The organism is Collinsella sp. LCP19S3_D5, from assembly GCF_052121415.1.
Classification (GTDB): domain Bacteria; phylum Actinomycetota; class Coriobacteriia; order Coriobacteriales; family Coriobacteriaceae; genus Collinsella.
In genome coordinates this window covers 1-57,671 of the sequence record NZ_JBQKEH010000001.1, presented here as the reverse complement: position 1 = coordinate 57,671, position 57,671 = coordinate 1, and the positions used below count along the sequence as shown (strand labels likewise).

The window sequence follows — 57,671 nt, the reverse complement described above, 5'->3', positions numbered from 1 at the left end:
GCCCTCGTTGGCGCGCGCGACGGCATCGTCGCTCGAGAACACGACCTCGCCTACGGCGGCGCCGGGGCTGGCGTTAAGGCCGCAGGCCAGGGCCTCGTACTTCTTGGAGGAGTCGAACTGCGGATGCAGAAGCTGGTCGAGCTGCGCGGGATCGATGCGACTCACGGCCTCCTCGCGGGTGATGAGACCCTCCTCGACCATCTCGATGGCGATGCGCAGCGCGGCGGTTGCGGTACGCTTGCCCACGCGGGTCTGAAGCATCCACAGTTTACCCTGCTCGATGGTGAATTCGATATCGCACATATCGCGGTAATGATCCTCGAGCGTCAGGAAAACGCGCTCGAGCTCCTCACCAGCGGACTCGAGGCCCGGGGTGGTCTTGAGGTCGGCGATGGGCTCAGTGTTGCGGATGCCGGCGACGACGTCCTCACCCTGGGCGTTAACCAAAAAGTCACCGTAGAACTCCTTGGTGCCATCGGCCGGATTGCGCGTAAAGGCGACGCCGGTCGCAGAGGTCTCGCCTTTGTTGCCAAAAGCCATGGCCTGGACGTTGACGGCGGTACCGAGCTCGTCGGAAATGCCATGCTGTTTGCGGTAGATGCAGGCGCGCTCGTTCATCCAGCTGCCAAAGACGGCCTGGATGGCAAGGCGCAGCTGGAGCTCCGGATCGTGCGGGAAGACGGGCTTGCCGTCGACAACCTCGAGCTCGGGATACAGGGCAGCCTCGACGTTCTCGGAGAAGATGCCCTTGAAGGTCTCGACGAGCTCCTGCAGGTCCTCGGCCGAAAGCTCGGAATCGACGCGAACGCCGGCGACCAAGCGAGCCTGGGTCAGGGCGTTCTCAAACAAGTCGGCATCGACACCCATAACGACGTTGGAGAACATCTGGATAAAGCGGCGGTAGCTATCCCAGGCAAAACGCGGGTTTTGCGTCTGGGCAATGAGGCCCAGAACGGACTCGTCGTTAAGGCCCAAGTTGAGGACCGTGTCCATCATGCCGGGCATGGAGAACGGAGCACCCGAGCGAACCGACACGAGCAGCGGGTCGGATGCGTCACCAAGCTTCTTGCCGCAGCGGGCCTCGAGATCGGCCTCGGCGGCAACGATCTCATCGAGTGCGCCTTCGGGCCACACGTTGCCGGCACCGGAGTACTCGACACAGGTTTGGCAGGTAATGGTAAAGCCACCGGGAACCGGCAGGCCGATGCGGCTCATCTCGGCAAGATTTGCACCCTTGCCGCCAAGCACGAAGTTCATGGACTTGTCGCCCTCAGTGACACAGGTGCCCTGGGCGTCGGTTCCAAAACGGTAAACCCTCTTGCAATCGCTCACGATACTCCCCTTCCATGCGCTGTCGCGCACGACCGTGGTAACGAATCGACCCGCCGGATGCGAGCCGTGAGGGTACTATACGGCGGGTATTGGAAGTGCTTGCGTAGAGGGTGCGAGGTTTGGTAAACGTGGTAAAACTGACGGTAAACGGTAGATAAAGGTGGTTACCTTATGAAGATACCAGTGTACGAGACTTGCAGGTTAACTGAAAGAACTTTGCTAAATCGCTTTACCATTATCATGCATTATTTTTGGGAGTCTTTTTAGGACGGGGCTTTTTTAGCTACCCCGTCGGCAATCGGCCAAGAAGCTCGCGGCCTCAGCCGGGGTAGCTAAAAAAGCCCCGTCCCAAATTAGCTACTTTTGTTGGGCTCGGCGAGCGGCACGACGGGCTCGAGCTTCTTGGATTTCCTCCAAATGACCGATGATCTCGGATGCACTCTCCTCAATCGCCTTACCGTCGGTACGCACCACAAAGCAGCCTAGGCGCTTCATGAGGGCACGGGCTTCCTCAAGCTCGCTGCGCACACTCTCGGGCTCGGCATAGGAGCCGGCGACGGCGCGGGCGTAGTCATCGCCCAAGCGGCTGTCGCGAATCTCAGAAATTACGTCAACGGTCGAAATCAGGCCGAACAGGCGCATCGGGTCGACCTCGTAAATCGACTTCGGCGGCTCCATGCCGTGCGCCAGCGGAACGTTTGCGACCTTGTAACCCTGATAGGCCAAATACATCGACAGCGGCGTTTTGGACGTACGCGACACGCCCAGCAGCACGATATCGGCCCCCGAAAGGTCGTCGCAACCGCGTCCATCATCGTGCTCAACGAAATACTCCATAGCCTCAATGCGGTGGAAATAGCGGTCATCCGTTTTATGAATAACGCCCGCAACGCCCTTGGGCGGCACACCGATGAGCGACGAGAGCACGGCAAGGGTCGGACCGATCAGGTCGACAGAGCGAATATGCAGCATACCCAGGTAATCGAGCACGCGGGCGCGAAGCGCCGGATCGACGATAGTGTGGAACACGGCGATATCACGATGGTCCGCATCGACGCGCGGGCCCACAAACGACTTGACCTGCTCCACCGAGTTCACTTTGGGCAAGCGCAAGAGACGAAAAGCCCCTTCATCAAATTGCCCGGACGCCGCAAGCACCACCTCACAAGCGGTATCACCGAGCGAGTCGGAGATAACGATAACGGTGGGACGAGCGGTGACCGGGCAATCCATGCGGGGCTCCTTTTGCGCTTATGCGCAGGCTGGCTTACTTTTTGCGGGCAAGCTCACCGATGTTGGCGATGCCAGAGAAAACGGCCTCGAAGCGGTTGAGCAGCTTAAGGCGATTATCGCGGAGCTGCTCGTCCTTGTCCATGACCATAACCTCGTCGAAGAAGCGGTCGATGGGGGCACGCAGGGCGGCAAGGGCGGCAAATGCGGCCGGGTAATCCTCGGCAGCAAGGGCGCCATCGACAGCGATCTGAGCAGCCTCGGAGGCATCGGCGAGCGCGAGCTCGGCCTCACCCATCAGACTGCGATCGTACTCCATACCCAGCTCGGGCTTGGAGATGTGCGCGGCGCGGGCATAGGCAGTAGCCAGGTTGTCGAAGGTCTCGGCATCGTTCTTACGAGCCTCGTCGAGCGCGGCGCAGCGGGCGAAGAAGACGGACGGAGCGATGATGTGCACCGCGGAGACGGCGGCGACGGTATCCGCCGGAATCTTCTCGTCGCGGGCCATGCTCACCAGACGGCCGTGGAAGAATTCACGGACCTGCTGGGCGACCTCGGCGGCGTCGAACTCGATGCCCTGCTCGCTATAGAGCTCAAGGGCAAAGTCGATGAGCGTCGTGGGGTCGATCGGCAGACGATCGCGCAGGATGTTGATAATGCCGATAGCGGCGCGACGCAGCGCGTACGGGTCGGAAGAGCCGGTCGGGGGCTCACCGATGGCAAAGATACCGGCAATGGTATCGAGCTTGTCGGCACAGGCCACGATGCAGCCAGCGGTGCCCTCGGGCAGCTCATCGCCGGCAAAGCGGGGACGATAGTGATCGCGAATGGCGTGGGCGACCTCGTCGTTCTCCCCCATCGCAGTTGCGTAATAGCCACCCATCACGCCCTGCTGGCTCGTGAACTCGACGACGGCGTTGGAAACCAGGTCGGCCTTGCACAGGTGCGCGGCGCGAGCGGCATCGGCAGCGAGGTGGGCGCCCAGATGGGCCTCGCGGGCAATAGCGAGCGCGAGCTGCTCAATGCGCTCGGACTTGGCGAGCACGCTGCCGAGCTTCTCCTGGAAGGCAACCTTGGCCAGACGCTCACGGAACTCGTCGAGGGAGATCTTCAGGTCCTCCTCGTAGAAGAACTTGGCGTCGTCCAGACGGGCGCGCACGACGCGCTCGTTGCCGTCGATCACACGCTCGGCATTCTCGGGCTTGCTGTTGGAGACGACCACGAACTCACGCGTGAGCTTGCCCTCGCCGTCATAGATCGGGAAGTAGCGCTGGTTGGTGAGCATGGACTCGCAGATGATCTCGTGCGGGACCTTGAGGAACTCCTCGTCGAAGATACCGACGAGCACCGTCGGCCACTCGCAGAGGTTAATGACCTCCTCGAAGACCTTCTTGGGCGTATCGACATGGCAGCCAGGGCGAGCGGCCTCGACCTCGGCAATACCGGCAAGGATGGCCTCACGACGACGCTCGGCAGAGAGCACGCCGGCGTCCTCGAGCACCTGCTCGTAGACGGCGGGGCTGGCGACAACATGGTCACCGGCGCCCAGCACGCGATGTCCGCGCGTGGTATTGCCGCTCGTCACATCGGCAAACGTCACGGGCACAACGTCCTCGCCCAGAAGGCAGCAGATCCAACGGACCGGACGCACAAACGTAGCGTGCTCGTGGCCCCAGCGCTGGCTGCGGTAGTTGGGCCACTGCAGGCCTGCGATCGTCTTCTCGCACAGGGCCGTCAGAATAGGGGTAGCCGGCACGGAGGGAATGTTCTTCTCGGCGAATACGTACTCGCGACCGTCGGTATCCTCACGACGGATCAGGTCCTCGGCAGCCACACCGCACTTGCGGGCGAAGCCCTGGGCGGCCTTGGTGGCGTTGCCGTCGGCATCGAAGGCAATGTTTGCCGCAGGGCCGCGCTTGACCTCGTGGACCTCATCGGTCGCGGTGGCGACGTTGGTCACGAGCGCAGCCAGACGACGCGGGCTCGAGATCACGCGGACCTCGCCATGGGCCAGGCCGGCCTCGTCGAGGCCCTTGGCGATCATATCGCCAAGCTGCTTGACGGCATTGTTCAGCGGTGCGGAGGGCATTTCCTCCGTACCGATCTCAAACAGGAAATCCTTAGCGTCTGCCATGGCTTACGCCACCTCGCCTTCCTGGTCGGCATTCTCGTTAACTCCGGCGACCTCGGCCATATAGGCCTCGCAGCACGCCTTGGCGACGGCGCGGACGCGCAGGATGTAGTTGGCACGCTCGACTGCGGACAGGGCGCCGCGGGCATCGAGCAGGTTGAAGGCATGGCTGCACTTCATGACGCAGTCATATGCGGGCAGCGGCAGCTTGCGCTCCAGACAGGAGTGGCACTCGGACTCGTAGTCGTCAAACTTCTGACGCATCATCTCGACGTTAGCGACCTCAAAATTGTAGGCGCTAAACTCGCGCTCGTTCTCCAGGAACACGTCACCGTAGGTCATGGGCGTGCCGTCGGGCAAATAGCTCCACACCAGGTCGTAGACGGAGTTGACGCCCTGGGCGTACATGGCGATGCGCTCCAGGCCATAGGTGATCTCGACGGGCACGGGGTCGACCTCGATGCCGCCCACCTGCTGGAAGTACGTAAACTGCGTGACCTCCATGCCATTGAGCCAGACCTCCCAGCCAAGGCCCCAGGCGCCGAGCGTCGGGCTCTCCCAGTCGTCCTCGACAAAACGAACGTCATGGTCGTTGGGGTCCAGGCCAATGGCGGCAAGAGACCCCAGGTAAAGCTCCTGGGCGTTGACCGGCGAGGGCTTGATGAGCACCTGGAACTGATAGTAGTGCTGCATGCGGTTGGGGTTCTCGCCGTAGCGACCGTCGGCGGGACGGCGGCAGGGCTGCGCATAGCAGGTGCGCCACTCGGCGGGACCGAGCGAGCGCAGCGTGGTCGCGGTATGGAAGGTACCGGCACCGACCTCGGAGTCGTAGGGCTGCATAATGACGCAGCCCTGCTCGCCCCAGTACTGCTGGAGGCGCAGGATGATGTCTTGGAAGGAAAGCGATGAAGCGTTCATGCCTCTAATATCCCCTCGTCGAAACGATTACACGGTTAGGTACTGTACTATAGCGGTTTTTAGTCGATAGCGCCCAGACGGTTGAGCGGCCAGTAACGCACGAGCGCCACGGCGATCAGGTCCGAACGGTCGACCGGGCCAAAGTAGCGTGAGTCGGCTGAGTTCTCGCGGTTGTCGCCCATCACCCACACGCACCCGTCAGGGACGATGTAGGGATAGCTCACCTGAGCACCAGGCGCCTGGACCGACAGTGGCCAGCTCATGCCCGTCGTATAGTCCTCGTCGAGCGCTTGGCCGTCAACGACCACCTTGCCGTCCTGCAGGTTGACCGTCTGGCCGGCCGTAGCGATGACCCGCTTGACGAGCACATCGTGCTCAGAGGTGCCATCGGGGTTGTGGAACACCACAATATCGCCCTGTTTGACAGGCTGGCCGAGCTCAAGCGTCACCTTTTGCGCCAGGATCTGGTCGCCAATCTCAATCGTGGACTCCATGGAACCGGTGGGCACCACAAAGGGCTCGACCACAAACGAGCGAATCAAGAAGGTGGCGACGAGCGCAATCGCGACGACCACGACCCACTCAAACGCACCCTTTAGTATGGAATGCTGCGACGGAACCATTCTCACTCCTCGCTCTGCGAATACGAAGCGTCCAAAATCTCCTGCGCGTACGCACGCTCCTGGGGCGTAAGCCGCGCCGTCTCGATCAGATCGGGACGCCAGCGACAGGTGCGCTCGATGGCGTTCTTGCGGCGCCAGGCGTCAACCTTGGCGTGGTCACCACTTACAAGCACGGGAGGCACGCCCTCGCCGTTAAACTCGGCAGGACGGGTGTACTGCGCGTACTCGAGCAGCCCACCGTCCTCGGCGGTCGAGAATGATTCGTCAACGTTGCTCATCTCATCTCCCAGAGCACCGGGGATCAGACGCACGACGGCGTCAGCAACGACCATAGCAGGCAGCTCGCCGCCCGTGAGCACATAGTCGCCGATCGACAGGCGCTCGTCGGCATAGGCATACGCGCGCTCATCGACACCCTCGTAACGGCTGCACACAAACAACAGGCGCTCGCTTTGGAGCAGGCGCTCGGCTACATGCTGCGTAAAAGGCTCACCGCAGGGCGTAAAGAACACCACGGTGGGCTTGGGGCCCTCAGAGCTAATGGCCTCGATGGCCTCGGCAATAGGCTCGACCTTCATGAGCATGCCCTGACCGCCGCCGTACGGCTCGTCATCGACGGTACGATGGCGATCGTGCGTCCAGTCGCGCAGGTTATACGCCTTAAAATCAAAAAGGCCGGCCTTGCGGGCACGGCCCAAAATCGATGTGGACATGACAGGCTCAAACATCTCGGGAAAGACCGAAAGGGTCTCGATCAGCATGTTGTCCTCCCTACTTGTCCATATCGATCAAGCCGTCCATAACGTGGACGGATATTGCTCCCCTATCGGGAAGATCGAGCACAACTTGCTCGATCACGGGAATCAGCACCTCGCCATACCGATCACCCTCGACAACCCAAACGTCGTTGGCGGGCGTCGACATAATCTCAACGATCGTTCCGAGCGACCCAAAGCGCTCGTCAACCACCTCACGACCCATAAGGTCGGTATAGGCGGCATCGAGTGAATCGAGCTCAAAGTCATCACGGTTCGCCAGAACGAAACAACCCGTGATGCCCTCGGCGGCCGTCAAGTCGTCAATGCCCTCAAACGAAACCAGATCGCCATCGCCCGTATCGGTAACGGATGTAACCGTGCAAAAGCGGTCACGCTTGAGCGCCGGTGGCGTCAGGGCGACACGCATACCCGGCTCCAATACAGAAGGAAGCCCCCGCAGCGGCTGCGCGAGGACCTCCCCCTTCCTTCCATGCGGCTTAACCACACGGGCGATGTTTTTGTACTGGGACCTCAAGGTCCTAGCCCAGAACCTCTACCTCGACGGAAGTGTCGAGGCGAGCGGCCAGTGCACGGGCGAGCGTGCGAATGGCCTTGATGGTACGGCCGCGACGGCCAATGACCTTAGCTACGTCATCCTCGGCAACCGAAACCTCAATAGTTGAGGCATCGTCACCATCGATAACTTCCAGGCTCACGGAATCCGGGTCGTCGACGATCTGAACAACGAGATATTCGACGAGATCGGCGATGCGATCTGAGAGCATTGCCTCACCCTCGAGCTGTGCAGCGTCAACCTCAGGCACGATTTACTCCTCGGCGCCCTCAGCGGCCTCAGCGGCCTCAGCGGCAGCCTTAGCGGCCTCGGCCTCTTTGGCGAGCTGCTTCTTGGACTTCTTGACGACGGTCTCGGTCTTCTCGCCCTCGTTGGCGGCCTTGACCAGGGCAGCGACAGCGTCGGTGAGCTGAGCGCCCTTGGACTGCCAGTCAGCAATCTTCTCGAGATCGAGGTTGATGGTCTTGGGGGCGGTCATCGGATTGTAGCGGCCAACCTCCTCGATGATACGACCGTCACGCGGGGCGCGGGAATCGGCGACGACGACACGGTAGTACGGACGCTTCTTAGCGCCGTGACGAGCAAGGCGAATCTTGACTGCCAAAGGAAACTCCTCCAACCAAGCAGCTTTAGGCTGCAACTACAAACAAACAGTTGAACATAATACGCCATCGACGCGGGCAGGTGAAGTCCGTGAGACCAACTTCTTCGGTGTAGTCGAAGGCAAATCCATATCTTAGACAAGAATTCGGGATTTGCAAGCACATCCACGCACCCCACATGAGCTGCGCGGTATACTCATGCCATGAAAAGATGCGAACATACATACGGTTATGAGGATACTGCGGGCGTCACGCCGCCGCCCTGGACGGGTCCGGCGGTGGGTCTGATGGATCTCGATGCGTTTTTTGCGAGTGTGGAGATGCTCGATCATCCCGAGTGGCGCGGCAAGCCGCTTATCGTGGGCGGAGACGCCGAATCGCGCGGCGTCGTCTCCACCTGCTCATACGAGGCACGCCGCTTTGGCGTGCACTCCGCCATGCCCTCGGCCGAGGCGCGCCGCCTATGTCCGCAGGCCATTTGGACACACGGGCATTTCGATCGCTACCACGAGGTCAGCGCACAGGTCATGAATATTCTTGCCGACGAGACACCACGCGTTGAGCGCGTGTCCATCGACGAGGCCTTTATCGACATCACGCCGGGCCGCTTTGCGCCCGAGGACCCACTGCTCGTCGTACGACGCATCAGCGATCGCGTGGCGGCACTGGGGGTGACCTGCTCCATCGGCGTCGGTTGCAACAAAACGGTAGCCAAGATTGCAAGCGAGCGAGACAAGCCGTTTGGGCTTACGGTCGTACGCCCGGGAACTGAGCAGCGTTTTCTGGCACCGTTACCTGTTTCTGCCATGAGCGGTATCGGGCGCTCGGCCGAGGAGCGGCTGCGCCGCATGCGGATTTACACGCTGGGCGAGCTGTCGCGCGCACCGGAATCCACACTGTCTGCGATTTTTGGCGTTAACGGCGAGCGCATGCGCCAGCGTGCGTTGGGGCTCGAGGTTTCCGAAGTCACGAGCCTCGATGAAGAGCGTGAGGTCAAGTCGGTAAGCAATGAGCGCACCTTTGCGAAAGATTTGACCGAGCGCGGGGACATCGAAGCGGCAATTGCACTATTGGGCGAATCCGTCGGACGTCGCCTGCGCCGCCAGGGACTTACCGGCGCCACGGTGACGCTCAAACTTAAGTACTCGTACGGCAGCGGTCGCTCGGCACAGCGACGACTCCCCCATCCCACCGACGACGAGAACATCTTTGTGGCGGTAGCGATCGAATTGCTCGACAACATCTGGCAGGAAGGAATGCATGTACGCCTTGCCGGCATAGGCATGAGTGACTTCAATCATCAAGGCGGCATACAGACCGACCTGTTTTGCGAAGTCGACGACCGCGGAGCCCAATCCAGCGACCGCCGTGACCTCTCCGTCGCCATCGACGCAGTCCGAGACAAGTTCGGCGACACCGCCCTATCCTTCGGCCGCCAATCACGCTTCTCCTCCCACTAAGTAGCTAATTTGGGACGGGGCTTTTTTAGCTACTTTAGATTGTCAGGGTAGTACGGGGTAGCTAATTTGGGACGGGGCTTTTTTAGCTAATTTGGGACGGGGCTTTTTAGCTACCCTTCAGCTGGCAGCGAATCACCCGGGGCCGGAATAAAACTCAACCGATTTGTAGGGTTAGCTAAAATAGCCCCGTCCCAAATTAGCTACCCAACCCATACCTGACGCGGTCGCAACACAGACCTCGTCCAAAATGAGCTATTTTTTGACTTTGACCTTTTGTATGGTGCAGTGTCCAATGCCCGTAAGACGGACGATCTGTTTAATCGAAAAGCCCTCGCTCTTCAAAGTACGAATGCAGGCATCGCGCGCCCCCTTTGGCAAAGCCTTAAGGTGATGAGGCTCGTACGGCTTAAGAAGCGCCTGCGCAAACTCCAGCGCATCTGTGTCGCTCACATGAGCGCCGTCACGGAAGCAATAGCGATTGGGCTCACCCGAGGTGCTGAAGGCAAAAAATCTCTGAGAGTCACCGAGCAACCCAAGAACGCAATCCGTTTTGCAGATACCCGGATATCCCATATACTCGCGAAAGCTGCTCCATCGATACAGCGAAGCGGTCCCAATCCTCGCCTTCGCGGGATTGTCGTGAATGTATCTCACGCAGTTGAGCAGCTGATCATCATCGAGGATCGGCACACTCTTAAATCGATCCTGGAAAACAGGCCCCTTCCTGCCTGTCTTTGAGTTGAAATACATGGCATACGCCGTCGTAATCGAATGCATGCAATCGCTCAGATGAACATGCTCGTCGTCAAGCAGAAGATGAATATGGTTATCCATAAGGCACCACGCGATGACATCCACTTTAAACTTCTGGCATTTCGAAGCAATCAGCCGAATCAGATAGAGCCGATCTTCGTCATCCTCAAATATGAGTTGGTCGGCACATCCCTTTTGGACGACATGGTAAAAACCATATACAGAGATTTCTCGCGCAGTCCGAGTCATACGCATCCCCTCCTCTACAGATAACAATTACGTTACCCGAGCCAGAGTAGAAAAAAACGTACTGGGAGCTATAAATCGCGATGTTCGGCGAACGGTAGGTAGTAGCTAAAAAAGCCCCGTCCCAAATTAGCTACTTTTGGGCAAAAAGAAAGCCGGGCGGCCGCGGAAAAACGCGACTGCCCGGCGAAATACTTGAGGGTAGCTAAAAAAGCCCCGTCCCAAATGAGCTACTAGAGGAGGTCCAGGGAGAGCTGGGGAGCGTCGCCCCAGAGCTTTTCGAGGCGGTAGAACTCACGCGCCTCGGGAGTGAAGACGTGGACGACAACCGAACCGTAGTCCATGAGCATCCAGGTCTTCTGCTCGCGGCCCTCAATGGAAAACGGGTGCTCGCCGCAAGCCTCGGCGACTTTCTCCTCAATCTCGTCGACGATGGAATCAACCTGGCGGTTGTTGGTGCCGGTAGCAAGGACAAAGTAGTCGCACACATCGGAAAGCTCAGTCAGGTCGAGCACCTGAACGTCCTCGCCTTTCTTGTCGTAGGCGGCCTGCGCGGCAGCGCGGGCGACATCCTCGGCGGCGACACCGCTGGCGGAGAGCGTCGCGGCGGTGCGGTCGGACGTGGCAACGAAGCTCTTGTGCTCCACACCTTCAAGAATCTGCTCGTCAGTCATGGTCTCATCGGCCATGGAATACCTCTTTCTAGACGCACCCGAACTAGCGCAGCTGGGCGTAATGGTTGTAAATCGTAATAGCCGTGGGATAAAGATAGCGCCCGGACTGGATCACATAGACCAGACCCTGCGCAAAACAGGAGAAGAACAACTCGTCGAGCGAGGACTTCCCCACCATCTTGCGCAGCGCATGGGCATAATCGCCGTGGCGGTTGGGTTCGATGGCATCGGCCACAAAGACCACCATATCGAACGGCGTCATGTCGCAAGCGCCCACGGTGTGACGGTCGACAGCCTGAAAGACCGCCGGCGACAGCTCGGGAAAAAGCTGCGGAAGCTCATAGGCGGCAACCGGGCCATGCAAAAGCGGCGTCGCGGCAGACGGAGAGCCGGCAATCTTAATGCCATAATGCAGAGCGCGCGTGACCAGCTCGTCGTCGGAGAGCACTTTGTCCCAGTCATGGATCAGGCCGGCGGCAGCAGCATCAAAGCGGTCGACGCCGTATACCTCGGCTAGGTGCAGCGCCGTCTCGGCAACCCCGAGCGAATGCACGTAACGCTTACGCTTATCCTTCATGCGCACATCGAGCAACTCGTGGATACGCGTCAAGAGCGCGCGCTCGTCGCCCTCAAACTGATCTTCTACCGACAACGTTTCCCCCCGTCAATCAAAATCGTCTTGCCCAAGATCGGCATACAGGCCGCGTTTACGGATATAGCCGAGCACGGACTCGCTCGTAAGATAGCGCACGCTCATGCCGCGGGCAACCCGCTTGCGAATGTTGGTCGAGCTAATCGCCAGCGCCGGAATCTGAATATAGCGCACATCGAAGGGTAGCCCCGATTCCTTAATCCTCGACCGGGCCGTATCGATGTCAAAGCCGGGGCGTGTCGCAGCGATAAAGGTTGCCAGTTCGGCAATCTCGTGAGCATTGTGCCAGGTCACAATATCGATAATCGCATCGGCACCCGTGATAAAGTAAAGCTTCACCTGTGACGGGTAAAACTCGCGAAGGGCACGCAGCGTATCGGCTGTATAGGTGACACCGGCACGATCGATCTCGAAGCGGCTTGCCAAAAAGGCCGGGTTCGCGGCAGTCGCGAGGACCGTCATGGCATAACGGTCCTCAGCAGGCGTCACCGGTTTGTCGAGCTTAAAGGCAGGAGAGCCGGCCGGCATAAAAAGCACGGCGTCCAAGTCGAGCGACTCGCGAGCCTGCTCGGCGGTAACCAAGTGCCCGTAATGAATCGGGTCAAAGGTGCCGCCCATAATGCCAAGCCGAAACTCGTGCCCATCCTTGATGGGCAGCTCAGGCAATCCGATTCCACCGCGCAGCGACATGGCTTACTCGCCCTCCGGGGTCTCAATAACGTCGACATCGGTAGCGCCTTCGGAGCCCTCGGTGACATGAGCCACGTCCGCATCCTCGGCCGCTACGTCAATAACCTCAACGCCAGCATCCTCGAGCTCGTCCTCGAACTCCAAGAAGTCCTCGGCGCCCTCAAAGTCAAAGGCGCGCTGGCAAATGCGAACCTCGTCGCCCGCACGGCAGCCGGCCTTCTCGAGCGCGTCGTCGACACCCATGCGCGCAAACTTATGCTGCAGGTAGATGACAGCTTCCTCGTTTTCCCAGTCGGTTTGGATGACCATGCGTTCGATCGCGCGACCAACCACGCGGAAAGCACCGGGCTCTTCCTCAACAATGCGGAAGCGCTTCTCGCGCTGCAGACGGCGACGCTCCCACTCCTCATCGCGCAAATCGACCGGCTCATCGGAAACCGCAAGCTCCGCGCGGAGCTTAGCCACCTGCTCGCCCACGGCAAGCATCAGGGTGTTGAGGCCGGCACCCGTAACGGCGGAAACGGCAAAAAACATGTGGCCGTCGTCGAGCGCCGCGCGCTTAAGGTCGGCAATCTTGTCAGCCGTGCCCGGCGCATCGCACTTGTTGGCGACGACGATCTGCGGGCGCTCCGAGAGCTCGGCACCATACTGCTCGAGCTCACGGTTAATGATGTGATAGTCCTCAACCGGATCGCGATCCTCAAAACCGCCCGTCATATCGACAACGTGCATGATCAAAGCAGTGCGCTCAATATGGCGCAGGAACTGGTGACCCAGGCCCTTGCCTTCACTCGCACCCTCGATGAGTCCGGGGACGTCGGCAACGACGTAAGAATATTCGCCGGCACGCACCATGCCCAGATTGGGCACGAGCGTGGTAAACGGGTAGTCGGCGATCTTAGGACGGGCGGCACTCATACGCGCGATGAGCGAGGACTTGCCCACCGAGGGAAAGCCCACGAGCGCGGCATCGGCCATAAGCTTCATCTCGAGCTCGATCCAGTGCTCCTCGGCAGGCTCACCCAGCTGGGCAAACGCGGGCGCGCGGCGCACCGACGTCACAAAGTGGGTGTTGCCCAGACCGCCGGCCCCACCGGGCGCCACGACAACGCGCTCGCCGTCGTGCACCAGGTCGGCAATCTCGAACATCGGGGTCTGCGTCTCGGGATCGAGCTCGCGGACTACGGTGCCCATGGGAACTTTCAAAATCAGGTCCTCGCCGCTCTTGCCATTGCGACGGGCGCCCTGGCCGTGCGTGCCGCGCTCGGCACGGAAGTGATGCTTAAAGCGGTAATCGATCAGCGAGGACAGCTGAGCATCGGCCTGGATGACGACATTGCCGCCACGACCGCCGTCGCCGCCATCGGGGCCGCCCTTGGGAACAAATGCCTCGCGCCTAAACGACATGCATCCGGCTCCGCCGTCGCCGCCGCAAACGTTAATGCGGCTGATATCGGTGAACTGTGACAACAGAATCGCCTCCTACAAAAAAGAGGGAGACCCTTGAATCCTAAAACTCAAGTGCCTCCCACATATGTGCTCTATGAAGGGTGAATTACGCGTTCGCGAGCGGGCGCACGCTGACCCTGTGCTTGATACCCTTGTGGAACTCAACGGTACCGTCGACCAGCGCGAACAGCGTGTCGTCCTTGCCACGGCCAACGTTCGCACCCGGGTGGATGTGCGTGCCATGCTGACGGACGAGAATCGTGCCCGTGGTTACCGTCTGGCCGGCGAAGCGCTTCGTGCCAAGGCGCTGACCGCGGGAGTCACGGCCATTACGGGAGGAACCGAGTCCTTTTTTGTGTGCCATTGTGTATACCTACTCTTTCGTTACGAGTGTAATCTACTCGGCGACGGGAGCCTCGGCAACAGCCTCAGCCTCTGCCTTGACAGCCTTCTTGGCGCGGGAGGTAGCCTGAACCTTCACGATCTTCAGCTTGGTGAGCTGCTGACGGTGACCCTTCAGACGACGATAGCGCTTACGCTTGTGGAACTTGAAGACCAGCTGTTTCTCGCCCTTGAACTGCTCAACGATCTGAGCGGTAACCTTGGCCTTGGCCAGCTTGTCGGGATCGGTGACGATCTTCTTACCATCGTTGAGGAAGATGACCGGCAGGGTGACCTTGTCGCCCTCATTGCCCTCGATCTTCTCGACGGTGATGACATCGTCGGTGGCGACCTTGTACTGCTTGCCGCCCGTGTTAACGATTGCGTACATGTTTACTTGCCCTTCATGCATCAGTTAGTGCAACAGCCGAATATAGTAGCAGGCGATAATACCCCCGTCAACGAGTATGTGGAGCAAATCCACAAGTTCGCACAGGTATGGGGCTGACGAGTCGGCCCTCGTCGTCTTCGCATGCTTGATTCTGACGCTCGACATCGTAGGAGCAGATGGTCACGAGGTCTTGCATACCGGTGGAAACAATAGGTGCATCGACGCCCGGGGTCAAGCCCTGCAACAAAACATCAGCAGCAGAAAGCAAAATCTCCGGACGCATGGAGCCCTCGTTGTCGGCATGGGTATCGAGTATGAGCACCAGATGGTCCGGGCGCTCCCCCGCCTTAAGCTCGTAGCCCACGAGCGTATGGTCCAAGTCCAGGCGCTTGCTCTTTTTGCCGCGCGCATAATCGATGCCGTGGGCCGCACGCAACGTGTCAATCGCGGCGCGCACCTCATCGGCGCTCACGGGTGACTCAGGGTCCAGGTGCAGGTCGATGCGGTACGACAGGCGCTTGAGTTGCGCCGTCAGCGCCGGCGTGCGCACGTCGATGTAGGCGGCCTCGATGGGCGCCAAATCGGCCGGAGATGCCGCAGCCAGGCGCCCAAAGGCCTCGTCGAGCGCGACGAACTCGGTCATAAACAGGTCATACCACTCGCAGGTCGACGACGTGCCCACGGGCAGCGCCGAGGAAAAACCCACGCGCATGTGCGGCGAGAAACCCTGCGTGACGGCATAAGGCAGGCCCGCGCGACGCACGATGCGTTCAATGGTATGAATCAGTTCCAGGTGGCCCAGGTACTTGAGACGATCGCGCTTGCCGTAGCGAACGCGCAGCCTAAAGAGCGTGGGGTTGTCGGTCAAGCGCTCACTCATGCGCGATCACCCACCAATACGTTCTTGGCGTGGAGCGTGGGGCAGATTCCGCAGCCGGTGCACGACGCGCGGGTGCAGTCGGGCGTCGTGACACCCTCCAGCGAGCGACGGTACTCGCGCTCGAGGAAGCCGCGCGAGCAACCGGGGCTCACGTGCTCCCAGGGCAGGTGCCAGTCCAGCTCGTAGGGCAGGTGCACGAGCTCGTTGAGGTCGATGCCGTTTTTGGCCGCGGCCTCCTTCCAGTTATCGAGCGAAAAATGCTCCACCCAGGCGTCAAAACGCGAACCGGCACGCCAGGCATCGATGATGACCGGCGTCATGTCGCGGCCTGCACGAGACAGCGCCGCCTCGATAAGCGAGGTCTCGGCATCGTGGTAGTGCACGCGGACCGCACGGTTGCGAACGCTCGTAATGAGGAGCTTCTGGCGGCGTTTGACGTCGTCGTAATCGAGCTGCGGGCACCATTGGAAAGGCGTGGAGGCCTTGGGGATAAACACCGACACCGAGATGGACACCGAGATGGAGCCGCGGCGCGCCTTGGGTACCACGGAGCGGCCGAGCTCCAGCACGTGATCGGCCAGGTTGGCGATGGCCACGATATCCTCATCGCGCTCACCGGGAAGACCCATCATAAAGTAGAGCTTCATGCGGTTCCAGCCGGCCTCGAAGGCCGCCTTGGCCGCGCGGTCCACGTCCTCCTCGGTCACGTTCTTGTTGATGATGTCGCGCATGCGCTGGCTACCGGCCTCGGGGGCAAACGTCAGGCCGCCCTTCTTTTCGCCGGCGACCGACTCGGCCATATCCACGCCAAACGAATCCAGGCGCTGCGAGGGAATGGACACGCGAATGCCCGTATCTTCCAGGCGGCGGTTGAGCCTGCCAAGCACGTCGCGGATGCAGGAGTGGTCGGTGGTCGAAAGCGAGGTGAGCGACACCTCGTCATAGCCGGTCTTTTCCAGGCCCTGGATCACCGAGGACACGATCTGGTCTGCCGAGCGCTCGCGCACCGGGCGATACGTCATGCCGGCCTGGCAAAAACGGCAACCGCGAGCGCAGCCGCGCAGGATCTCGATAGACAGGCGATCGTGAACGAGCTGCGCATAGGGCACGCACGACTGCGACAATGGATTGGTAGCGCCAAAGTCCTCGACGACGCGCTTGTAGACCACCGGCGGGACGTCCTTACCCTCGCGCGGCACGGTGTAGCCGTGCGGTGAGCAGGGTTCGTCATAGCGCACCTCGTACAGCGAGGGCACATAGGTACCGGAGACGGTCGCGAGCCGCTCGACAATCTGGGCGCGCGGGACACCCTCGTCACGCAGGCGGCGATGCAGGTGGCAGATCTCGAGCAGCGACTCCTCACCCTCGCCAATCAGGATGGCATCGAAGAAGGCCGCATACGGCTCGGGGTTATAAACCGAAGGTCCGCCGGCGACGATGATGGGATCGTCCTCGGTGCGGTCGGCCGCCAGCAGCGGAATGCCGGCGAGGTCGAGCGCCTCGAGAAAGTTCGTCACAGCCATCTCGTGCGGCACATGCATACCGACGATATCAAACGAAGCCACGGGCGCTGCGCCCTCGAGCGACAGCAGCGGGATACCGGCCTCGCGCATGGCATCGCCCATATCGGGCCACGGCACATAACCGCGCTCACAGGAGATGCCCTCGGCCTGGTTAAGGATGTTGTACAGGATGGCGATACCCTGGTTGGGCAGGCCGACCTCGTACACGTCCGGGTAAATCATGCAGCAACGATAGTCGGCATCGGCCTTGGAGAGCGTACCCCACTCGTGGTCGATATAGCGACTCGGCTTTTCGACCTTCGCGAGCAGCGGCTCGATCAAATGAAAACAGTCTTGGTATGGAACGCGCAAAAGAAACCCCTAAGCAGCGAGATCGGATGCATCCTCAAAAGGATTCATGGGACGGGTAGCGCCGGCAACCGTGGTCACCAGGTCGCGGACGCGTGAGAACGTGGCGGCAACCACCTCGTTGGCACGGCTGTAGTCAATATCGCGCTCGTAGAGAGACACGAGCGCACGACCCATGCCATAGGTGCCGACGGCGGCGGAGAGTGCCTTGACGGCAAACCCAATATGCGGCGTCTGCTTTACCAGGGCGCGAGTGACGGCGCGCATTACCAAGCCGCCGGCAAGCACGCCCGCGACCTCATAGCCGCGCTCGGGCTTAATGCCGCGCCCAAAGATAGCCGCAAGCTCAAAGAGCATGCCAACCTGCGCCAGCGCCATAACGGGATAATCGGCCCCCGGCAAAAACACCAGCGCGCCCGTCGCCATATTGGTAAGCGCGCACGAGGTGATGATGCGGTTGGCGGCGGCAATGCGCATAAAGGCAAAGTTCGCCGCAAAGGCCGTCTCCTTTTCCGTACGGTCCAGGATCCAGCGGGCGAGTGTCTCGAGCAGATACGTCTTATCGGTGGCCGCTACCACGCCGAGCATGGGCGTGGACTCCTGGATAAAAGGCACCTCGACAGCGGACTCGGCCAGCACGCACACGGGCGCGCCGGCAATGACGAGCTCCTGCACGGCGCTCTCCAGGCGGTCGGAACCGCACGAAAGCACCAGCACCACGTCGGTATCGGTCTTGGGGACGATACGCTCCTCCCCCAGACGCTCAACGCGGACAATGCCCGAGGTCGTCTGCGGCACAAAGGCATCGCGCACCGTCTCGACCAAAAAACGCGAGGCGGTCGAATCCAGGTAGACCGAAACGCGCACCGGCGTATCGGAATCCCTCTTGGTGGTCGCGCCCATTTTAAAAGCGCGGGTCAGCTTTTCCACGGGAATCTTCATGGCAAACCCCTCCAGCGGTTACGCGGCGCCCGAACGATGCCGCCATATGGATTGTACGATACCCACCGTCAACAACTGGATCATCATCGACGACGAACCAAAGCTAATGAACGGCAGCGGAATACCGGTAATCGGCATCATGCCAATGCACATGCCGATGTTCTCGAACGTCTGAAATGCCCACATGCCGACAATACCCACGCATGACAAGCGTAGAAACAGAGACTCGCACTTAAAGGCGACGCGAATCGTCGAGAAGATGAGCAGTACGTACAGGCACAGCAACAAAAAGGAACCGCAGAAGCCGAACGTCTCTGACAAAAAGGCAAAGACGAAGTCGGTATGGAACTCGGGCAGGAAGCCGCCGGCCGACTGCGTCGCATGCCCCAGGCCCTTACCAAAGAAACCGCCCGAGCCGACCGCGATCAACGACTGCTGCAGGTTGTACGCATCGTCCGAATCGGCGTTGTCGGGGTCGATAAAGACCGTCAGACGATTCATCTGGTACTGCTTAATGAGCACATCATGACCGAGCAGCGAATCGAAGACCGAATCGAGCGCCAGGACGAGCGCCACCAAACCCACGAGCAGAGCCAAAGTCGACAGCACCCATTCGCGGCGCGCACCGCTCATGCAGATGACGATGGCGCCCGACACCAGCACGACTAGACCCGAGCCCAAATCGCCCATGGCGACGACGGCCAAAAACGGAACGGACAGCATGCCGCAGAGCTTAATGTAGTCGCGAGCGGTATCGATGCGCCCGTTGTACTGCGAGCCAAGCGTGGCCATAAAGAAGATGGTGATGAGCTTGGCAAGCTCAACGGGCTGGAATGTTAAACCGATACCGGGAATCTTGATCCAACCCGTCATTCCCAAGCCGCCCGTGTAGGACAGACCCGGAATCTTAGGCGAGAAGATCACGATGAGATCGATGACGAGCAGGGCCGTCGAAAAGTTGGAAATGCCGCGCAGGTCGGTGCGCCAGACGAGCACCGCCAGCACCGCGCCAATACCGATACCCAGCAGGTGACGCGAAAACGAGGCGTCGGCTTTAAACTGCGAGGCGGACCAGATAATAATGGCGCCATAGGTGACGAGCGCCACAGTCGCCAACAGCACGCCGACGTGCACCTTTTGGCGAAACGTTCCGCGCGATGCGGAAATCTGCTTGTTGACGCGGTCCAGGCTGCTGCGAGAGCCGGTTTTGGTTGAGCGGAACAGGTCCGCCGGCGAAAAGTCCATCGCAACCTCCTATCGAACCGAGGAATCGCCCGTGGCCGTCGACGTGTCGGGCTCGTCATAAATCGCACCGAGGACATCGCGCACAACGTGCAGCGCGGTATCGGAGCCGCCACCGCCCTGTTCCAAGACAGTGGCGATCACGTACTTGGGGTCATCGGCCGGCGCGTAGGCGCAAAACCACGCGTAATCATCCTCGCCGCTCTTCTCGCCCGTGCCGGACTTGCCGTAGACCGTAGGGGTCAGGGAGTTAAAGTGCGCGGCGGTCGAAGTCGACGCCGAGTAAATCACATCGTGCATACCGTTGCGGACCAGCGCAAGATCGGCATCGTTGTTAATTTGAGCCTCAAGGCGCTTCTTTTTGCCCTTGCCGTTGTACTTGTAGGCATCGCCGTCGCCATCACGCGAGACAGCAGACAAGAACACATGCGGCACATACTGTTTGCCGCCGTTGGCAATACCCATGTAGGCGCAGGCCATCTGCAGCGGTGTCACCAGAATGTCGCCCTGGCCGATGGCGATGTTGGTCATATCGCCGGCATTCCACTTGCGGTCCTCGGCCGAGGCGTCGGTAAAGTACGACTCTTTCCACTCGGCATCGGGAATGCGGCCCGCACCCTCACTCGGCAGGTCGATGCCGCAGGTCTTGCCCAGGCCCCAACGGCGAAAGACCTCTTGCAGGCCTTCGGGATGCTGGTCGTTGTAGAAAAAGGCCTTGCCCATATCGTAGAACACGGGGTCGCAGGAGTTGGCGATACCGGACTGCAGCGTCATCGTGCCGTGGCCGGAGTGCAGCCAGCAGTACTTTCCCCAAGATTTGCCCAAGCCGGTCCAATATCCCGTGCAGTTGGTCGTTTGACTCGAAGTGTACGTGCCAAATTCGAGGCCAGCCAGCGCCGAGAGGGGTTTGATGGTCGAGGCGGACATGTACTGGCCGCTAATGGCGCGGTTGAGCAGCGGATGCGAGCCCTCGTCATCGTTAAGCTCGGTCCACACGTCATTGGAGACGCCGCCGATAAAGACAGAAGGATCAAACTTTGGTTCGCTTGCCATGCCCAAGATCTCGCCGTTGTTGGGGTCGAGGCACACCACGGCTCCGTTGCCGGCATTGCTATGGCCCGTAGTCTTGGCAAGCTCAATGGCATTCGCCAGAGCCGTCTCGCAGGCCTGTTGAATCTTAAGATCGAGCGTAAGCTTAATGTCAGAACCGGCCTTGGCGGGAACGGCGCCGGCTTGACCGATAACGTTACCCGAGGCGTCAACTTTCACGGTCTGCTCACCGCGAATGCCCTGCAGCAGATTTTCGTAGTAAATCTCTACGCCCGCCTGACCCACAATATCGCCCGATTGATACGAGATCTGGCCAGCCGCGCTTTCGTTGCCGTCCGACGACTTCTTGTTCTGCGCCTCGAGCTGCTCGGAGGTAATGGTGCCGGTATAGCCCAAAATATGGCAGGCGGTCTCGCCATACGGGTACTGGCGCTCGGTGCGCTCGGCGATCTTCACGCCGGGAAACTCACCGGCGTGCTCCTGAATGTAGGCGACGGTAGAGCGGCGCACGTCAGTCGCGATCGTATGCAGGCTCTGCGCGCCCTCGGAATTGTCCTGGATGTTGCGCAGCACCGCGACATACGGCATGCCGAGCACGTTGGCAAGATGACGCACCAGCACCTTGTCGTCGGCAAGATCGCGATAGGCGACGACGGCGAGCGAGGGGCGGTTTTGCACCAGTGCGACGCCGTTGCGGTCCAAGATGCGGCCACGCACGGCAGGCGTGGTAACGGTACGGGTCTGATTGCTCTTGGCCTGCTTGTCGTAGTAGTCCGACGAGACCATCTGCATGCCCCACAGCTTAACGGCAAGCGCGGCAAACATGGCACCCACACCCGTGGTGAGGATGGAAAAACGGCCCTTGAAGGCCGTGGCGGCCGTATTGCCCTCGCCCTCGGTGGCGCGCGGGGCCGTTCCGTGCTGTGTGTCGTAGGTAAAGCGGGAGTCGCCGCGGCGCATGATGACCAGCGCGACCACAATGGCCACGACCAGCGCGATACCGGCGACAACAACCGTCAACTGGGAAGACATCTTGAGGCCTCCCCTATTTGAGCTTACGGGTCTTGGGCTTAAAGCGCATACCCGTCTGACGCCCACCGCGCGCGGAGAACCCATAGCCAGACTGCGGAGCGGCGCCGGACATCAAAAACGGAATGGCAATCAAGCCCGTCAGGATCGAGGACGGCAGAGCGTGCCCAAAGATGGCCACCACAAAGCTCGTCTCCAGACCCATAAACAGCAAGATGATGCTGTAGACCACGTTGATGGCAAGCGCAAAGGCGCCCACGGTAATGCCGCGCGCGCCCGGCGAGCCGCCCGTCTGACCAGCCGCGCTGTGCACCAAAGCAAAACTGCCCACGGTCAGCAGCAGCGACATAACGCCCACCGGCACGGCGGCGGAAAGGTCGTAAAACAGACCGCTGCAAAAGCCGCACACGACGGCACGCGTAGGGTCGCTCGAAAACACGGCCAGGCACACCAAAATAATCATAAAGTTGACGCGGCCGCCCGCGATGGAGATTTGCGGTGCCAGTCCCGCCTGCAGCAGCACGCAGACGATAGCGGCGATTGCAAAGGCACGGGAGCCAGTCCCCTGCTCGTGTAGATCCATGGACATGCCTCCCTATTCGCTCGATCCAGAATCGGACGCTTCGGCCGTGTCGGAATCATCATCCGATTTCTCGTCCTTAGACTGAGTCGCAGCATCGCGCGACGAGCCCTGCGGGGCACTATTGGCCGAGCTCACATCATCGTCCGAAGCCGACTGCTCGTCGGTGAGCGAGGTAATGACGAGCACTTCCTCGTTATTTTCGGCCGTGGTCTGCGCACGCACCACAATGGTGTAGTACACGTCGTTAGCCGACTTCTCGACCGAAGACACGGTGCCAAGCGGCAGTCCCTTGGGGAACACGCCACCGATGCCCGAGGTCACGATGATATCGCCAACCTTAACATCGGAGTCGACGCTCACGTACTCAAGACGCAGCGTGCCATCGGGCTGGCCCTGTAGCATGCCTTGTGCGCGCGTGTCCTGCACCATGGCGGACACACCAGAGTTCTCGTCGCCAATCAGGCGCACGGTCGATGTCTTGGCCGAAACCTCGATAATCTGGCCGATGACGCCGGCCGAGCTCGTCACGGGCATGTTGATGGTAAGCCCGTCGGCAGAACCCTTATCGATGGTGACGGTCGACGTCCAGGCGTCACCCGAGGCTCCGACAATACGAGCCGCAGTGGACTTGAGGTTATAGGTCGACTGCAGGCCCACAAGACCCTCAAGGCGCTCAGCGGTCTTTTGGGCCTCGGAAAGCTCCGCGACCTTGGAAGTGAGGACCTCGTTTTGCTTTTTAAGGTCGTCGAGCGACTCCTGCGAAGCGGTGAGGTTGGAGAAAACGTTGCCGATGGCATTGAATGGCGCCGCCACCGCCGAGCCAACAAAACGCACCGGAGAGGTGATTGTCGTGACGCCCGAACGCACGGCATGTATCGGCCCGGCCTCGCCCTCTCGAATGTAAAACGTGAGCAGCAACACAGAAATCAGGCTGAAAACAATCAACGGGCGCATACCCGTTGATTGTCGTTTGGTATTCAGATTTGAAGAGAAACCCGAAGATCGTGCCAAATGGAATCCACCTTTTGGAAATTAAGCATTGGTCTGGACGAAACCGCCATCAAACGCGTTGGCCTCGAGCACGCGGGCGCAACCGTTTACGACGTTGTCGAGCGCCGTGGGGCTCACGTTGACCGAAACGCCTGTCTCATCGCGCAAGCGGACGTCGAGGCCGCGCAGCAGCGCACCGCCGCCGGTCAACAGAATGCCGTAGTACATAAGGTCCGAGGCAAGATCGGGCGGCGTGGCGTCGAGTGCGTCCTTGACGGCCTTGGCCATCTCGTCGAGCGGCTTATTGAGCGCACGACGAATCTCCTCGCTCTCGATGCGCACGGTCTTGGGCAGGCCCGTGATCACGTCGCGGCCATTGACCTCGACGTCGAGCTCGTCCTTGAGCGGCACGGCAGAGCCGACCTTAATCTTAATGTCCTCGGCCGTGCGCTCGCCGATGGCCAAATTGTAGGCATCGCGAACATGCGTGAGGATAGCCTGATCGAACTCGTCGCCGGCAATGCGGATGGACTGCGACACGACGATACCGCCCATGGCGATAACGGCAACCTCGGTGGTGCCGCCACCGATATCGATGACCATGGAGCCAGTCGGCTCCTCGACAGGCAAGTCAGCACCGATGGCGGCAGCCATGGGCTCCTCGATCAGATAGGCCTGGCGAGCGCCAGCCTGAATCGTAGCCTCGAACACGGCGCGCTTCTCGACCGACGTGACACCGGAGGGAACGCATACGACGACGCGCGGACGAGGGGTCCACGGATAGCGCTTCTCGGAAGCCTTATCGATAAAGTAGCGAAGCATGGCCTCGGTGACATCGAAGTCGGCGATAACGCCATCCTTGAGAGGACGCACGGCCACAATGTTGCCGGGCGTACGGCCAAGCATACGCTTGGCCTCGATACCGACTGCAAGAATGCGCTCATCGTTTTTGTCGATGGCGACGACGGAAGGCTCGCGAATGACGATGCCCTTGCCGCGCACAGAGACAAGCGTATTGGCGGTGCCGAGGTCGATGGCTAGATCGCCCGCATAGCTACCGAAGAACATGTCCATCAAAGAAAACAACGCAACTCCTGATGTGTTGGATGATTGCTGGAAAACTACTAGCCCATCATACTAGCGCAAGCCCGGCACCTCACTTGCGGTGAAGCACCGGGCAGCGCCAAATCTCATAAGGTCACTACTGGTTGTCAGCGGCCGAGAAATCGATGTCGAGCGAAGATACCGCCCAGCCGATATGGTTATCGGTGCGCACGAATTTGACGGTATATTCCTGCTCGCCGCCCTTGGACAGCGAAGCCTTCACCTTCGCGGTGGTCTCGGTCATGGACTGATCCATGCCCTCGATGGAGACGGTGGCGCCCTGCGGGATCGAGGAGATAATCATCGCCTTGGCGTCCTCGGACAGGCTCGAGGCCAGGCAGGACTCGGCCTTAGCGGTATCACCGTCGCCAGCAGCCTGGAACAGATCGGTGATGACGGACTCCTGCGAGGGAATACCCATGCCGCGCGTGTAGGCAAAGCCCAAACCGCCCGCGGCAAGAACAATCAGCAGAAGCAAAACCAGGAAGACCTTGAGGCCCGTATGGCGATGGCGACGACGGACCTTGGCCTGCTTGCGGTCCTGACGATCCTGCTGGACCATCTCGGACTCGGACAGCGTAAAGAAGCCCGTGTCGGAGGGATCGGGCATAAACTGGCCAGTGGCACCCGTGGGATCGAGCGAATCGACAGCAGTCGTATCCATGGCGGGCGCCGGGGCCGTGGCCATGGCGGTCTGGGCCGAAAGCGCGGCAAGTGAATCGTGCACGCGGGCAAGCTCATCGGCCTGCTCGGGCGTGAGCTGATAGATGCCGTCGGCGGTGGCGGCATTAAAGGCATCGAGCGCCTCGGAAGGACGACCCGCGGCAGAAAGCGCCTCACCCATACCCGCGTTAAGCGCACGCGTGTCATCGCGCGGACCGGCAAAGTCGATGGCCGTGCGATAGGTCTCCACGGCGTCCGCCGGTCGGCCAAGTTTGATGAAGCAGCGGCCGAGTTCGCCAAGGGCGGCCGCGGGGGCTGGATTGGCGCCATCGATTGCGGCCTGGCGGAAGGCAGTGCCTGCATTGGCGAAATCGCCCGACTGGAACAGCGCGTTGCCAAGACCCAGATAGGCCTTAAACGGCGTGGCATAGGAAGCATCCTGCGTTGCGGCGGAGAACGCCTGGGCTGCGGTCACATAGTCACCCACGGCAGCGAGCGCCTTGCCGCGGTTGGTGAGCAGCGCGCCGCGCTTTCCATAGGTGCCGTCGTTGAGGGCAGCCGCGTACGCCTCGGCAGCCTCGGCATACATACCCAGGTGCATCAGAGCGTTGCCACGCAGATGGTCGGCCTCGCCCATGATCTCGCTGGGGGTCTTTGCCGCACCGAGCATCTGAGCGGCTGCAGAAAAGTCGCCCGCACGATAAGCGGCTCGACCCTGTTGAATCAGCTGGCTATTCAAGGAAGTCCCCTTTTACTCGTGAACGATCTCGACATGGACGATCTCGTCGCCGGCACGCAGCTGCGAAATCACGTCGAGGCCCTCGACCGTGGTGCCAAAGACGGTGTAACCGGAATCCAGATTGTGCTGGGCTCCCAGGCAGAAGTAGAACTGGGAGCCCGCGGAATCGGGATCCATGGAACGTGCCATGGCAAGCGCACCGTCCACATGGCTGTTGCGCGGGTTGGTGGCAAACTCTCCCTTGATGCAGTAGCCGGGGCCACCGGTGCCGGGCATACCGTCGGGGCCCTCAAGGCCGGCGGCGACGTCAGCGCCGGACATATCGCGGGTATTGGGGTCGCCGCCCTGGATCACAAAGCCGGGCACATAGCGGTGAAACTTAAGGCCGTCATAAAAGCCCATGGTGGAAAGCTCGCAGAAGTTCGCCACATGGATGGGAGCGCCCTCGCCGTCAAATTTGACCTTGATCGTACCCTTCGACGTCTCGATGATCGCACACTCATCACCAGCGAGCTGGTACTCGGGCGTATAAAGCTCTTTCTTAAAACCAAACATGTGGTTCCTTCCTCGTGCGTTTAAAGCATATTTGTACGAATTGTAGCAATAAGCACGGGCTTCCATCAATTGCGCACGCAGGTTATGCCGTCGGAGGGCAACAAATTACGAACGCGGCTGCGGCTTCCAGGCGCTCACATTGGCATCGTACTGGTTAAGGGCGCTGTTGCCGCCCTGTGCGATGGGCGCCAAGATTTCACTCTGGCGTGCGCTCAGCGACTCGCCATCGGGAATGGACAGCGAGATATCCCAGCTCTGGCAGATCATGTCGACGCGCTCGTACATCCACTCGGCAAGCTGTTTGAGGTGCTCGATATCCTCTGCGTAGACGGTATCATCTTGCACCTTAAGGTTGTTGAGCTCGTCTTGGGTCTTTTTGATCTGGTCGCGCAGGGCATAAGCGCTCTGCGACAGCTCCTGACGCGTGGAGAGCGGCGTGCGCAGGTACCCGCTGTTAAACGAGTCGACAACCTCGCCGATCTGATCATCGTCGCCATACGACACGATGGTCTGATACAGACCGTCGAGCTTGGTATAGAGCTGGTCGTCGGAAAGGACGGTCTCCTCCTGGACCACCTCGGCGGTATCGTCGGACTTGGTCTCTTCCTCGGTAGCCTCGCCCTTCTGGCGCGAGGGGAACGTCGTCTTGGCGGCCTGGCCAAACTGGTCGTAAAAGCCCGGCATAACGCCCATGGGGTCCGACGTCACAAACCAATAGGCACTGCCGCACACGGCAGCGAGCAACACGATGACGATGAGCGGCTTGGGAATACGGCGCTTGTGCTTGTGGTAGGCATCCTCGTCAGGATGCACCTTGCGCTTGGGTTTTTGATTTTTGGACTGAGCGTCGTCACGAAGGGACACCGGCAGCGGGATATCGACCTTGGGAATGCCAAAATCCCTGTCGAAAGCCGGCAGCACGCAGGTCTCATTGGGATCGGCGGCATCGGAAAGTACCGCGGCGGCAGAGGCCGGCGCATGGGGCACCTCGGTATCGATCTGCTCCTGCGTCAGGCGGGGAAAACCAGCCGTGCGCCCAGCAGCCAGGTCGGATGCTGCCGCATCCTCGGATAGAATGCCCGGGGCAGGGCGCCCGCACTTGGAACAGGTACGGTCATGAGGCGACAGACGGGCACCGCAGCCTTCGCAGAACACAAACTCGGTGTGCTCGGGGCCATCGCCCGGGCCAACATAGGTATTGCAATAGGGGCAGAACGAGGAGCCGTCCTCTATGGTCTTGAGACAATGCGGGCAAATCACGGCAGCCTCTTTTCGGAATCATTCGAACAATCGAGGTTAGAGCATAACATCGCTACGCCCCTAAAGGCACAGGGCACCAATTCAACATCGCAGGGTAGCTAATTTGGGACGGGGCTTTTTTAGCTGCCCTGGCCGCCAATCGGCCAAATAGATCGCGTCATCAGCCGGGTAGCTAAAAAAGCCCCGTCCCAAATTAGCTACCCTGTGAGGTGCGGTTACTTTTTCTTCTTGCTCGGCATCGAAACCTTAATGCCCTGCGCGGACTTGGTCACGCGCGAGCGCTTGGCGCCCGCGCCCTTCTTTTTCTTGGGCTGGGTCTTTTCCACGCCCTCGAGCGCGCGGGCTTCGGCCTCACGGGTCGTACGCTCCTCGCGGCGCTGCGCCATGTCGGCGGCGACGCGCTTGGCAAAACGCTCGGCCGTCGAGCCCGTCGAGCTCACCTTGCCGCCACCGCGGCCCAAGCGAACGCGCACGCCGCGGCCAAAACCAGTGGCGGCATGGCGGCGACGCGGCTTAAGCGAATCCATCATCGTGGCGAGTTTAAAAAACACGCTGCAAGTAAAGACCACAATCACCAGAAGGATAATTGCCTCGCCCATCGACAAGTTAGCGATAGACAGCAGCTCGGGGAATCCGATAACGCCCACCAAGATGCCGACGACGACAAATACAAAGAGCACCACGCGCAAGGGTGTGAGCGGCTGCGAGATACGCCAGATCAGGCTCACGCTTGCCGCACACGACGTGAGAAGGCACATCGTCGACAGCGTGAGCTGGCTAAAGCCAAACACGCGCGCCACAAAGATGTCGAGCGCCGCGGCCAAAATGACTGCAACCGACGCCGGCAGCGCGCGCTTGAGCACGTTGGTCAAGAATGACCCCTTCACGCGGGCATTGTTGGGCTCAAGGCCCAGCACAAAGCCCGGCGCGCCGATGCAGAAGAAGTTAATGAGCGTCATCTGGATAGGCTCAAAGGGATACGGCGGCAGCGCGATGCATAGTGCCGCCAGGCCCATCGAGAACAGCGTCTTGGTCAGGAACAGCGAGGCCGAACGCTGCAGGTTGTTGATAGAACGACGGCCCTCGGCCACCACGGCAGGCATCGAAGCAAAATCGTTATCGACCAGCACGATTTCGGCCACGTTGCGTGCGGCGTCGGAACCGGCGGCCATGGCCACGGAGCAGTCGGCCTCTTTGAGTGCCAGCACATCGTTGACGCCGTCGCCCGTCATGGCAACGGTATGGCCACGACGCTTGAGCGCCTGCACGAGCTCGCGCTTCTGCTGCGGGGTCACGCGGCCAAAGACGTGATAGCGGTCCACCGCCGCATCAATCTTGGACGGCGTATCGAGCGTCGTGGCGTCCACATAAGCGTCCGCCCCCGGCACGCCCACCACGCGCGCGATCGACGACACCGTACGAGGGTCGTCGCCACTGATCACGTTAAGGGTCACGCCCTGCTCGTTAAAGTAGCCGATGGTCTCGGCGGCCGAAGTGCGAATCTCATCGCGAATGGTCACAAAGCCCACGGGCTCGGCCTCGCCCACCATATCGCCATCGGGCGTAAAGCCGTCCACACGGGCCACCACAAGTACGCGGCAGGTGTCGGCAAGCTCGGCCACACGATTTTCGACCTGCGCAAAGATACGCTCCGAAAGCACAAATTGCGCCGCGCCCATCACATAGGAGCCCTGCGCAAACGAGGCACCGCTCCACTTTTTGGAGGACGAAAACGGAATGACCGACAGCGGCTCGGACACCTCGACCGGGCGGTCGGCGTAGTAGTTGAGCAGCGCCTGGCAGGTCTCATTGGCATCGGCCGAGGTCGCGCGCGCGACATTGGCAAGCGCAAAATCGAGCACGGTAGTATCGACGGGGACAGGCGCCTCGTCCGGGTCCAAGCTCACGCCCTCAACGGGCAACGGATAGGTGCCCTCGACCTCCATGCGACCCGACGTGATGGTGCCTGTCTTGTCCAGGCACAGCACGTCGACGCGCGCGAGCGTCTCGATGCAATAGAGCTGTTGCGCGAGTACCTTGCGGCGCGCCAGGCGCACCGTGGCGATGGCAAGCACCGACGAGGTCAGCAGCACCAGGCCCTGCGGAATCATGCCCAAAAGAGCGCCCACCGTGGACAGCAGCGCCGACGAAGGCACGCGACCGGCCAGCAGCTCGGAAAAGCACCACGAAAGCGCGCTATCGCCCGGCGTACCGGCGGCATCCCATAGCCCGCTCACACTCGAGGCAAACAAGGCCAGACCGAGCGGAATCATGATGACGCTCGCAAAGCGCACGATGGCGTTGAGCGCGTTCATGATCTCGGAATTGACCTTTTTGACGTACTTGGCCTCGTTGTTGATCTTGGCCACATAGTTATCCGCACCAACATGGACCACGCGGGCACGCAACAGGCCCGAGTCTATAAAGCTGCCGCTCATGAGCTCGGAACCGGGCTGTTTCTTAATAAGGTCGCTCTCGCCCGTCAGCAGACTTTCGTTAACGAGCGCCTCGCCCGATACCACCACGGCGTCGGCAGGTATCTGGTCGCCGCGCCCAAGACGAATGATGTCGTCGAGCACGATCTGGTCCAAGTCGAGCTCCACCTCGGCACCATCGCGCACCGCGATGGCCTTCTTAGAGGTCAGCAGTGTGAGCTTATCGACCATCTTTTTGGAGCGCATGGACTGGATGACGCCAATGGCGGTATTGAGGAACACCACGAACAGGAACGTCAGGTTCTTAAACGATCCGGTCATAATGACCAAAATCGCTAAAATCACGTTGATCAGATTGAACAGCGTGCAGAGATTTTCGATGATAAGCTCACGAACCGATTTGGTCTTGAGCTCCATGTTGCGGTTGATCTTGCCGGCGGCAATGCGCTCCTCGACCTCGGCGGTCGAAAGTCCGCGCTCGATATCCGTCGTTGCCATACCACGTCCCATCACGTCGCATCGGTATAAGAAAACCGCCCGGACCATACGAGGTTCGGACGGCCTTGCTCCCTATGGTGCCCCATGTTGGATTCGAACCAACGGCCTTCTGCTCCGGAGGCAGACGCTCTAATCCCCTGAGCTAATAGGGCCAACGGTTGGCATTATACCCAAGTGCGCCACGAGCTAACAACATAATAGAAAAAGCTCTGCAATTACGTGGGAGACGAAGCGCAACGGCTCACTTTAGGACGCAAAAGTGAAATAATTAGTATAAACTCTCATGCACCATATGATACGGCTCGCACTGCGGGCCGTTTTTGCAAGGGTTATCCATCGAGGTGAGAGGCACACCATGATTGCAATTTTAAAGCAGAGCGCCAGCGATGAAGCCATCGGCCACATCGTCAGCTGGATTGAGAAGAAGGGTCTCAAAACCGACGTGTCGCGCGGCGAGAACGAGACCATCATCGGCCTGGTGGGCGATACGACCAAGATCGACCCGTTCCTGCTCGAGTCCATGGACGTCGTCGAGCGTGTGCAGCGCGTCTCCGAGCCGTTCAAGCGTGCCAACCGCAAGTTTCACCCCGAAGACTCCGTCATCGACTGCGGCCACGGCATCAAGATCGGCGGCGACCAGTTCCAGGTCATCGCCGGACCCTGCTCCGTCGAGGGCGAAAACCTCATTCGCATCGCACGCCGCGTAAAGGCCGCCGGCGCCACCATGCTGCGAGGAGGTGCCTACAAGCCCCGCACCTCCCCTTACGCCTACCAGGGCATGGGCCCCGCCGGCCTGGACCTGCTATGCGAGGCATCGGCCGAGCTCGACATGCCGATCGTCACCGAGATCATGGACCCGCGCGACGTGCAGGTCTTCTTGGATAAGAAGATTGACGTCATGCAGATTGGCGCCCGCAACGCGCAGAACTTCCCCCTGCTCAAGGAGGTCGGCAAGACCCAGACCCCGATTCTGCTCAAGCGCGGCATGTCCGGCACGATCGACGAGCTGCTCATGGCTGCCGAGTACATCATGAGCGAGGGCAACGACAACGTTATCCTGTGCGAGCGCGGCATTCGCACCTTCGAGACCCGCACCCGCAACACCTTCGACCTTAACGCCGTGCCGGTGCTGCACCACCTGTCGCACCTGCCCGTCGTGGCCGACCCCAGCCACGCCACCGGCTACACCCGCTACGTTGAACCCATGGCGCTCGCCGCGACCGCCTGCGGCGCCAACGGTCTGGAGATCGAAGTCCACGACGAGCCCAGCCGCGCATGGTCCGACGGCGCCCAGGCCCTCACCCCCGACCAGTTCGACGACACCATGCGCCGTATCCGCGCCATCCGCGAGGTCGTCTGCCAAGAGACCATGGAGTAGCACATGGGTACGGTGAGAAACGCGCGAGTTAACCAGGGCGGCCCCAAATGCGCCGGCATTGTGGGCCTGGGTCTGATCGGCGGCAGCTTTGCCCGCGGCTATGCGCAGGCGGGCGTCCGCGTGCTGGCCTGGGACCCCGACGATGACGTCATGACGGCCGCCAGCATGGGCACCGTCGCCGGCGAGCTCAACGACGAGACGCTCGGCGAGTGCGACATCATCGTGCTGGCCTGTTACCCCGAGGCCTGCATCGAGTGGCTCGAGGCGCACGCCCAGGCACTCGCCGACGCCACCGATACCGAGGCCATCATGGGACCCGTGGTGATTGACACCGTGGGCGTGAAGGGCATCGTGTGCGAGCGTGCCTTTGAGCTCGCCCGCGAGTACGGGTTTTACTTTGTGGGCGCGCACCCCATGGCGGGCACCCAGTACTCGGGCTACGCTCACTCCCGTGCCGACCTGTTCCAGGGCGCGCCACTCGTGCTCGTGCCGCCCGTGGTGGACGATGCGCTCAAACTGGAGCTTTTAGGCCAGGTGCGCGAGATGGTGCGCCCCTTAGGGTTTGGCAAGTTCAGCGTGACCACCGCCGCCGCGCACGACCGCGTGATCGCCTTTACGAGCCAGCTCGCGCACGTCGTCTCAAACGCCTACGTCAAAAGCCCGACTGCCCAGGTTCACCACGGTTTTTCGGCCGGTAGCTACCGCGACCTTACCCGCGTGGCGCACCTCAACCCGCAAATGTGGTCCGAGCTCATGATTGACGACGCCGACGCACTTGCCTTTGAGATCGACCACCTGATCGACTCGCTTAGCGCCTACAGCCGTGCGCTCAAGGACCGCGACCAGCGTTATCTTGAGAATCTCCTTGCCGAGGGCGACCGCATCAAGCGCGCGCTCGACGACGAGGCCACCCACTAGACCACCTATCACGCCAGGCCGAAAGGACCAAAGCTTATGGCGATTACCATCGATATCGACACCGCACGCCCCTACCAGGTGCACGTCGGCACGTTTTTGCTGGAGCAGGCGGGCCCGCTCGTCCGCGCCACCGCCGGCGGATCGCGCGCCGTCATTGTGACAGACACCAACGTGGGCCCGCTCTACCAGATGCCCGTTAAGCAGAGCCTGGAGGCTGCGGGCTATACGGTGAGTGTCTGCACCTTCGAGGCCGGCGAGGCCCACAAGCGCGCCGAGACCTACATCAACATCTTGGAGTTTGTGGCCGAGCACGAGCTCTCGCGCTCCGACGTGATCGTGGCACTCGGCGGCGGCGTTGTAGGCGACGTGGCTGGCTTTGTGGCCGCCACCTACATGCGCGGCTGCAAGTTTGTGCAGATCCCCACGAGCCTGCTCGCCATGGTTGATTCGTCGGTGGGCGGCAAGACGGCCATCGACCTGGCCGCCGGCAAAAACCTCGCCGGAGCCTTTTGGCAGCCGAGTGTTGTTATTGCCGACGTGGGGTGTCTCGCCACCCTCACGCCCGAGCAGTTCGCCGACGGCTGCGGAGAGGTCGTCAAACACGCCGTGATCGCCGACCCCGAGCTTTTCACCGAGTTGGAGAAGACCCCGCTCACACTGGAGCTCCTCAACCGCGACGTGGCCCGCGTGGCGCTCATCATCGCCCGCAATATCGACATCAAGCGCGCCGTGGTTGTCGCCGATGAGCGCGAGACCAACCAGCGCAAGCTGCTCAACTTTGGACACAGCGCTGGACACGCTGTCGAGGCCTGCGAGCACTTTGAGCTGGGACATGGCAACTGCGTGTCGATCGGCATGGGCATCATCACGCGCGCCGCAGCCCTGCACGGCATTTGCGACGCCGAGCTGCCCGGCCGCATCGAGGAGCTCTGCGCCCGCCACGGTCTCAAAACCCGCTGCGAGCTTTCCGCCGACGCCATCTTTGCCGAGGCACTGCACGACAAAAAACGAGCCGGTGACACCATCGACTTGGTAATTCCGCACGGCATTGGCCGCTGCAGCATCGACCGCACGCCGCTTTCCGCCTTTCATGATTTAATTGCCGAGGGCCTCGGCCAGAAGGGAGACGCCTCCGCATGCTAGCCCGCATCACTCCGTCCCCACTCAAGGGCACCGTCCCCGCCATCGCATCCAAGTCGATGGCGCACCGCCTGATCATCTGCGCCGCCCTTGCCAACGGTGAGACACATGTGACCTGCAACACCACCTGCGCCGATATCGAGGCCACGGTGCGCTGCCTCACGGCGCTCGGCGCCCGCATCGAGACCGTCGAGGATGGCTTCCAGGTCCATCCCACTATGAAGAGTATTGAGTTTGGCCTGCTCAAAGCACTTGCCGGCGGCACGCTCGACTGCGGCGAGAGCGGCTCCACGCTCCGCTTTATGCTGCCCGTCGCCTGCGCGCTGGGGGCAGAGGCAACCTTTGTGGGCCAGGGCCGTCTGGGCGCACGCCCCCTCTCCCCGCTCTCCGACGAGATCATCGCCGCCGGCTGCGACCTGCAGGGCCTGGGCGGCTTTCCGCTCAAGACGAGCGGCCGCATGCGCCCGGGCACATTTATCCTGCCGGGCAATGTGAGCTCACAGTACATCTCCGGTCTACTGTTGGCAGCCCCGCTGCTGGCCCAGCCCTCCTGCGTGCAGGTGACCGGCCTTATCGAGAGCCGCCCCTATATCAACCTGACGATCCAGGCCATGAAGGCCTTCGGCGTCGAGGTCAACGTCGAGCGCATCCCCGCTAAGAATGGCAAGCCCGAGGTCACAAACTTCCGCGTAAGCAGCGGCTCGTACCGCACGCCCGGCAGCGTGGCTGTCGAGGGCGACTGGTCCAACGCCGCCTTTTGGCTGTGCGCCGGCGCCATCGGCTCCGACCCCATCACCGTGGAGGGCGTGTCGCTGAGCTCCGCCCAGGGCGACCGCAACGTGCTTGCCGCGCTCTCGCGCTTTGGCGCCCGCATCGTGCGCTCCACCAACGCCGCCACCGTGCAGTCCGATAAGCTCGCAGGCTTTGAGATGAGCGCGCACGACATCCCCGACCTGGTGCCCGTTATCTCTGCCGTGGCATCGCTGGCACAGGGCCGCACGTTCATCCGCGATTGTGCCCGCCTGCGCATCAAAGAATCCGACCGTCTTGCCACTACCACCCGCGAGCTCACCGCGCTGGGCGCGCAGGTGCGCATTGCCGGCGACGATCTCATCATCAAGGGTGTCGACGCCTTTACCGGCGGCGAGGTCGATTCGCACAACGACCACCGCATCGCCATGATGGCCGCTATCGCCGCGAGCCGTGCCACCGGCGAGGTCGTAATTCACGGCGCCGAGGCCGTCAATAAGTCCTATCCCGATTTCTTTGACCACTACCGCCTGCTGGGCGGCAAGGTCAAGCTCGAGGAGGAGTAGCATGTCCTCGACCTTTGGCAACGTATTGCACTTAAGCATCTTCGGCCAGTCGCACTCCCCCGCCATCGGCTGCTCGCTCGACGGCATTCCGGCAGGTATCGCCGTTGACCAGGAGGCGTTGCAGGCCTTTTTGGACCGTCGCGCCCCCGGGCGCGACGAGACCGCGACCAAGCGCCGCGAGGCCGACGCCGCGCACATCATTGCCGGTGTGGTCGATGGGCACACCACCGGCGCGCCCATAGCCGCGATTATCGAAAACACCAACACGCGCTCCAAGGACTATTCCGAGCTGCGCCGCAAGCCCCGCCCGGGCCATGCGGACTACCCCGCGCGCGTGAAGTACCGCAATATGCATGATGTCGCCGGCGGCGGGCATTTTTCCGGCCGCCTGACGGCCCCCTTATGCATCGCCGGCGGCATTGCGCTGCAGGCACTCGAGGCGCGCGGCATTAAGGTGATGGCACACGTGGCGCAGATCGGCGGCATCTCCGACCTGCCCATGGACGACATGGTCTATCGCGAGGCCGACCGCAAGGCGATCCTTACGAACGACCTGCCCTGCATTGACGCTGCGGCTGCCGGTCGCATGCGCGAGGAAATTCTCGCCGCACGCGATGAGCTTGATAGCATCGGCGGCATCGTGGAGTGCGGCATCTACGGCCTTCCTGCGGGCATCGGCGACCCCATGTTCGATGGCATCGAGAACCGTATCGCGCAGATCGCGTTTGGCATCCCCGCCGTAAAGGGCGTGGAGTTTGGCATGGGCTTTGCCGTGGCCGCCATGCGCGGCAGCGAGAACAACGATCCGTACCGCATAGATGCCGCCGGCGAGATTGCGGTCGAGTCCAATAACGCCGGCGGCATCTTGGGCGGCATTTCAACGGGCGCGCCCGTCATGTGGCGGATGGCCGTAAAGCCGACGCCCTCCATCGGCCGGGCACAGCAGACCGTGGACATGGACGCCATGGAAAATGCGGAGCTCTCGGTCCACGGCCGCCATGATCCCTGCATCGTCCCGCGCGCCGTCCCCGTAGCCGAAGCAGCCGCGGCACTCGCCATCTGGGACGCCCTCCTCGAGGACGCCGCCCAGCGCTAGCCCGCCCACCCCGAGGGTAGCTAATTTGGGACGGGGCTTTTTAGCTACCCCATATGCCAGTGAGTATTTGCCCCGGCACCCATCGATTCGCCGCCAGTCAAAGGGTAGCTAAAAAAGCCCCGTCCCAAATTAGCTACCCCAGGCAACGATTCACGAAAGGGGTCTCCATGGACCTTGCCGACATCCGCCAGGCCATCGATGGCATCGATACCGCCTTGCTCAACAGCTTTGTCGAGCGCATGGACATTGCCACCGAGGTCGCCAAATCAAAGATCGAGATGGGCAAGGCCGTCTTTGACCCCGCCCGCGAGCGCTCCAAACTCAACAACCTCGCCGGCCGCGCACCCGAGCGCTACGAAGCTCAAACCATCACCCTGTTCCGCCTTCTCATGAGCATGAGCAAGGCCGAGCAGCAGCGCTACATCAACGAGCTCAAGGGCATTACGGTGTCGCAAAAGGCCCATGCCACGGCAGCAGCCTTCGATACGCCCTTTCCCCAGACGGCCACCGTCGCCTGCCAGGGCGTCGAGGGCGCCTACAGCCAAATCGCCGCTTGCAAGCTCTTCGACGTGCCCGATATTGCGTTCTTTGAGACCTTTGAGGGCGTTATGCGCGCCGTACGCGACGGCTTCTGCGAGTTTGGCGTGCTGCCCATCGAAAACTCAACCGCGGGCTCGGTCAACGCCGTCTACGATCTTCTCGCACAGTTCGATTTCCACATCGTGCGTTCGCTGCGCCTCAAGATCGATCACAACCTGCTCGTCAAGCCCGGCACCAAGCTCGCCGACGTGCGCGAGGTCTACAGCCATGGCCAGGCCATCGCCCAGTGCGCCGGCTTTATCGAAGCCCACAGTCTGCACGCCACCAAGTACCCCAACACTGCTATGTCAGCCGAGATGGTCGCCAACTCCGGTCGCACCGACGTCGCCGCCATCGCCTCGCGCAGCTGCGCCGCGCTCTACGGTCTGGAGGTGCTGGAGCCCAACATCCAGGACTCGGACAATAACTACACGCGCTTTGTTGTCATCTGCCGCGAGCCGCGCGTCTATCCCGGTGCCAACCGTACCTCGCTCATGATCACTACGGCAAACGAACCGGGCGCCCTCTACCGCGTACTCGAGCGCTTCTACGCGCTCAACATCAACCTCATCAAGCTCGAAAGCCGCCCCATCCCCGGGCACGACTTTGAGTTTATGTTCTACTTTGACCTGGACTGCCCCTTTGGCAGCAAGGCCCTCGACGACTTGCTCGACTCGATTGACGACGTGTGCGAGAGTTTCACCTATTTTGGCAGCTACACGGAGGTGCTCTAGATGACCGAAACCGCTGCAACCCGCCCCTACGGCGTGCTGGGCCGCGTGCTGGGCCACAGCTACACCCCGACCATCTACAAGGAGCTCGCAGGGCTGGAGTATGTGCGCTTTGAGCGCGAGCCCGAGGACCTCGAAGCCTTTATGACGGGCGACGAGTGGGAAGGCACCAACGTGACCATCCCCTACAAGCGCGCCGTCATGGAATACCTGGACGAGCTGAGTCCGCTGGCCGAGCGCATGGGTAACGTCAACACCATTACGCGCCTACCCGACGGCCGCCTGCGCGGCGACAACACCGACTACTTTGGGTTTCAGTGCCTGGTCGAGGAGCTGGGCGTAGAGGTTGCCGGCAAGAAGGTCCTCGTGCTCGGTGCCACCGGCGGTGCCGGCACCACGGCCAGCATGGTGCTCGGTGACCTGGGCGCCGTCGTTGTGCCTGTCGGCCGCACGAGCGAGGTCAACTACGACAACATCGCACAGCAGTCCGACGCGGCGCTGCTCGTCAACTGCACGCCCGCCGGCATGTTCCCTCACTGCCCCGACGCGCCTTGCACGCTCGAAGGACTTGACGCGCTCAAAGGCGTCATCGACATTGTCTACAATCCCGCCCGCACGGGTCTGATGCTCGAGGCCGAGCGCCGCGGCATCCCCTGCATTGGCGGCCTGCTGATGCTCGTGGCCCAAGCGGCACAGGCTGTTGAGCGCTACACCGGCCAGATTACACCGCGCGAGCGCATCCTGGACGTAACGGAGCGCCTGTCCCGCCGCGAGCAGAACATCGCGCTCATCGGCATGCCGGGCTCGGGCAAGACCCGCGTAGGCGAGCAGATCGCCCAGCTCACGGGCCGCGAGCACATCGACTTGGACCGCGCGCTTGAGGAGCGTCTGGGCATGCCCTGTGCCGACTTTATCGTCGAGCGCGGCGAGGCGGCCTTCCGCGAGCAGGAGACGGCGGTGCTGGCCGACATCTCCAAGCGTAGCGGCCTGGTGCTCTCCACCGGCGGCGGCGTGGTCACGCGCGACGAGAACTACCCGCTGCTGCACCAAAACAGCCAGATCGTGATGCTCAACCGCAAGCTCGAGGAGCTCGCCCACAAGGGTCGCCCCATCACCGCCCGCGACGGCATCGAAAAGCTCGCCGAGCAGCGCATGCCGCGTTACCGCGCCTGGGCCGACCACATCATCGACTCACGCGACTGCGCCGCCAACACCGCACGCGCCGTCCTCGACACCCTCTAAAACCTGCCAAAAAGGGACAGGTTTATTTTGGCAGGTTTTATCTGGGCAAACGCCGCAGACAGCAAGCCCCTCCACCAACCAGACCACAAAGGAAGCAACCATGAAAGCACTCGTCATCAACGGTCCCAACCTCAACATGCTCGGCATTCGCGAGCCGGGCATCTACGGCAGCGACAACTATGACCGCCTGGTCCAGATCTGCCAGGAGGCAGGCGCCGCGCAGGGCTTTGACGATGTCGAGGTCTTCCAGTCCAACCACGAGGGCAGCATCGTCGACAAGATCCAGGAGGCCTACGGCAAGGTCGACGGCATCGTCATCAACCCGGCGGCCTACACGCATACGAGCGTGGCCATCCTCGACGCCCTCAAAGCCGTCGCCATCCCCGCCGTGGAGGTACACATTAGCGCCGTCGAGACCCGCGAAGACTTCCGCCAGGTGAGCTATGCGCGCCTGGCTTGCTTTGCCACCATCACCGGCGAGGGCCTGCAAGGCTACGCGCACGCGCTGGAGCTGCTGAAGGAGCATCTCGAAAAGTAGCGTCGCGAGCAAATCCATCAACACGACTACGCGCTAATAAAGCCAGCGCCGGCAGTAGCGACCTCGCTGCTGCCGGCATTTTATTACTGGCATATAATCGTTGCAGTCACACTACGTCTGGAGACCCACATGCTGAGCATTCACCTGGGGGATTACCCCGGTTCCATCTACGATACCGAAACCTATTTTAGGAACTCATACTTGGACTCATGGTTCGAAGACCCCATGGCCGCACAGATTATTAAACGCGTGGACGGATCAGAGCTCATCGGTCCCCACAACATCGTAAGCAAGCAGCTGGGCTCAATCACTCCACTCGAACTGTCCGGCGGCGTTAAGACGCTGCTGCTGGTGCGCAATCTCCCAAATATGGTGTTTAACGCATCCACCTGCGGAGACAACTGTGCCCGCTGGCTACTCAAGATCGGCAAAGAACAGGATGTGCTGGTGACCCTTTACCACATCATGAAATTCCCCTGGAAGAACTTTGAAATCCGCATTGAAAACGATGGCCGCATCGTCAGGAACATGCAGGAGTTTGTCGGTGCCACGAATGACTTTTTGGATGTTGATGAGTAATGAGGGGAACGCACACCGTTGTCGTAGAGCGTGCAAAGGTCAAATACACGCTCACGTTTAAGCGAAATATTTCCTTCATACGCGGCAACAGCGGCACGGGCAAAACGACGCTCATCTCGATGATTCGCGACTACAACGACCGAGGACCGGAAAGCGGCGTTGCACTCAGCTGCGACGTACCTTGCGAAACGCTTTCTGGCAGACGCTGGGAGCGCGAGCTGTCGATTATCGAAGATTCAATCGTCTTTCTAGATGAGGGTAACGAGTTTATCTACTCAAAGGACTTCGCCAAAGCCGTCAACGGCTCGTCCAACTATTTTGTTCTGATATCTCGTCGCGACGCCAACGAGCTCCCCTACAGCGTCGACGAGATCCTAAGACTGGTCAACACCACAAGCAAGACGATCAATGGCCGCAAGAGCGACAGGCGCTTCTACTCGGTGACCAAGCCGCTATATGACCACACGGCAAGTATGCTGTATCAGGACCTTAACGTAGGTTTCGACAATCCCGATGCCGTAATTGTCGAGGATAGCAAGTCTGGTTATCAATTCTACAGCGCCCTTTGCAACCGACTGGGAATCCCCTGCTACACCGCTACCGGCGTAGCAAACCTAAAACGAACGATTCACGAATGCCCCGAGCAAAACGTTCTTGCCATTGGAGACGGCGCAGCGTTTGGTCCCTACATCGAAAAGGTGCTCGGACAGCGCGTTTACAAAAACGTTCGCTTGTTCCTCCCTGAATCATTTGAATGGGCGCTTCTGCAATCCGGCCTCATCCCCAACAACGACATTCCAAAAATCCTCGAGGATCCTTCGAGCTATATCGAAAGCCGCAAGTACCTGAGCTGGGAGCGGTTCTTCACCGACGTATTGATCAAATACTCGGCAGACACTCGCTATGCCTACAAAAAGGCAAAGCTCAATGAGCAGTACCTGAGGCCGCAGGCAATGGATGCAGTAGCAAACGTCTTGCCCGAGTGCCTAAGGGCAGAATAGCGAGTCCTTAAGATCATTTGGAAACCCGGTTACACTCACGCGCTGGAGCTGCTGATGGAGCGTCTGCTACACTAACCCCAGGGACGAACACATCAGGTACGTTTGTCCCCAAACAAAAGCAACTGTCCAATTGACATACAAAGGAGCATATCCATGTCCCAGTACGATTACCTCGTCGTCGGTGCCGGCCTTTCGGGCGCCGTCTTTGCCAACGCCGCCAAGCGCGCCGGCAAGTCGGTCCTGGTCATCGACCGCCGCGATCACATCGCCGGCAACATCTACACCGAGGACGTCGAGGGCATCCAAGTCCACCGCTACGGCGCGCATATCTTCCACACCTCCATGAAAGACGTCTGGGACTACGTCAACCGCTTCGCCGAGTTCAACAACTACGTCAACTCGCCGGTCGCCAACTTCCACGGCAACATGTACAACATGCCCTTTAACATGAACACCTTCGCCAAGATGTGGCCGGGCGTCGTCACGCCGGCCGATGCCAAGGCCAAGATCGCCGAGCAGGTGGCTGCCGAGAACATCGGCGAGCCGCAGAACCTTGAGGAACAGGCGCTGTCGCTCGTAGGCCGCGACATCTTCGAGACGCTCGTGAAGGGCTACACCGAGAAGCAGTGGGGCCGTGATTGCCGCGACCTGCCCGCAAGCATCATCAAGCGCCTCCCCTGCCGCTTTACCTACGACAACAACTACTTCAACGACCGCTACCAGGGCATCCCCATGGGCGGCTATACCAAGATGGTCGCCAACATGCTCGAGGGCGTCGAGGTGCGCTGCGGCGTGGAGTACAAGGAGCTGATCGCCGCCGAGCCCGATATCGCCGCCAAGACGATCTACTGCGGCCCCATCGACGCGTTCTACGACTTTAAGCTGGGCACGCTCGAGTACCGCAGCCTGCGCTTTGAGACCGAGACGCTCGACGAGCAGGACCACCAGGGCGTGGCCGTGGTCAACTACACCGAGCGCGAGATCCCCTACACGCGCATCATCGAGCACAAGCACTTTGAGTTTGGCACGCAGGACAAGACCGTCATCACGCGCGAGTACCCGGCCGACTGGAAGCCCGGCGACGAGCCCTACTACCCCATCAACGACGCCAAGAACGAGGCCCTCTACAAGCAGTACGAGGAGCTGGCGGCGCAGGAGGGCGACGTGATCTTCGCCGGTCGCCTGGGCGGCTACAAGTACTACGACATGGACAAGGCCATCGCCGCCGCCTTCCAGCTCGTGCGCCACGAGCTGGGCGTGGAGCCGACGGAGGCGTAGGAGCAAGGACACTCAGCCACCACTACGAGCAAACAGAATGCCCGGTGCAGTTCATTCGCTACTGCGCCGGGTCTCCTTCTTAATCGACTAGTCAATTATTTCTGCACGTCTCAAATATCGATCAAACTGAGGAACGGTAAAATCAACCTCTCCCCTTGCAGCAGAGTAAATCATGCCCTTGCTAATTAATTGAGCCCGAAGGGGTCCAATAGATGAAACATCTCTCTCCATATAATGAGCCACATTTGCAAGCGTGCAAGGAAGCTCACCGCAGCGCACCATAGCAATCAAAAACTCCTTTTGCCTCGGGGTGCAACGATCGTAGCGAACGCTAAAGAACCCCTCGTCAAGGCGGATATCCGTTAAAGAGGTGCATTTGAGCACGGTCTCCAGCGAGATGCATTTACTATCAGACGATGTCCAAATGGTTGAACAAAGCTCTTGAATGAAATACGGGTATCCCTCTGTATAGTCAATAATGGCATTGACCGCCTCGTCGGAATAATGCACATCAAGCTTTTGCGCGGGCCTGATAATAGCCTCAACCGCCTTGTCACGAGGAAGCGAATCGATCTTCACGAAGTTGAACTGCCTCTCGGAATAGGTCTTAGCTTCGCCCAGCATCTTTAGAAGCTTGGGCAGACCGGCGCAGCCAAACATAACAGGAAGGCCAAGCTGGGTCGCACGATGAAGCGCGCATGCCAGGGCTTCAAGTTCTTCTTTGCTGGCATACTGCAGCTCGTCAATTCCAATAAATATCGAAGATCCTGCAGCTTGAGCATATTTCCCCAGAACGACGAGCACATCGGTAAAATCGCCAGATAGATTATGAGACGAGGCGAGAGCCGCCCCCAGAGCCTCTTCATTAAAGCCCAAAGACAATGAGCCATCGCCCGCATCAACAGACAACGTTAACGTTGTAAACAAGTTCTTAATCTGCTCTAATTTACTCTTAACGAGTTCAATTCTATTGAGCGAAGCCGATAGCGTACAGCAAGCCGAAGCTAAAGGAGCAATCAAACCCTTTTTCTCTTCTACCTCAATATGGCGGACAAGAATACCTTCGCCCTCGGCTATTGATTCAATCGAGTTAAGCAGCACCGTCTTGCCAACGCCCCTAAGGCCGTACAAAACGAGCGAACGGCTCTGATAGTTTGCAGCGAGCGCCTTGAGCTGAAGAGAGGCCGATTCGAGGATATCGTCGCGCCCGGCAAGATATTTGGGCATCGCGCCGGCACCGGGCGTATACGGATTGCGATAATCAATCATTGCTAGCTCCCAAAGAATAACGGCCGACCGACAATTTGATATACATCATACCGAGACAGCGATAAAGTGATACGGATGAGCTTTGCGCGCCCCTCAACAAGTTGAACTTCCCAAATAGGAGGTCACTGAATAGTCGGGATATTTGCCTCCGGCTATCTTATATTTCAGTACTGACGCGTGTCGGAAGCTCACAGACGTGCCCCGTCATCCATGAGCATTTGATAAATCAGCTCGAGTGTCGACAGCTTAATAACCATGCGAAAGCGAATTTCAAGCTTCTGGCCGAAGTGTTTTTCTCCTTGATAGTCAACGTTCCACGGGGTTGTACCATCTTCGATAAAAATCAACGGATCATCATTATCATTTTCGATAGCAATGCGGCCGTGCGCAAAGCCATTCCGGACATGCCTGCAAATACTCTCAATGCAGGAGTCCTCTTTCCCTGCACCATTTTTACCAACGAAACAAACACATCTCTCAGTCCGATCAGAAAAGACAGTTTCATCATTAGCGATAAGGCGCTTCTCAATTAGCTGGCATCTCACGGACATCCTCGTGTAGACAAATTCAAATTGTGTACAGTCCAAGTCGAGCGGAACCAAGAACGCTTTCTCAAGTTCGGATTTATTGATTGAGCGCGCTCCCCTCTTTGGATCAATGTCAGTCTTGAATAAATCAATTAAAGAAGGATTAGCAAGCCTTGTGACCTCAGTCATTGGAGCGCGCAGTACAAACCAGCAAGCGAGCTTCTCTATTCGACGATAAACCGAGTCCGATATTTGCTCGATTGGATATCTATCCATAATCGGAAAAAAATCCTTATCAGTGATAACAAGGTCTCTCGCCGTGTATTGAATTCTATTCGATTCGGTCTTCGGCATTGCCAGCAACCTCCGAACTGATACTTAAAGTGAAATATAGCCGATAATATTAACTCTGATAATACAGTTTTATTAATCCATAATCGAAAGAAGCTCAGTTCTGACGGCGGAGACAAGACCGTCAAGTAGGCGCTGGGTTTCCTCGCTGGCGGGCTGATACAATTCTTTAATATTCAAGCATTGATTTTCATAGTCATCGTATGACGAACCCACAAATCTCTCCTCATAGTCCAAAAGAATGTCATCCGAGTCATAGACGGGGACAGTTGCAAAAAACTGAGAATCCAATTCATCAGATTCCGCTTTATATGATTCATATGCGGACATAAGACACGCTTCAAATTGTTTATAAGCAGAAATGCATTCAGCTCCACCATATGTGCGAACCATGCCCCCTAGCATCAAAACTTTGTTTCGAAAGCTATCGTCTAAGTAACATTTTGGAGATTGAGACAGTTTTGTTGCATAACCAACCGCTCGCTCATAGACACAGAGCTTCTTGCCTTCAATGCGACTATACGATTGGTTGTTCCGCTCCCCCTTTAGAGCGAAATAATTTCCCATTACGGCAATCAGTCCGCCAATGGCTGTTCCAATGAAGCTTGGCACAGCGGACACCATAATTGACCAATCCATTTATAACCCCACATAAACCAACGGATGGCGCTTGAAATCTAAGGAGGTTTCAAGCGCCATCCCAATCGTCTATTGAATACTGTCTATTATCCTCGAATAGGCACTACGAAATCAAAGGAACCCAGCAAAGATGGAAATCAACCTGACCGAATTGTTCTTTAATAGGCTTCTGAATTTCACATTTCCATAATTATGATTAAACGTTTTTGTATGCGCGATAAAACACCTTTCATTTGCAACAGCCTGACCAGAACTTTAGAATCGGCATTGAGTTGGGCCGAGCTTATGGAAACGATCGGGTCCGATATAGCTGAAGACGCAGAGGTCCCATTTCCACACGTTGAAGAAATCGCCGCAAAAGTGCCTCTATTGGTAAGCGCAAGAATGATGCATACAAGGAGCTGAAGGAACTTTTAGCTCGTGCGATTGATGAGATGAAACTTGATCCCGACCATGCAGTCCATGAATGTTTTCGCAATTTGCCGTTTTCGCATTTTGTAACAACAAACTATGACGACACGCTCGAAAAAATCGCTTCCTAATAAACACGGGCGTCAAGTCATCCTGACAGTCCCGACGACTGCGTTTAAACAATAGCGCGCTGCATGTCTCAAATCAAAACCACCCCTAAAAGGGGTGGTTTGCTCTTAGGGTATAACCCTTGGATTTCCGGCACGCGTCTAAAGGCGTCGGCCCTCACGGGGTTCGGGCCGCACTGCAGATTGACCCGTGACGGGCCGGTCAAACCGGCGCTACCTGCGCCCCGGCCCCCCATCGAAGGGATCCTCGTACTCCTTGACGCTCAGCCGGTCGAGCGCGATGTCGGCCTTCTCCTGCTCCCGGATGTACTTCGCGATCGTCGCCTCGTTCGGGCCGAAGGTGGACACGTAGTAGCCCTCGGCCCAGAACTTCCTGTTGCCGAACTTGTACTTCATGTTCGCGTGCCTGCCGAATACCATCAGCGAGCTCTTCCCCTTCAGGTAGCCCATCACGCTCGACACGCTGTACTTCGGCGGTATCGCCAGCAGCATGTGGACGTGGTCGGGCATCAGGTGTCCCTCGATGATCTCTATCCCCTTGTACTGGCAGAGCTTCCTGAAGATCTCCCCAAGGTCGGACCTTATTTGGTTGTAGATGACTTTGCGCCTATACTTCGGTGTGAACACGACGTGGTACTTGCACATCCACTTCGTGTGCGACAGGCTGCAGGCCTTCTGGGCCATACGCCACCACCGCCCTCTCGACTCGGATTCCCTGCGGCCTGAACAATCGCAAATGTCCGGCGAGGGGGCGGCTTTGTAAAGCCGTTTGGCCCCACCCGCATAGCGGGTGGTTTCTGATGCGGCGTACTGCGCGCCCCGCACAGGCTAAAGCCTGTAAAGTAAAGACCCGGCTTAATAACCGGGTCTTTAAAAAGTCTATTGGTGCTCCATGGCGGATTCGAACCGTCGACCTTGGGATTAGAAGTCCCCTGCTCTATCCAACTGAGCTAATGGAGCAATATGAAGGTGATTATAACCTAGTTGAACTGATCGCGATACGCCTTGCAGACTTCATCAACGGGACCGTCCATACGAAGATCCCCCTTTTCGATCCACACAGCGCGCTGGCAAATGCGCTCGACTTGTTCCATAGAGTGTGACACAAATAAGACGGTAACATCACCGCTCTCGATGAAATGCTGAATTCGCAGCTCGCACTTCTGCTGAAAGAAAACGTCGCCGACCGAAAGCGTCTCGTCGACAATCAGGATATCCGGCTCGGTGATTGTAGCGATTGCAAACGCAATACGCGCGACCATACCAGACGAAAAGTTCTTAAGCGGCATATCGGCAAAATCATTGAGCTCTGCGAAATCGATAATCTCATCGAAATTCGCGTCGATGAACTCTTTCGTATAGCCCAAGAGTGCTCCATTAAGATAAATATTCTCTCGAGCAGTGAGTTCGTAGTCAAATCCAGCGCCAAGCTCGATAAGCGGTGAAATAGTGCCGTGGGTCACAACCACACCCTCAGACGGCTCAAGAACGCCAGCAATGATCTTAAGCATGGTGGATTTACCGGAGCCGTTAGTACCTACAAGGCCAACAACTTCGCCCCTATGGACATCGAAGGAAATATGCTTGAGCGCCCTAAACTCCTCGAAAAAAAGCTCGTGACGCGCAAGCTTAATAAAATATTCCTTTAAATTCGTAAGACTCTCGGATGCCATGTTAAAGACCATGGATACATCCTTAACCTCAATGGACAAAGGCTTCTCATCGATTACGCTCATGACGTTAATTCCTTCTAGATGTAGAGAATGAACTTATGCTCAGTCTTATGGAAAATCAAATAGCCTATAACAAGAGACGCAAGCGCCCACGCGACACAAAGGGCCAGCGTCATGGGATCAGGAGTTGTTTGGAACAAGAAAATATCCCTCATAAACTGCAGGTAGTTATACATAGGGTTGCCCCACATAAGAATTTGGAGCCAATGGGGCATGGCGTAAATGAAGTCAGAAGTCCAGAAAATCGGCGTGGCATACGTCCAAGCCGTAAGCACAACACCCCAAAGATGCTGAACGTCACGGAAAAACACCGTAAGAGCCGAAAGGGCCATACCAACACCCATGCAAAAGAGCATTAAAAGTAAAAGGGCTACGGGTAGCAGAATCAAATGCCAGGTAGGCATCACATGGAACCAGATCATTACAATGGCAACAGCAACCAGTGAAAAGGCAAAATTAACTAGAGCAAAGAGAATCTTCTGAACAGGGAACACCCACCTGTGGACCTTAACCTTCTTTAGAAGAGAAGAGGCCCAAAGGATGGACATAAGAGACTGTGAAGTCGAATCAGACATCACAGTAAAGGTGACGTTACCGACAATAAGATAAAGAGGATACATCTCCGGAGTGACAGCGCCGCCATTACGCCCCTGAGCAAAAATGGTTGAAAAAACAACCGCCATAACGACCATCATAAGAAGGGGATTTAAAACACTCCAGGCAACACCAAGAAAACTGCGGCGATACTTAAGCTTGAAATCCTTGATGACAAGCTGTTTGAGAATAAAAATGTCTTTGGCTGTCTCGTTTTTTGCATGAGACTCGATAACGACGCCATCGGTCTTACTCATATACAAATCCTTAATACGACTCTGTAAACTCATTCAGTATATCGGCGAATCTGATTAAAACGAGCTTAATACCGAATCACACAAAGAAGCTCACATGCGTGGATTAGAATACATAAGCGTGAAGCCTAGATGTTGGAGACCTGAATGAATTTCAATAACGTCGCCGTACTCATCCCCTGCTACAACGAAGCGCTTACGATCGCAAAAGTGGTGGAGGACTACAAGAAAGCACTTCCCGGTTCAAAGGTATATGTTTACGACAATAATTCCACTGACGGAACAGCGGAAATAGCAAAGCAGCATGGCGCTCTTGTCAAACATGAACCGAGGCAGGGAAAAGGCAACGTATGCCGACAGATGTTTCGAGATATTGAGGCGGACTGCTATCTCATGGTAGACGGTGACGATACATATGATGAAACAAAAGCGGTTGAGATGTGTCTCCCTATTTTGAATGGTGAAGCCGATATGACAGTCGGCGACCGACTGTCCAATGGCACCTATGCTGAAGAAAACAAACGGGCCCTCCATGGTTTCGGTAATAACCTGGTCAGATTCATGATTAAATGGATTTATGGCTACACGTTTGACGATGTCATGACCGGCTACAGAGCCATGAGCAAACCCTTTGTTAAAACTTTCCCCGTTTTAAGCGAAGGCTTTCAGATTGAAACGGAGCTTTCAATCCATGCAGTCGATAGAAGGTGGAGGATTCAGGATATTCCTATTGTTTATCGAGATAGACCCGAAGGATCCCAGTCGAAATTAAATACGGTATCCGATGGAATCAAAGTTATTAAAATGATCGGTGTGCTGTTTAAGGACTATAGACCCTTAAAACTGTTTTGCATAATTGCTGTACTGCTTCTATTGCTTGGTCTCGCATTGGGTATACCAGTCATTGTTGATTTTACTCATACCGGACTAGTAGAAAGATTGCCAACAGCAATCTTAGCTGCCGCTTTTGTATTCCTCAGCAGTCTTAGCTTGGCGACGGGATTGATTCTCGATTCAATCGCTAAAATCGAACGCAAAAATTGGGAGCTTGTAACATATATGTTCAGGAAAGATATCGTTTCTGAGTAAAGGGAGACTCGATAGAATCAATTAAATTAATCGAGCTACGCACGATAGAACATGATCGATTTTCGACGAAATGGCTCCGCTGCATCGAATTCGCAGCGGAGCCATTTCCCTAAACAGACAAAGACTTTAACTTTGCCCTAGACATAACCAGCAGAAGCGGAACACTATAAATAAAGGGGAGAAAATAGCGGACTGCCTCAAAATTGGTTGACACCATAGAGGTGGGTGACAGAAGAAGGAAGGGAACCATACATAGAATTGGGATACATAACCAAATGACAGCGGCGCTGCATTTCGAACGGTCTAGTTTACACGAAACAATGCTGTTCGCCAGTATCAAGACAATCGAAACTAAATAGGTAATAGGACTGAATAATAAGCCAATAAATGGAAGCTTTACAATTAGCTGTAATGCGCTGGACAGAGCTGAAGATGCAGATTGGAAAATTGCTGGTCTCTCAAAAGAAGGTTGACCATTTTCAGGAGAAACCAACAAACAGCCAGAACCTTCAGGGAAATACAGGTACTCATCGAAAGAAAACCAGCCACTCTCTTGTGATAAAAAAGCACGTAAATATGCGTCCGGATGTCGTAAGCCCTGTTTGACAAAGACAACAAGATAGGCTTTCAATTTATCCGAACTGGGCCACTCATCGACACCATCCCAATAATGAATGACATTATCAGCCAAACGATAGTCATATCGATCTCCAAGCCCGTCATATCCAAGCATCGAATCGATAACGGCCTTCTCTTCGTCAGGCACATCACCAGGATATTCTTTACAATACCGAGCGGTACATTGATACAATGGGCCAAGTGTTTCAATTACAGATCCTTTGGAAATTGAGAACAAGGGAAACAAAAACAAAGGAATAAGAACCTGAACAACGCAGATAACGCCAATTAAAGAAACGAACATTCCTCGTTTTGCGGGTATATGAACAAATAACAGCACAATGCAAACAAGCACAAATACGTATATGGTTGTTTTTTTTGAAAGAGCACAAAGTAGCGCATATAGAAAAAATAGAATGAAAGTATTAAGCGTTGGTGTTTTAACATACATGGAAATCCATATATTAAGAAAACCAATTAAGCAGATACAGAAAATAATATCCTTGCATGGAACACAACAGAAATATGCAAAAGCAGGAAAAACGCAGTAAAACAAGTACAACAATGTTAGGAGTCTTCTATTATCAACAATAGAAGAAAGAAGGCTGAGCTGCCAAGCAAATAACGATGCCTGTACGAACGCCATTAAGAAGCAGAGTAACCATAGTGATAGATTGTATGAAAAAATGCAGTGCATTAACTTAATTACTGAACCCATAATAAAAGTCGTGAAAATTGGGTGATGGTCAGTAAATAACGAGTTATCAGTCATTGGGAAGATACCGTGACTAGGATTACCAAAAAACTGAGCCAGCTGAAACGAAGTATCAAAACTCAATACTCCAGGAAAATATGCGACAAGATAGACAGACCATGACAATATAAGAAACAAAGCGATTTTTCTTGAGTTATTTGATTGAATAAGCCGATCTATATGCAAAAGTGGGCCTTTTAATAATAAGCAATACGCCAAGACATCAATACACAACAATTGAATGAGCACCAGCAGCAATACCAAGAAAAGTAAAAAGCGGAACGATCTGAAATCACCGACAGCAGTATTGCAAAAGCCTATTGATACCATAATGGCTATGACTATTGAAATCGGATATTTCCAACGAGGCAGATACATAGTTTCTAGTAATTGCATTTAGACACTCATTTTCTTAGATGGTTTATTATTGAACAAACGTTTAAAAGAGACGCCAACGATCGCGATGACAATAAACACAACAGCAGCCCGCAGCAAGTTGGATATAAAACCATGCTTCCAACCGATGCAGTAATTCATAAGCCACAAAACAGGCATATGGAGATAGAAAATGAATAGCGTATTTTCTGACAACTGTTGAACAGCTGAAACGATCCGAGTTCCTTCAAAAGCAGGGCAAATATTATTTATGAGCACGACTAAACCAAAAAACTCAAGTGCAACACCGAACTGAATATACTGATCGGGCAAAACTTGACCAGTCCAGCAATACGTTCCGTATAAAGCAAAATACTCAAACATAAGCAACGCGATGCCGCTAAAGATTGCGAGAAATGCTAATATGACACTACGTATACCAATATAGTGTTTCAAAAAATCAAAGATACATGGCCCACATATAAATATACAAAGATAAAAGGACCAGATGCCAAACGGATTAGCGAAGGAAATGGCATTCATAAAACTATACTTAACAATTCCAAATAAGGAAACCTGAAGCATGTTTAGTGCATTACAACACATCAGAGCAATCAGGAAAGATAGGCCGATAGCAGTCACAACTTTTCTATTTTCCTGAAAAGCGAGAGCGATAACAGGATAAACTAAATAAATGGAAATCAAGGCATAGATAAACCAGGTATGTTCCACCGGAAAACCGTCAGAATCTGAACAAGTAATGAAGTAATTAAGTAAGCCTGAAATGGTAGGAATTGGATCCATCAATCCAAATAATACAAAAAGGCAATACACGACAAGTTTAAACAGGATTAAATATTTCACTGTCTTAATTAATCTTTTCAAGTGTTTTTTAAAATTAAACTTTTTTCTAAGTAGAAGTGCGCCGTGCACGGCAAAGAAAATTGGAACAGCCGTTAGGGCAAAAAAATGCCATATTTGAGAGCAAATAGAGTTCGAAGAAAATACTGGGTAGTGAATTGAGCAAACAAGATAGATTGACAAGGCTTCCAGCCAATCAAACTCAATGACCCTTTTACCGATATCCACTGAACAACTCGTTTCCAAAACAGAGATGAAGCAGCCTTTAGATCAGCAGAAAAGTTAAAAATGCTCATCTAAAGGCTGACCAATAATAAACGCGACTTCAATCTTAAATAGCTATCGTGACATCTTTTTAAGATCGAGAATGCCGAGATAAGTTTTTTTACCATATAAGGAGAAATACGGTAAAGCATGTCTGCCGTATTCCAATTCTACATAGCCATTATTGAGTAGCTTTTTCGCAAGACACCGTTTTATTGAAGGGTCAGATAAAGTCGAAATATTCCAAATTGAATAATCAAGCGCCCAATTTAAGAAACTGCGCTGCAAAGCACCATAATTGCCGGTTAGTTTAAGATCTTCTTTAATGCGGCAAATCGCTTCGTAAAAACACTCAGGATTGGCATCACGAGAATTAGAGACAGACCCCTTTCTTGTCGAACGATGCTTGACAAGGACTTCGCTAACAACCGAAATCAATTTAGCACGGTAAAGAAGACCGTATACAAAAACACCGTCTTCACTGTTAGCCAAATCGGTGGGGAAAAATAATTTCGAGTCTCTGATTAGCGATGTTTTATACAGTCTGTCCCAAGGCCAACCCATAAACGCCTCAAACAAAGAATCGGAGACATCATCGACAGTAAATGATTCTTTCGAAGGAATAAGGTCGAGTTTTAATGCCCAAGGTGTTGGAATAGATTGACATGATTCGCCATCATATTCGCAACTACTACAAACCACAATATCAGCATCTGTACGCTGCGCGCGTTTATATAGCTTGCTGAACATGTCAAAGGCAAAAATGTCATCAGAATCAAGGATTAAGGTATAAGCGGCAGAGACTTCCTCAAGCGCCCTATTGCGTGCAGCCGCAACACCCTTATTTTCCTGATCTATAACCTTTAAGCGAGAATCAAGCTGTTCATATTCCGCAAGAATTTCTCGAGAAGCATCTGTTGATCCATCATTGACGCAAATGATTTCGAAATCAACAAAGTCCTGAGCAAAAATGGAATCAAGTGTTTCCCTCAATACTTCTGCAGTGTTAAAGACGGGAAGAACTACGGAAATCTTAGGATCAATATGAGTCTTGCAGAATTTAGTTGGTTTCCTTGACGCCATCTCATTATCAATAGAGTCTACAAGCATGGATATGGAATCATCACGTGTCAATTTGCTCTGAATCAAAGCTTTCGCTTGATCTAAACCACTTTGCCGTGCGACTTGGAAGACAGTTTTTACCTTACGCTCGAAGCGCTTAATCCCGTGTTGATAGTCAACACCCTTTGTAACGAAGTCAATAAATGCCTGTGGATTGGAAATTGTTGTCTCAACAGCAGACAATTGCCCGGGAGCAAACAGTGCGGGATCGACCTCTCCCGCTTCCTTTGCTTCAGCAAATTCACTTGCGAATCTTTTGACAAATTCCAGGCGATATTCATCGGCCACCCTGCCAGCATTCCATGTATATGCATCGCACATCATTTTTGTTGCAACAGGAGAAAGCGAATCATGTAGATCGGGTCGGTCCTCGCGAAGCCAGCGACGAATCTCCTCATACTCAAGGCAAATGGTATTCACTTTGCCGGGATTGTTAATTGAAGACGCCTCGTTATCCTGTCGATAATGGACAAAAGGCTTATGTACGAACATAACGCGTCTAGCGCAAGCCCAAATTTTGAAGTTAAATGCAGTGTCCTGATAGGCGGCACCGGGCGTCTCTAACAGACGGAGGTTATTCTTTCTTATGAAATCAGTACGATAGATAGCCGACCACAAAGCAGGCTGGACATAGAAACAATGTTGATTGTCGCGAACACTCGGATCAATAACCCGGTCACACTCATGATTGCCAAACAGCTCTAGCAAGTGATCATTCTTGATTTTTTTAGCCCAATAGAGATAAAAATTAGCTCGAACAACTTCCAAATCAAATGCATCCGCATAGTTCACGAGCGTTTCGAGCATATCAAGATCGGCAAAGTCATCGGACTCAAGAATCGTAACATACTCACCACGAGCCATATCGAGGCCAGTATTTATTCCAACCCCATATCCGCCATTTTCTTTATCAACAACAATAAGGCGAGAGTCGGAATCGGCAAACTGGTGCAGAATTTCGGAAGAATTATCCGTAGAGCCATCATTAATGGCGATAACCTCAATGTCATGAAGTGTCTGGGCAAGCAGACTCTTGATACAGGAAACAACAAATACTTCGTTATTGTATACCGGCACAATGACTGAAACTTTTGGGCTCATATCCATCCTCATCTCGCTATATGGACTCACTTAGTTTAATTGCACTGAGATTTCAAAAAGTCAGTTTTTAATCCGTGCATAAACTTTATTGATTAAGGGGGTTTTTAGTCGTTTAAGCTCATCGATACTCGCTTGCAGCTCATCGATACGCCTTTCAGCATCAGTAAGCCTTCTGTGCAAATCTGCTCGGATGCGCTCTCCTTCATTGACTTCAAAATATAAGTTATCGAATGTTGACCAAACCGGTTGCAAAGCAGAAGAAGAATTCAGAACAGCTTGATTGCAGGCATAGTTAGCAACGACCAATTCATACAATGGTGAAAAACGTGCTTCAGACCAGAATAGTTGAGAACCATCAACGCATCGCATCCATGGCTTATAAGGTCCAGCAAAATGAAAGATACTGGGGTCATTTCGTGCATCCAAATACTGGCGGAAAAGGGGTTCCGGAGCATACGCGGCAATATCCTTCACACGAATGCCTTCCGAATCAAACAAAACATTCCATCTCATTGAAAGATGAAGCGTTCGATTTGAAAAAAATCGATTAAGGCAGTCCTGATCAGGATATTCTGGTTCGAAGTCCACAATCCAAGAAAGAAGCTCATTTAGCGAAGTCGACATTCTGAGCTCTGAAAGATTCATCAAAAGAACCCCAGAATTAAAATATGAATGGGAATTATCGATGCCAAGACGCTGCAATCGGTCAGCTTCCCTTAAATCATATCCTGACACCATTCCAATTGAACCAATGTCTAGAGCAGCAGCAAGACAGCTCTTTTGAATGTCGACATCAAATAAAGCGGAAATATCCTTAAGAACAACTAAATCACTGTCCAGATATAAAACTTTATCAACAGACGGAAGAAGATCAATCAGACCTAGACGAAAAACGCACTCGGGACCAAACTGAGACCCAAAATGATAGCCGGCCAACCGCTTATTCAGTTCGGAAACGTCCAGCACGCTCAGTTTAAACGAATCAGTTTGATATGGAACGGCATCATGGAGATCCGATTCGGTAACATCAAAAGATAGGACATGAAGGTAATACCGTCGCGCAGGGTCCCTATGACGAAATACGGACGATACCATAACGCTGAAATACGGAAGATAGCTCTTATTGATACTCGCAGCAAGATGAATCACACTATCCATTGAACCCTCGTCCCACATATAAACTCTTTATATTTCTCTTCAGTTTACCGTCTTCGAACGTAGTAGGCCTGCCGGTGCGTCGATTAATCGAGCATGGGTGGCATACAAATAGCCAAACATAAGTGGATTCAATAAAACCTGAAGACTATATGGACTCCGGATAAGATATTTTTTTTCGAAATTGCATATAAGCAATATAGAACCCATAGGCAGCATAAGGTACGAGCATTACAAAATTATTAATGACGTAGCAGGATTTAGCCTCCCAAAGAATGTGAAACAAAAACCCAGCGAAAAAGACAATCAAGGGTAATAGTTTTAACAAGTCACACTTTTTACGATAAGCAAAGAGTCCTACAGCAGCGAATATATATATATAAGATTGAAATACATCCATAAAAACTAGAGACAACTTATGTAATAGCCCTTTTCTGCATGAATTTTGAAGGATGGAATCATAGTTAAGCGATTCGGTGACGCCACTTAATTCAGAATCGAATGGCTTCTCGCCGTATCCCGTATAAGTAATCCAAAACGATTGGAAAGAGGGATCAAGCCATTGCGAACCAATCTTTAGGCTATAAAACTGGAAGAAGTCAAGTTCATTGTCAAGAAAGTATCGAATTCTCTCCTTGACATAATCCAACGAATAGCTTGAAATATCAGCCTGATTGCCATCAAAAGAGTAGTAAACCTCCTCGATATAATTATTATACCAGCCAGCACATCTGGGACCGTCCTGCATGCCCATTGCAATCCAAGCAGTTTTTGGAATGCCGTTGTCCAAATCGCAATCAACGGTTCGGCAAATGATGGAAGACGGGACAATGGACGCAATTAAATAAGTAACCACTAGACATAAAACAATCAAATATTTAGCAGGCTTTACAAAAGAAAGCTTGCTGGAAAACAGCCAAACGAATATTGAGGACAATAAGAACAATAGGCTGTTCAAACGAATAATTAATGCAAGCAGATAGAAAGAAATATGGAGAATTATATATAAGGGCCTTGGTGCTTTTTGGAGGTATAACAGCTGGTAATAGATCGCCGCCGCGCACAACATAAATGAGGGAACATTCCCATAAATAAAATGGCTAAACAAAGAAAACGGCAAGAACAAAACCATCAATAGCAGAACAAAAATGCAGACAGAATTCGACTTGAATATACGATCAGTTATTAAGCAAATGTAATTATATGAAACGATCAGCCAAATCACATTCAATAAGCGAAAAATAGGCCAGTTATAGAAGCCAAATAGTTTTCCAATAATATAAAGATATAAAACTAAGCCAGATTGAAAGGGATATTTGGAAATATAGCTGGCTTTTTGAAATAGTGAGACATCGCCCTCCGACAATCCCTTTGCAACGTTTAGGCAAGCCTCTTGATCAGCAACTGGATGAAAATTATTTAATAGAATCCAGGTCAAGCCCAATACAGCTATACATATGCTCCCGTACAATCTAAACATTCCTAGATTGCTATTCTTGATACGAGAAATAAATAGAAAGCAAATTAAGATGAACACAGGAAGCAGCACCAAAGACGCAATCGAATACCTGGCAGCAATTTCCGGATGCTCGATATAAGAGTCAGGAAACACAAAAGTGAAAATTAGCGAACATGCGGCCAATACTCCGACAACAATGAATCCCAGATAAGACAATAGCCGAGATATTGTACATTCTAATTTGCTCATAACCCATCCCAAGCGAACTTAAGAACTACTCTAATACCTGTCAACTGACACAAACAAGATAGGCAAATGATGCCTACCGAATAAATACTTAAACCATGGGGAGCATCTCGCCCGTCACGCGGTCGAAGAACCTCTCGCCGAGGCCCTCCACCTCCTGGAGGCCGTAGAGCATGGCGCCGTCCTCGCCGTAGAGCACGGTCTTGTAGCCCAGGTCGGT

At 56.3% G+C, this 57,671-nt stretch carries 52 protein-coding genes and 2 tRNA genes (1 of these 54 running past the window's edge); 13 read left to right on the top strand and 41 right to left on the bottom strand.

Going from position 1 to position 57,671, the window contains the following annotated elements; genetic code table 11:
• The 9 genes from ppdK to rpsP all read right to left on the bottom strand — a co-directional run.
• Nucleotides 1–1,332: the beginning of a pyruvate, phosphate dikinase gene (gene ppdK / locus ACTQXO_RS00270; protein WP_441031100.1), read on the bottom strand. 1,419 nt of this gene lie to the left of the window's left edge; the window shows 1,332 of its 2,751 coding nt (coding positions 1–1,332); the start codon lies at nucleotides 1,330–1,332; its stop codon lies off the left edge, out of view.
• Nucleotides 1,333–1,689: 357 nt separating this feature from the next.
• The gene (locus tag ACTQXO_RS00265) at nucleotides 1,690–2,565 is read right to left on the bottom strand and encodes a pyruvate, water dikinase regulatory protein (protein ID WP_154516238.1); all 876 of its coding nucleotides are present in this window, start codon (nucleotides 2,563–2,565) and stop codon (nucleotides 1,690–1,692) included.
• A gap of 34 nt (nucleotides 2,566–2,599) precedes the next feature.
• Complete coding sequence (gene glyS, locus ACTQXO_RS00260) at nucleotides 2,600–4,696, bottom strand: glycine--tRNA ligase subunit beta (protein ID WP_441038629.1); 2,097 nt, start codon at nucleotides 4,694–4,696, stop codon at nucleotides 2,600–2,602.
• Between the two features lie 3 nt (nucleotides 4,697–4,699).
• A complete protein-coding gene (locus ACTQXO_RS00255) occupies nucleotides 4,700–5,611 on the bottom strand; it encodes a glycine--tRNA ligase subunit alpha (protein WP_441015527.1) in 912 nt (303 codons plus the stop codon).
• 59 nt (nucleotides 5,612–5,670) lie between these two features.
• Entirely contained in the window at nucleotides 5,671–6,234 is a 564-nt protein-coding gene (gene lepB / locus ACTQXO_RS00250; protein WP_441545352.1) for a signal peptidase I, read from the bottom strand.
• Between the two features lie 2 nt (nucleotides 6,235–6,236).
• Nucleotides 6,237–6,995 (bottom strand): tRNA (guanosine(37)-N1)-methyltransferase TrmD, encoded by a 759-nt coding sequence (gene trmD / locus ACTQXO_RS00245; RefSeq protein WP_154516229.1) that lies wholly within the window; start codon nucleotides 6,993–6,995, stop codon nucleotides 6,237–6,239.
• 10 nt (nucleotides 6,996–7,005) lie between these two features.
• Nucleotides 7,006–7,497 carry a ribosome maturation factor RimM gene (rimM, locus tag ACTQXO_RS00240; protein ID WP_427717603.1) on the bottom strand — a complete coding sequence of 164 codons (492 nt, stop codon included), beginning with the start codon at nucleotides 7,495–7,497 and terminating at the stop codon, nucleotides 7,006–7,008.
• A 34-nt stretch (nucleotides 7,498–7,531) separates the two neighbouring features.
• Complete coding sequence (locus ACTQXO_RS00235; RefSeq protein ID WP_154516529.1) at nucleotides 7,532–7,777, bottom strand: KH domain-containing protein; 246 nt, start codon at nucleotides 7,775–7,777, stop codon at nucleotides 7,532–7,534.
• A 42-nt stretch (nucleotides 7,778–7,819) separates the two neighbouring features.
• The gene (rpsP, locus tag ACTQXO_RS00230) at nucleotides 7,820–8,170 is read right to left on the bottom strand and encodes a 30S ribosomal protein S16 (RefSeq protein WP_427717582.1); all 351 of its coding nucleotides are present in this window, start codon (nucleotides 8,168–8,170) and stop codon (nucleotides 7,820–7,822) included.
• 201 nt (nucleotides 8,171–8,371) lie between these two features.
• Between rpsP and dinB the strand changes: the two genes are divergently transcribed.
• Nucleotides 8,372–9,628: a DNA polymerase IV gene (gene dinB, locus ACTQXO_RS00225; protein WP_427717584.1), complete on the top strand. Its 1,257-nt coding sequence runs from the start codon at nucleotides 8,372–8,374 to the stop codon at nucleotides 9,626–9,628.
• 252 nt (nucleotides 9,629–9,880) lie between these two features.
• Here the strand turns inward: dinB and ACTQXO_RS00220 are convergent, their stop codons facing one another.
• The 20 genes from ACTQXO_RS00220 to ACTQXO_RS00125 all read right to left on the bottom strand — a co-directional run bounded on the left by ACTQXO_RS00220 (nucleotide 9,881) and on the right by ACTQXO_RS00125 (nucleotide 30,857).
• Nucleotides 9,881–10,630: a transposase gene (locus ACTQXO_RS00220; RefSeq protein WP_195838550.1), complete on the bottom strand. Its 750-nt coding sequence runs from the start codon at nucleotides 10,628–10,630 to the stop codon at nucleotides 9,881–9,883.
• A gap of 230 nt (nucleotides 10,631–10,860) precedes the next feature.
• The gene (gene rsfS / locus ACTQXO_RS00215) at nucleotides 10,861–11,316 is read right to left on the bottom strand and encodes a ribosome silencing factor (RefSeq protein ID WP_409064967.1); all 456 of its coding nucleotides are present in this window, start codon (nucleotides 11,314–11,316) and stop codon (nucleotides 10,861–10,863) included.
• A 28-nt stretch (nucleotides 11,317–11,344) separates the two neighbouring features.
• Nucleotides 11,345–11,878 carry a bis(5'-nucleosyl)-tetraphosphatase (symmetrical) YqeK gene (gene yqeK / locus ACTQXO_RS00210; protein ID WP_441031248.1) on the bottom strand — a complete coding sequence of 178 codons (534 nt, stop codon included), beginning with the start codon at nucleotides 11,876–11,878 and terminating at the stop codon, nucleotides 11,345–11,347.
• 87 nt (nucleotides 11,879–11,965) lie between these two features.
• Nucleotides 11,966–12,643: a nicotinate-nucleotide adenylyltransferase gene (nadD, locus tag ACTQXO_RS00205; protein WP_441031122.1), complete on the bottom strand. Its 678-nt coding sequence runs from the start codon at nucleotides 12,641–12,643 to the stop codon at nucleotides 11,966–11,968.
• A 3-nt stretch (nucleotides 12,644–12,646) separates the two neighbouring features.
• Nucleotides 12,647–14,113, bottom strand: a complete 1,467-nt coding sequence (obgE, locus tag ACTQXO_RS00200) for a GTPase ObgE (RefSeq protein WP_441031125.1) — start codon at nucleotides 14,111–14,113, stop codon at nucleotides 12,647–12,649.
• Between the two features lie 85 nt (nucleotides 14,114–14,198).
• On the bottom strand, nucleotides 14,199–14,456 hold the full coding sequence (rpmA, locus tag ACTQXO_RS00195) for a 50S ribosomal protein L27 (protein ID WP_154516202.1): 258 nt from the start codon (nucleotides 14,454–14,456) through the stop codon (nucleotides 14,199–14,201).
• A 33-nt stretch (nucleotides 14,457–14,489) separates the two neighbouring features.
• A complete protein-coding gene (rplU, locus tag ACTQXO_RS00190) occupies nucleotides 14,490–14,864 on the bottom strand; it encodes a 50S ribosomal protein L21 (protein WP_035138585.1) in 375 nt (124 codons plus the stop codon).
• 67 nt (nucleotides 14,865–14,931) lie between these two features.
• Nucleotides 14,932–15,744, bottom strand: coding sequence for a TIGR03936 family radical SAM-associated protein (locus tag ACTQXO_RS00185; RefSeq protein WP_441031130.1), 813 nt, complete (start codon nucleotides 15,742–15,744; stop codon nucleotides 14,932–14,934).
• Complete coding sequence (locus ACTQXO_RS00180; RefSeq protein WP_441031133.1) at nucleotides 15,741–17,618, bottom strand: TIGR03960 family B12-binding radical SAM protein; 1,878 nt, start codon at nucleotides 17,616–17,618, stop codon at nucleotides 15,741–15,743. The genes ACTQXO_RS00185 and ACTQXO_RS00180 overlap by 4 nt, the downstream gene beginning before the upstream one ends.
• A 9-nt stretch (nucleotides 17,619–17,627) precedes the next feature.
• Nucleotides 17,628–18,557, bottom strand: coding sequence for a YcjF family protein (locus ACTQXO_RS00175; RefSeq protein WP_441031136.1), 930 nt, complete (start codon nucleotides 18,555–18,557; stop codon nucleotides 17,628–17,630).
• A gap of 18 nt (nucleotides 18,558–18,575) precedes the next feature.
• Nucleotides 18,576–19,802: an FtsW/RodA/SpoVE family cell cycle protein gene (locus ACTQXO_RS00170; protein ID WP_154516190.1), complete on the bottom strand. Its 1,227-nt coding sequence runs from the start codon at nucleotides 19,800–19,802 to the stop codon at nucleotides 18,576–18,578.
• A 9-nt stretch (nucleotides 19,803–19,811) separates the two neighbouring features.
• A complete protein-coding gene (mrdA, locus tag ACTQXO_RS00165; protein ID WP_441545351.1) occupies nucleotides 19,812–21,881 on the bottom strand; it encodes a penicillin-binding protein 2 in 2,070 nt (689 codons plus the stop codon).
• Nucleotides 21,882–21,894: 13 nt separating this feature from the next.
• Nucleotides 21,895–22,461 carry a rod shape-determining protein MreD gene (locus ACTQXO_RS00160; protein ID WP_441545350.1) on the bottom strand — a complete coding sequence of 189 codons (567 nt, stop codon included), beginning with the start codon at nucleotides 22,459–22,461 and terminating at the stop codon, nucleotides 21,895–21,897.
• 12 nt (nucleotides 22,462–22,473) lie between these two features.
• The gene (gene mreC, locus ACTQXO_RS00155; protein ID WP_154516181.1) at nucleotides 22,474–23,415 is read right to left on the bottom strand and encodes a rod shape-determining protein MreC; all 942 of its coding nucleotides are present in this window, start codon (nucleotides 23,413–23,415) and stop codon (nucleotides 22,474–22,476) included.
• A gap of 78 nt (nucleotides 23,416–23,493) precedes the next feature.
• Nucleotides 23,494–24,525, bottom strand: a complete 1,032-nt coding sequence (locus ACTQXO_RS00150) for a rod shape-determining protein (protein ID WP_006236061.1) — start codon at nucleotides 24,523–24,525, stop codon at nucleotides 23,494–23,496.
• A gap of 127 nt (nucleotides 24,526–24,652) precedes the next feature.
• On the bottom strand, nucleotides 24,653–25,957 hold the full coding sequence (locus ACTQXO_RS00145) for a tetratricopeptide repeat protein (RefSeq protein WP_441545349.1): 1,305 nt from the start codon (nucleotides 25,955–25,957) through the stop codon (nucleotides 24,653–24,655).
• Nucleotides 25,958–25,969: 12 nt separating this feature from the next.
• Nucleotides 25,970–26,512, bottom strand: a complete 543-nt coding sequence (locus ACTQXO_RS00140) for a peptidylprolyl isomerase (protein WP_154516178.1) — start codon at nucleotides 26,510–26,512, stop codon at nucleotides 25,970–25,972.
• 105 nt (nucleotides 26,513–26,617) lie between these two features.
• On the bottom strand, nucleotides 26,618–27,772 hold the full coding sequence (locus tag ACTQXO_RS00135; protein ID WP_441545348.1) for a double zinc ribbon domain-containing protein: 1,155 nt from the start codon (nucleotides 27,770–27,772) through the stop codon (nucleotides 26,618–26,620).
• A 215-nt stretch (nucleotides 27,773–27,987) separates the two neighbouring features.
• Nucleotides 27,988–30,705 (bottom strand): HAD-IC family P-type ATPase, encoded by a 2,718-nt coding sequence (locus ACTQXO_RS00130; protein WP_441545347.1) that lies wholly within the window; start codon nucleotides 30,703–30,705, stop codon nucleotides 27,988–27,990.
• Nucleotides 30,706–30,780: 75 nt separating this feature from the next.
• Nucleotides 30,781–30,857, bottom strand: a tRNA-Arg gene (locus tag ACTQXO_RS00125).
• Nucleotides 30,858–31,060: 203 nt separating this feature from the next.
• Between ACTQXO_RS00125 and aroF the strand changes: the two genes are divergently transcribed.
• The 11 genes from aroF (at nucleotide 31,061) to glf (ending at nucleotide 42,501) form a co-directional block, all read left to right on the top strand.
• The gene (aroF, locus tag ACTQXO_RS00120; RefSeq protein ID WP_427794404.1) at nucleotides 31,061–32,083 is read left to right on the top strand and encodes a 3-deoxy-7-phosphoheptulonate synthase; all 1,023 of its coding nucleotides are present in this window, start codon (nucleotides 31,061–31,063) and stop codon (nucleotides 32,081–32,083) included.
• A gap of 3 nt (nucleotides 32,084–32,086) precedes the next feature.
• Nucleotides 32,087–33,001 carry a prephenate dehydrogenase gene (locus tag ACTQXO_RS00115; protein WP_441545346.1) on the top strand — a complete coding sequence of 305 codons (915 nt, stop codon included), beginning with the start codon at nucleotides 32,087–32,089 and terminating at the stop codon, nucleotides 32,999–33,001.
• A gap of 36 nt (nucleotides 33,002–33,037) precedes the next feature.
• Nucleotides 33,038–34,144: a 3-dehydroquinate synthase gene (aroB, locus tag ACTQXO_RS00110; RefSeq protein WP_441545345.1), complete on the top strand. Its 1,107-nt coding sequence runs from the start codon at nucleotides 33,038–33,040 to the stop codon at nucleotides 34,142–34,144.
• A complete protein-coding gene (gene aroA, locus ACTQXO_RS00105) occupies nucleotides 34,138–35,457 on the top strand; it encodes a 3-phosphoshikimate 1-carboxyvinyltransferase (protein ID WP_441545344.1) in 1,320 nt (439 codons plus the stop codon). Before aroB ends, aroA begins: the two co-directional genes overlap by 7 nt.
• Nucleotide 35,458: 1 nt before the next feature.
• Complete coding sequence (gene aroC, locus ACTQXO_RS00100; RefSeq protein WP_441545343.1) at nucleotides 35,459–36,553, top strand: chorismate synthase; 1,095 nt, start codon at nucleotides 35,459–35,461, stop codon at nucleotides 36,551–36,553.
• A 167-nt stretch (nucleotides 36,554–36,720) separates the two neighbouring features.
• On the top strand, nucleotides 36,721–37,866 hold the full coding sequence (gene pheA / locus ACTQXO_RS00095) for a prephenate dehydratase (protein WP_441545342.1): 1,146 nt from the start codon (nucleotides 36,721–36,723) through the stop codon (nucleotides 37,864–37,866).
• The gene (locus ACTQXO_RS00090) at nucleotides 37,867–39,105 is read left to right on the top strand and encodes a shikimate kinase (protein ID WP_441545341.1); all 1,239 of its coding nucleotides are present in this window, start codon (nucleotides 37,867–37,869) and stop codon (nucleotides 39,103–39,105) included.
• A 100-nt stretch (nucleotides 39,106–39,205) separates the two neighbouring features.
• Nucleotides 39,206–39,643 (top strand): type II 3-dehydroquinate dehydratase, encoded by a 438-nt coding sequence (gene aroQ / locus ACTQXO_RS00085; RefSeq protein WP_441545340.1) that lies wholly within the window; start codon nucleotides 39,206–39,208, stop codon nucleotides 39,641–39,643.
• Nucleotides 39,644–39,772: 129 nt separating this feature from the next.
• The gene (locus ACTQXO_RS00080; RefSeq protein WP_427748113.1) at nucleotides 39,773–40,222 is read left to right on the top strand and encodes a DUF4869 domain-containing protein; all 450 of its coding nucleotides are present in this window, start codon (nucleotides 39,773–39,775) and stop codon (nucleotides 40,220–40,222) included.
• Nucleotides 40,222–41,223, top strand: coding sequence for a hypothetical protein (locus ACTQXO_RS00075; RefSeq protein ID WP_441545339.1), 1,002 nt, complete (start codon nucleotides 40,222–40,224; stop codon nucleotides 41,221–41,223). Before ACTQXO_RS00080 ends, ACTQXO_RS00075 begins: the two co-directional genes overlap by 1 nt.
• 153 nt (nucleotides 41,224–41,376) lie before the next feature.
• Entirely contained in the window at nucleotides 41,377–42,501 is a 1,125-nt protein-coding gene (gene glf / locus ACTQXO_RS00070) for a UDP-galactopyranose mutase (RefSeq protein ID WP_441545338.1), read from the top strand.
• Nucleotides 42,502–42,588: 87 nt separating this feature from the next.
• Here the strand turns inward: glf and ACTQXO_RS00065 are convergent, their stop codons facing one another.
• From ACTQXO_RS00065 to ACTQXO_RS00035, 7 genes are all read right to left on the bottom strand, one after another.
• Nucleotides 42,589–43,770 carry an AAA family ATPase gene (locus ACTQXO_RS00065; RefSeq protein WP_441545337.1) on the bottom strand — a complete coding sequence of 394 codons (1,182 nt, stop codon included), beginning with the start codon at nucleotides 43,768–43,770 and terminating at the stop codon, nucleotides 42,589–42,591.
• Nucleotides 43,771–43,958: 188 nt separating this feature from the next.
• A complete protein-coding gene (locus ACTQXO_RS00060; protein WP_441545336.1) occupies nucleotides 43,959–44,651 on the bottom strand; it encodes a hypothetical protein in 693 nt (230 codons plus the stop codon).
• 72 nt (nucleotides 44,652–44,723) lie between these two features.
• Entirely contained in the window at nucleotides 44,724–45,287 is a 564-nt protein-coding gene (locus ACTQXO_RS00055; protein ID WP_441545335.1) for a hypothetical protein, read from the bottom strand.
• Nucleotides 45,288–46,039: 752 nt separating this feature from the next.
• On the bottom strand, nucleotides 46,040–46,510 hold the full coding sequence (gene tnpA, locus ACTQXO_RS00050) for an IS200/IS605 family transposase (protein WP_441545334.1): 471 nt from the start codon (nucleotides 46,508–46,510) through the stop codon (nucleotides 46,040–46,042).
• A 199-nt stretch (nucleotides 46,511–46,709) separates the two neighbouring features.
• Nucleotides 46,710–46,786, bottom strand: a tRNA-Arg gene (locus ACTQXO_RS00045).
• A 20-nt stretch (nucleotides 46,787–46,806) separates the two neighbouring features.
• Nucleotides 46,807–47,562 (bottom strand): ABC transporter ATP-binding protein, encoded by a 756-nt coding sequence (locus tag ACTQXO_RS00040; RefSeq protein WP_441545333.1) that lies wholly within the window; start codon nucleotides 47,560–47,562, stop codon nucleotides 46,807–46,809.
• A 14-nt stretch (nucleotides 47,563–47,576) separates the two neighbouring features.
• Nucleotides 47,577–48,410 (bottom strand): ABC transporter permease, encoded by an 834-nt coding sequence (locus ACTQXO_RS00035; protein WP_441545332.1) that lies wholly within the window; start codon nucleotides 48,408–48,410, stop codon nucleotides 47,577–47,579.
• 144 nt (nucleotides 48,411–48,554) lie between these two features.
• On the opposite strand from ACTQXO_RS00035, the gene ACTQXO_RS00030 reads away from it, so the two are divergent.
• Nucleotides 48,555–49,496, top strand: a complete 942-nt coding sequence (locus tag ACTQXO_RS00030; protein ID WP_441545331.1) for a glycosyltransferase family 2 protein — start codon at nucleotides 48,555–48,557, stop codon at nucleotides 49,494–49,496.
• 109 nt (nucleotides 49,497–49,605) lie between these two features.
• On the opposite strand, the gene ACTQXO_RS00025 is transcribed toward ACTQXO_RS00030, so the two are convergent.
• The 5 genes from ACTQXO_RS00025 to ACTQXO_RS00005 all read right to left on the bottom strand — a co-directional run bounded on the left by ACTQXO_RS00025 (nucleotide 49,606) and on the right by ACTQXO_RS00005 (nucleotide 57,454).
• Entirely contained in the window at nucleotides 49,606–51,264 is a 1,659-nt protein-coding gene (locus ACTQXO_RS00025) for a DUF6020 family protein (RefSeq protein WP_441545330.1), read from the bottom strand.
• Nucleotides 51,265–52,332, bottom strand: coding sequence for an acyltransferase (locus ACTQXO_RS00020; protein ID WP_441545329.1), 1,068 nt, complete (start codon nucleotides 52,330–52,332; stop codon nucleotides 51,265–51,267).
• A 111-nt stretch (nucleotides 52,333–52,443) separates the two neighbouring features.
• Nucleotides 52,444–54,591, bottom strand: a complete 2,148-nt coding sequence (locus tag ACTQXO_RS00015; RefSeq protein ID WP_441545328.1) for a glycosyltransferase — start codon at nucleotides 54,589–54,591, stop codon at nucleotides 52,444–52,446.
• Between the two features lie 60 nt (nucleotides 54,592–54,651).
• Nucleotides 54,652–55,767, bottom strand: a complete 1,116-nt coding sequence (locus ACTQXO_RS00010; protein WP_441545327.1) for a glycosyltransferase family 8 protein — start codon at nucleotides 55,765–55,767, stop codon at nucleotides 54,652–54,654.
• Between the two features lie 127 nt (nucleotides 55,768–55,894).
• On the bottom strand, nucleotides 55,895–57,454 hold the full coding sequence (locus ACTQXO_RS00005; RefSeq protein WP_441545326.1) for a hypothetical protein: 1,560 nt from the start codon (nucleotides 57,452–57,454) through the stop codon (nucleotides 55,895–55,897).
• Nucleotides 57,455–57,671: the final 217 nt, after the last annotated feature.

What these genes read in the sequence shown, in the direction of transcription:
- ACTQXO_RS00130 (WP_441545347.1), bottom strand. Translation starts at nt 30,705, where the DNA reads ATGGCAACGACGGATATCGAGCGCGGACTTTCGACCGCCGAGGTCGAG.
- ACTQXO_RS00010 (WP_441545327.1), bottom strand. Translation starts at nt 55,767, where the DNA reads ATGTGGGACGAGGGTTCAATGGATAGTGTGATTCATCTTGCTGCGAGT.
- pheA (WP_441545342.1), top strand. Translation starts at nt 36,721, where the DNA reads ATGGACCTTGCCGACATCCGCCAGGCCATCGATGGCATCGATACCGCC.
- dinB (WP_427717584.1), top strand. Translation starts at nt 8,372, where the DNA reads ATGAAAAGATGCGAACATACATACGGTTATGAGGATACTGCGGGCGTC.
- rsfS (WP_409064967.1), bottom strand. Translation starts at nt 11,316, where the DNA reads ATGGCCGATGAGACCATGACTGACGAGCAGATTCTTGAAGGTGTGGAG.
- ACTQXO_RS00115 (WP_441545346.1), top strand. Translation starts at nt 32,087, where the DNA reads ATGGGTACGGTGAGAAACGCGCGAGTTAACCAGGGCGGCCCCAAATGC.
- ACTQXO_RS00220 (WP_195838550.1), bottom strand. Translation starts at nt 10,630, where the DNA reads ATGACTCGGACTGCGCGAGAAATCTCTGTATATGGTTTTTACCATGTC.
- ACTQXO_RS00025 (WP_441545330.1), bottom strand. Translation starts at nt 51,264, where the DNA reads ATGCAATTACTAGAAACTATGTATCTGCCTCGTTGGAAATATCCGATT.
- ACTQXO_RS00005 (WP_441545326.1), bottom strand. Translation starts at nt 57,454, where the DNA reads ATGAGCAAATTAGAATGTACAATATCTCGGCTATTGTCTTATCTGGGA.
- ACTQXO_RS00015 (WP_441545328.1), bottom strand. Translation starts at nt 54,591, where the DNA reads ATGAGCCCAAAAGTTTCAGTCATTGTGCCGGTATACAATAACGAAGTA.
- ACTQXO_RS00255 (WP_441015527.1), bottom strand. Translation starts at nt 5,611, where the DNA reads ATGAACGCTTCATCGCTTTCCTTCCAAGACATCATCCTGCGCCTCCAG.
- ACTQXO_RS00140 (WP_154516178.1), bottom strand. Translation starts at nt 26,512, where the DNA reads ATGTTTGGTTTTAAGAAAGAGCTTTATACGCCCGAGTACCAGCTCGCT.
- ACTQXO_RS00060 (WP_441545336.1), bottom strand. Translation starts at nt 44,651, where the DNA reads ATGCCGAAGACCGAATCGAATAGAATTCAATACACGGCGAGAGACCTT.
- aroQ (WP_441545340.1), top strand. Translation starts at nt 39,206, where the DNA reads ATGAAAGCACTCGTCATCAACGGTCCCAACCTCAACATGCTCGGCATT.
- ACTQXO_RS00035 (WP_441545332.1), bottom strand. Translation starts at nt 48,410, where the DNA reads ATGAGTAAGACCGATGGCGTCGTTATCGAGTCTCATGCAAAAAACGAG.
- ACTQXO_RS00175 (WP_441031136.1), bottom strand. Translation starts at nt 18,557, where the DNA reads ATGAAGATTCCCGTGGAAAAGCTGACCCGCGCTTTTAAAATGGGCGCG.
- ACTQXO_RS00030 (WP_441545331.1), top strand. Translation starts at nt 48,555, where the DNA reads ATGAATTTCAATAACGTCGCCGTACTCATCCCCTGCTACAACGAAGCG.
- mrdA (WP_441545351.1), bottom strand. Translation starts at nt 21,881, where the DNA reads ATGTCTTCCCAGTTGACGGTTGTTGTCGCCGGTATCGCGCTGGTCGTG.
- ACTQXO_RS00150 (WP_006236061.1), bottom strand. Translation starts at nt 24,525, where the DNA reads ATGGACATGTTCTTCGGTAGCTATGCGGGCGATCTAGCCATCGACCTC.
- tnpA (WP_441545334.1), bottom strand. Translation starts at nt 46,510, where the DNA reads ATGGCCCAGAAGGCCTGCAGCCTGTCGCACACGAAGTGGATGTGCAAG.
- ACTQXO_RS00090 (WP_441545341.1), top strand. Translation starts at nt 37,867, where the DNA reads ATGACCGAAACCGCTGCAACCCGCCCCTACGGCGTGCTGGGCCGCGTG.
- ACTQXO_RS00075 (WP_441545339.1), top strand. Translation starts at nt 40,222, where the DNA reads ATGAGGGGAACGCACACCGTTGTCGTAGAGCGTGCAAAGGTCAAATAC.
- mreC (WP_154516181.1), bottom strand. Translation starts at nt 23,415, where the DNA reads ATGCGCCCGTTGATTGTTTTCAGCCTGATTTCTGTGTTGCTGCTCACG.
- glyS (WP_441038629.1), bottom strand. Translation starts at nt 4,696, where the DNA reads ATGGCAGACGCTAAGGATTTCCTGTTTGAGATCGGTACGGAGGAAATG.
- ACTQXO_RS00185 (WP_441031130.1), bottom strand. Translation starts at nt 15,744, where the DNA reads ATGAGTGAGCGCTTGACCGACAACCCCACGCTCTTTAGGCTGCGCGTT.
- nadD (WP_441031122.1), bottom strand. Translation starts at nt 12,643, where the DNA reads ATGTCGCTGCGCGGTGGAATCGGATTGCCTGAGCTGCCCATCAAGGAT.
- rpmA (WP_154516202.1), bottom strand. Translation starts at nt 14,456, where the DNA reads ATGGCACACAAAAAAGGACTCGGTTCCTCCCGTAATGGCCGTGACTCC.
- glf (WP_441545338.1), top strand. Translation starts at nt 41,377, where the DNA reads ATGTCCCAGTACGATTACCTCGTCGTCGGTGCCGGCCTTTCGGGCGCC.
- ACTQXO_RS00055 (WP_441545335.1), bottom strand. Translation starts at nt 45,287, where the DNA reads ATGGATTGGTCAATTATGGTGTCCGCTGTGCCAAGCTTCATTGGAACA.
- yqeK (WP_441031248.1), bottom strand. Translation starts at nt 11,878, where the DNA reads ATGAAGGATAAGCGTAAGCGTTACGTGCATTCGCTCGGGGTTGCCGAG.
- rplU (WP_035138585.1), bottom strand. Translation starts at nt 14,864, where the DNA reads ATGTACGCAATCGTTAACACGGGCGGCAAGCAGTACAAGGTCGCCACC.
- aroF (WP_427794404.1), top strand. Translation starts at nt 31,061, where the DNA reads ATGATTGCAATTTTAAAGCAGAGCGCCAGCGATGAAGCCATCGGCCAC.
- aroA (WP_441545344.1), top strand. Translation starts at nt 34,138, where the DNA reads ATGCTAGCCCGCATCACTCCGTCCCCACTCAAGGGCACCGTCCCCGCC.
- ACTQXO_RS00265 (WP_154516238.1), bottom strand. Translation starts at nt 2,565, where the DNA reads ATGGATTGCCCGGTCACCGCTCGTCCCACCGTTATCGTTATCTCCGAC.
- ACTQXO_RS00235 (WP_154516529.1), bottom strand. Translation starts at nt 7,777, where the DNA reads ATGCTCTCAGATCGCATCGCCGATCTCGTCGAATATCTCGTTGTTCAG.
- aroC (WP_441545343.1), top strand. Translation starts at nt 35,459, where the DNA reads ATGTCCTCGACCTTTGGCAACGTATTGCACTTAAGCATCTTCGGCCAG.
- trmD (WP_154516229.1), bottom strand. Translation starts at nt 6,995, where the DNA reads ATGCTGATCGAGACCCTTTCGGTCTTTCCCGAGATGTTTGAGCCTGTC.
- ACTQXO_RS00040 (WP_441545333.1), bottom strand. Translation starts at nt 47,562, where the DNA reads ATGAGCGTAATCGATGAGAAGCCTTTGTCCATTGAGGTTAAGGATGTA.
- ACTQXO_RS00065 (WP_441545337.1), bottom strand. Translation starts at nt 43,770, where the DNA reads ATGATTGATTATCGCAATCCGTATACGCCCGGTGCCGGCGCGATGCCC.
- ACTQXO_RS00080 (WP_427748113.1), top strand. Translation starts at nt 39,773, where the DNA reads ATGCTGAGCATTCACCTGGGGGATTACCCCGGTTCCATCTACGATACC.
- ACTQXO_RS00170 (WP_154516190.1), bottom strand. Translation starts at nt 19,802, where the DNA reads ATGGACTTTTCGCCGGCGGACCTGTTCCGCTCAACCAAAACCGGCTCT.
- ACTQXO_RS00160 (WP_441545350.1), bottom strand. Translation starts at nt 22,461, where the DNA reads ATGGATCTACACGAGCAGGGGACTGGCTCCCGTGCCTTTGCAATCGCC.
- lepB (WP_441545352.1), bottom strand. Translation starts at nt 6,234, where the DNA reads ATGGTTCCGTCGCAGCATTCCATACTAAAGGGTGCGTTTGAGTGGGTC.
- aroB (WP_441545345.1), top strand. Translation starts at nt 33,038, where the DNA reads ATGGCGATTACCATCGATATCGACACCGCACGCCCCTACCAGGTGCAC.